We start from the raw sequence: 54,892 nt of genomic DNA on the forward strand, positions 1-54,892 counted from the left end.
AAATTTTGAGAAGGAGCCCCAACTCCGGGTACACGCCCAGGAGTTGGGGCTCCTTCGCGTTCAAGCCAAGGTCATGCTCGCGCCATCCAGGGTCTAGCGAACCGTTGACTGTCAGTGTCACCGTCGTGACCCATGGTCCTCAGACGCAGAATTCGACGTCGAGTTGTCACTGTGCTGGCTGGTACCGCCGTGCTGGCCACCGGAGCCGCCGTAGCGCTCGCGGCCGTCGGCGGGCAGGACACCGCGGGTCCCAAGGGCGACGGGACCGCCGTAACTCCCGTCGGCTACAAGGTCACACCCGTCGGCCACCAGGCCCAACTGGGCAATCTCCCCCTCAACGCCGTTCTCTCGCCGGACAAGAGCATGCTCCTCGTGAGCAACGCCGGTCAGGGCACCCAGTCCCTCCAGGTGGTCGACCCCGCCGACTCGCAGGTCGTCCAGACCATCTTCTACCCGAGTCCCCAGGCCGTGTTCACGGGGCTCGCCTTCAGCCCCGACGGCAAGCGGGCCTACGCCAGCGGCGGTGGACGCGAGATCATCCACACGTACGACGTGAGCGGTGGCCGGCTCACCGAGACCACCCCCATCAAGCTGCCCACGAAGAACCCTGACGGCCGGGCCGTCAACATGTATCCGGCTGGGCTCGCCGTGACGCCCGACGGGCAGCGGCTGGTCGTCGCCGACCGGCTCGCGGACGCCGTCACCGTCGTGGACCTCGCCGACGGGTCGATGAAGACCGTGGCCGTGGGCCACGCGCCGTACGCCGTCGCCCTCGCCGAGGACGGGAACACCGCGTTCGTCACCAACCAGGGCGGGAACACCGTCAGCGTGCTCGACATCAGTGGCCCGGCGCCCGTGGTCGAGACGGCGGTCGAGGTGGGCACGCACCCCAATGCCGTCGTCACCGACGAGGGTCAGGACACGCTGTACGTCGCCAACGGAGACAGCGACCAGGTGAGTGTCGTCGACATCGCCACGCGGACGGTCACCCGGACCATATCGCTCGCGCCCTACCCGAGCGCGCCCGTCGGCAGCAACCCGGATGCCCTCGCACTGTCCGAGGACGGGCGGCGGCTGTATGTCGCCAACTCCGGGAACAACGACATCGCCGTCATCGAGCTGAGCACCGGCCGGACCGCCGGGCTCATCCCCACCGCCTGGTATCCGACGGCCGTCGTCCCGCTCGACGACAAGCTGTACGTCACCAACGCCAAGGGCCTGGGCGCCGGCCCCAACAACGGGCCCGGCCACCCGAATCCGACCTCGACCGCGCCCCAGTCGCCCGACCAGTACTCGGGCTCGATGATCAAGGGCACCCTGTCGACCATCCCGCTCGACGGCGGGTGGAAGCAGCTCGCGGGCTGGACGCGGACCGTCGTCGTCAACAACGGCTTCGACGACGGCAACAACCCGCGTGCCGTGGGGGCCGTTGTGCCCCGGCGGGTCGGGGAGCGGACGCCGATCAGACACGTCATCTACGTCGTCAAGGAGAACCGGACCTACGACCAGGAGTTCGGCTCGCTGGAGAAGGGGAACGGGGACGCCTCCCTGAACCTGTTCGGGGAGGACTCGGCGCCCAACGCCCGCGCCCTGCAGCGCAGGTTCGTCACCCTCGACAACTTCTACGCGGACGCCGAGGTCAGCGCTCAGGGCTGGAACTGGACCGTGGCCGCCAACTCCAACCCGTACAGCGAGCAGGGGTGGCCGGCGAACTACTCGGGCCGTAACCACACGTACCCGTCCGAGAACGGCGACCCGGCGATCGCACCCAACAAGGACCCCGAGCACGCCTACATCTGGCAGCGGCTGGGCGACAAGGGTGTCTCCTTCCGCAACTACGGCTTCTACGCGAGCACCGACGCGAGCGGGAAGGCCGTGGCCGCCGATCCCGTGCTCAACGCCGCCACCGACCACGCCTACGGGCCGTACAACCTGAGCTGCCCGGACTCGGCCGGCACGTTCACCGCGCGGTCGAGTGCCTGTGGCGGACCCCGGATCGAGGAGTGGAAGAAGGAGTTCGCCCAGTACGAGCAGGACGGGAACCTGCCCTCCTTCGAGATGGTGCGGCTGCCCAACGACCACACCTCCGGTACCAAGGCGGGCATGCCGACCCCACAGGCCTATGTCGCCGACAACGACTGGGCTCTGGGCCAGCTGGTGGACACCGTCTCCCACTCGAAGTACTGGAAGTCGACCGCGATCTTCGTGACCGAGGACGATGCGCAGAACGGTCCGGACCACGTGGACGCGCACCGGACGCTCTCGCAGGTCATCAGCCCGTACACACAGACCGGGCGCGTCGACTCCACCTTCTACTCCACCGCGTCCATGGTGCGCACGATCGAACTGCTGCTGGGGCTGCGGCCCATGACGCAGTTCGACGCGTACGCAACTCCGATGGTGAATGCCTTCACCGCCGAGCCGGACTCCTCGCCGTACACAGCTGTGAAGCCGAGCACCGACCTGACAGCTGTGAACACGGTCAATTCGCCGATGGCTGGAGTGTCGGCGAAGCAGGACCTCACCAAGGAGGACCAGATCGACGAGCGGACGTTCAACGAGGCGATCTGGAAGAGTGTGCGCGGCGCCCGGAGCGTGATGCCCGAGCCCAGGCACGACCTCTACGGCGCTGTCCCCAACGACCAGGCGCAGAAGCTGGACGAGGACGACGACTGACGGCCGACGAGGCGCAGGTGACCGTCAGCCGGCGGCTGTGAAGGTCACGTCCGCCGTGTTCACCGTCCCGCCCCGGCGGCCGGGCGCGTGCTGCCCGCTCCAGTAGAAGTTGGTGTGGGCTATCACCTGCTCCGGGGCGGGAGCGCCGTACTCGGTGAGGTCCTCCGTCGTGTGGGCGTCGGCGACCAGCGTGGCGTCGTAACCGCGGGCCAGCGCCCCGTGCAGTGTGGAGCGGACGCAGAAGTCGGTCTGGGCGCCCGTGACGACGAGCCGGCCCACCTTCCGCGCGGCCAGGACGGACTCCAGGTCGGTGTCCTCGAAGGAGTCCCTGTACCGCTTGTGGACGAGGGCCTCGGTGTCCAGCCGCTTCAGCTCCGGGACGTACTCCCAGATGTCGCTGCCGGGCACCAGTTCCTCGTCCTGGTGCTGCACCCAGACCACCGGCACACCCTCCGCGCGGGCCTTGTCGATCAGGGTGTTGATGTTCGCGATAACGGCGTCGCGGTTCCAGGAGCCCGGCACCACCACACCGTTCTGGACGTCGATGACGAGCAGCGCCGTGTTCTGTCGATCGGGAAGCGTGGTCATGCGCTCACAGTAGAGCCCGCCACTGACAACAGGGCCTGGATATCAGGTGATCGGTCTCACGGGTGCGGGCTACGGTGGCCCCATGAGCACCCCGACCAGCGACGACTACGTCGTCCGCGCGATCCGCCCCGACGACTGGCCCGCAGTGAAGCAGCTGCGGCTCGACGCGCTGCGTGATCCGGTCGCGCACATCGCGTTCATGGAGACCTACGAAGACGCCCTGGGCAGGCCGGACTCGTTCTACCAGGAGCGGGCCGTGCGGTCGGCCCAGGAGGGCACCTGGGCACGGCAGTTCATCGCCGAGGCACCCGACGGGACATGGGCCGGCACCGTCACCGTGATCATCGAGGAAGCAGGGACCAAGGACTGGGCCGGGTATCCGGTCGACCGGAAGCAGGGGCATGTCGTCGGCGTGTTCGTGCGTCCGGAACACCGCGGGAACGGGCTGATCAAGCTGTTGTTCGACACCGGTGTGACCTGGGCGTGGGAGCGCGGTGTGGAGCGGGTACGGCTGATCGTGCACGAGGACAACGTGCGGGCGCAGGGCGCGTACCGCAAGGTGGGCTTCGTGCCGAGCGGGGCCGTCCTCTCGTTCTCCAAGGACGAGGCGGAGAACGAGGTGGAGTTCGTCCTAGACCGGTAGCTCGCGGTGCGGCCAGCGGGCGCGCGCCTGTTCGCGTGAGCGGAGCAGGGCCAGGGTGGACAGGCCCTGGTCGGTTCCCGTGGCGAGCAGGTCCGGGAGCTGGGGGATGGGCGCCACCGCCGCGATGTCGTCCAGGACGAGGGTCAGTGGTGGGTCGAGCCGACCGGAGGATGACCGTTCGGCCATGCGCCGGCCGTGCTCGACCACGCTTGCGACGAGGGCCGTCAGGAGGGGCATCGCGCCCGGGTTGGTCCTGGGGTCCTCGATGGATTCGCCGACCACGTAAAGCGTGCCCCCTTCCTGGATGAAGGAATCCAGGGCGAGCGCGTCAGTTCGGTTGGGCGTGCAGGACTCGCGGATGTTGACCGTGGAGAGGGAGGCCAGCGCTCGGGTCGTCAACTCCTGGGCCATGTCCCGTCGTTCCGGATGCGCGGTGAGCGCGGCCTCCAGCTCGCCGGCGGCTCCGGGGGCGGCCTTGGGGTGCGTACGCAGGGTCCGTACGGCGTCCTGGACCTGGGTGCCCTGGGACCAGCGGTGGACGTGGCGGACGGTGCGGTTCTCCAGGGCGGCGGCGTGGAGGTAGCTGCGCAGGAGTGTTGTCGCCGTGTCGGCCACCGCTTGGTCGATCTTGGCGGTGGGCTGGACGGGGCTGAGCAGGGCTGTCGCTCTGTGCAAGGCAGTCTGCTTGTCCTCGCATCCTGATGTGGGGGACCAGTGGATGCGGGCCGGGGTGTCGCAGAGGTGGGTGGGGTCGTACAGGAGGGCGGGGCCCAGTTTGGCCCGGGCGTCCTTCGTCTCCTGCCAGAGGGCGGGGTTCGAGGTGACGACGAGGGCGGGGCCCGACGCGTCCTGGATCGCCTGGACCGCGGACGTGCGGCGGGCTTCCCTGGCGGCGACGAGGACCGTCTCCCGCCCGCCCGCTCCTGCACCGCCGACGGGGAAGTGGTCGTCCGGCCGGCGCGGCCCGGGCTCCTGGCGGGGCGCGGGCAGCTCATGGTGCGGCTGCGGCTGCGGCTGCGGCTGCGGCAGGGATGACGCGTACGGTTCGGGTTGTGGTTGTGGTTGTGGTTGCGGCTGTGCGTACGGTTGCGGGGCCGGCAAGGGCTGCGGGTACGGCTGTGGATGCGCCGAGGGCGGCTGCGTGTACGGCTGCGGTGCCTGAGCGGGGGCGGGTGGTGCCCCCTTCTCGTACACCCGCCTGGCCCGTCCCGCCCGCCATCTCGCCACCGCGCCAAGGGCGAACGCGGTCAGGACGAACAGGACCATCAGCTGGCCGATGAACAGGCCCCAGAACAGGCCCCAGCCGGAGAGCTGGGTCGCAGGGGTGTCCGGCCAGGCACCGGTGAGGTCGTGGGGTTCGCTGATCAGGTGGCGCATGGCCAGGGGAGTGCGGGTGAAGGTGACGCCGTCGGGCCAGTCGCCGTGGGCGAACCAGGCCGCCAGGCCGGTCGCGGTCCACATCAGCAGGGTCATGCCCAGGAGGAAGGCGAGGATGCCGATCAGCAGGCCGTCGGGGATGCCGCCCTGACTGCCCTGGCCCTGCCGCCGGTGAGCACGGCGATCGTGGCGATCGTCCGGTGTCGGTGTCACGCCTCTCCCTCCGCCTACGCGACCGTCGATTCGGAGTCGCCGAGGTGCTGTTCCACGAAGGCCGCCGCCCGCTGCTCCGCCTCCAGCTCGGCGGCGCGCAGCGCGTCGTCGGCAGCGAGGTCGCTGGAGGACTCGGTCATCGCGCGGTCGGTGAAGACCAGGGGCCGTTCGGTCTCCGTGACCAGGTGTTTGACCACCTGGACGTTGCCGTTGACGTCCCAGACGGCGATGCCCGGAGTCAGCGTCGGGATGATTTCCACCGCCCACCTCGGCAAACCCAGTACCCGGCCCGTGGCCCGTGCCTCATCGGCCTTCTGGGCGTAGATCGTCCTGGTCGACGCCATCTTCAGGATCGCCGCCGCCTCCTTGGCCGCCGCCCCGTCCACCACGTCGGAGAGGTGGTGTACGACGGCCACGAAGGACAGGCCCAGGCGCCGGCCGAACTTCAGCAGACGCTGGAAGAGCTGTGCCACGAACGGGCTGTTGATGATGTGCCAGGCCTCCTCGACCAGGAAGATGCGCTTCTTCCGGTCGGGGCGGATCCAGGTGTGCTCCAGCCACACGCCGACGATCGCCATCAGGATGGGCATGGCGATGGAGTTGCGGTCGATGTGGGACAGGTCGAAGACGATCAGCGGGGCGTCCAGGTCGATGCCGACCGTCGTCGGGCCGTCGAACATGCCGCGCAGGTCACCGTCGACCAGGCGGTCGAGCACCAGGGCGACGTCGAGTCCCCAGGCCCGTACGTCGTCTATGGCGACGTTCATCGCCTCCGCCGACTCCGGTTCCGGGTGGCGCAGCTGCTCCACGATGTCCGTCAGGACGGGCTGGCGGTCGACGATCGTCTCGTTGACGTACGAGTGGGCGACCTTCAGCGCGAAGCCGGAGCGCTCGTCGAGGCCGTGGCCCATCGCGACCTCGATGATCGTGCGCAGCAGCGCGAGCTGCCCGGTCGTCGTGATCGAAGGGTCCAGGGGGTTGAGGCGGATGCCGTGGTCCAGGGCGGCCGTCGGGTCGAGCCGGATCGGAGTTATCCCCAGCTCCTCCGCGATCAGGTTCCACTCGCCGACGCCGTCCTCGCCCTGGGCGTCCAGGACGACGACCTGGCGGTCCCTGAAGCGCAGTTGCCGCAGGACGTACGTCTTCTCCAGGGCCGACTTGCCGTTGCCGGACTCGCCGAGGACGAGCCAGTGCGGGGCCGGGAGCTGCTGCCCGTACAGCTGGAAGGGGTCGTAGATGTAGCCCTTCCCGGAGTAGACCTCGCGGCCGATGATGACGCCGGAGTCGCCGAGGCCGGGTGCGGCGGTCGGCAGGTAGACCGCCTGGGCCTGGCCGGTGGAGGTGCGCACCGGCAGCCGGGTGGTCTCGACCTTCCCGAAGAGGAAGGAGGTGAAGGCGTCGGTGAGGACGGACAGCGGATCCCGCATCGGCGAATCAGCCCCTACCTTCGGATGCCGGTGGCGAAGGGAAGTGTGTTCACGAAGGCCCGGTGGTGCTCGCGGTCGCACCACTCCAGCTTCAGATACGACTTGCCTGCGGAGGCCCTTATGGTGCGCTTGTCACGGTTCAGTGCCTCCGGGGAGCGGGCGGAGACGGTGATGTAGCCGACCAGGTTGACGCCGGCGGCGCCGCTGGCGAGATCCTCGCCGCGCTGGTCGAGACGGTTGTGGGCGGCGATGTCCCGGGGGTCGACGGTCCGGTTCATTTTGGCGGCGCGGGAGGCCTCGGCCTCGTCGTTGGTCTTCTCGGTGAGCATGCGTTCGATGGCGATCTCGGTGGGCTCGAGGTCCATCGTGACGGCGACCGTGCGGATGACGTCCGGGGTGTGGACGAGAAGCGGCGCGAGGAAGTTGACGCCGACGGGTGTCATCGGCCACTCCTTCACCCAGGCCGTGGCGTGGCACCAGGGGGCGCGGGTGCTGGACTCGCGGGTCTTGGCCTGGAGATAGGTGGGCTCCATGGCGTCCAGCTCGGCCGGCCAGGCATTGCGCTGGGTCATCGCCTGGATGTGGTCGATGGGGTGGTCCGGGTCGTACATGGAGTGGATGAGGGAGGCGAGCCGCCCCTGTCCGAGGGGCTGGCGGACGCGGATGTCGGCCTCCTGCAGCCGCGAGCAGATGTCGGTCAGCTCGCGGGCCATGACGACGGCGACTCCTGCGTCACGGTCCAGCTTCCGCCCCGCCTGGGGGCGTGCGGCCCGCGCCATGGCCTGGGCCTCGGCGGCCAGCTCACGGGTGTAGTGCATGCAGGCGACGAGGTAGGCGCGGTGCTGCTCGCTGCTGGTGGACACCATGGACTGGAGCTGGTCGTACGACTGCTGCAGCCACTGCGGTGAGCGGTCGTCGCCGCGCAGGGCGACGTCCTTGGCGTGCGCGTCCGGGTCGGCGGGCAGGGTGCGGGCGAGCATCTGGAGCCGGGTGACGAAGCCGTCCCCGTTGGCGACGTGCTTGAGCAGCGTGCCGAAGCGGTCGACCAGGGCCTCCTGGTCCTCGGAGTCGCGCAGGCCGACGCCGGGTCCCTCGATCTCGATGGCAGCCGTGACGGTTCTGCGGTCGGCGTGCAGCAGTACGGCGATCTCGTCGGGCCCGAAGGGCGCGGCGAGCCAGCTGATCCGTCCGATGCCGGGCGGCGGGCCGACTTCGACCTCGCGGCCGTCGAGGCGGGTGCCGGCTTCCATGGCGGCGGAGCGGTAGACGGCGCCGCGCTTGACGGTCCGCTTGTACGTGCGGTTGATCTCGAACCACTTGTAGAAGGTGCGGCGCTTGTACGGCACGTACACGGCGGCGAGTGCGAGCAGCGGGAAGCCCGTCAGCAGCACGATCCGCAGGGGCAGCACCGGGACGAGGAGGCCGCACATCATGCCGAGGAACGCGCCCGTGATGATCAGCGCGATCTCGCCGGTCTCGCGGTTCCGGCCGATGATCGCGTTCGGCCGGGCGCGGCCGATGAGATACGTACGGCGGGGCGTGACCGGATGGGACAGATGGGACTCGGTCGTCAACGCCCTTCACCTCCCGAGCGGTTGTTGCGGGTGTTGCCGGCGTGCGGGGTGTTGACCGGGCTGGCCGCGCGGGGCGCGGGCGGGATGGAGGGGACGGCTCCGCCGCCGTTTCCGCCCGGGGTGCGGCTGCTGTGGGCGGCGACGCCGCCGGAGGCGGGGTTGGAGGGCCGCGGCGCGCTGCTGCTCGCCGCCGCGCCTCCTCCGTTGTTGTCGGCGCGGGAGCTGTGGGTCTTGATGCCCTGGGCGACGAGGGTGGCGGGGGAGCTGATGACGGCGGCGGCCTTGCCCTCGGCGCCCTGCATGATGCGGTTGTTGCGGGAGCCGGAGATCTCGTCGCCGAAGCCGGGGACGAAGCGGTAGATCATCGCGCTGGCGAAGATGGCGAGCAGGATGATGGCGAGGCCGGAGACGACGGCGGAGAACGCGTCCGGCCCGTTGTCGCTGGACAGCGCTCCGGCGAGCCCGAGCACGATGACGATCACGGGCTTCACGAGGATGACGGCGATCATGATGCCGGCCCAGCGGCGGACATGCCCCCACAGGTTCTTGTCGACCAGCCCGGCGTAGACGACCGTGCCGAGGAGAGCGCCGACGTAGAGCAGGGCGGCGCGGATGACCAGCTCCAGCCAGAGGATGCCGGCGGCGAGGATGCTGACCATGGAGACGACGATCAGCATGACCGGCCCGCCGCCGATGTCGTTGCCCTTGCCGAGGGCGCCGGAGAACGTGCCGAAGAACGTGTCGGCCTGGTCGCCGGTGGTCTTGGCGAGGACGTCCGTGACGCTGTCGGTGGCCGAGACGACGGTGTAAAGGATCAGCGGGGTGAAGGCCGAGGCCAGCACCGTCAGCCACAGAAAGCCGACGGCCTCGGAGATGGCGGTGGTCAGCGGCACACCGCGCACCGCACGCTTGGCCACGGCCAGCAGCCACAGCAGCAGCGTCAGGATGGTCGAGGCGGCGAAGACGACGGCGTACTGCTGCAGGAACTTCTCGTTCGTGAAGTCGACGTTCGCGGTCTCCTTCACGGCGTCACTGAGCTTCGTGATCGTCCAGGAAGCGGCGTCGGCACAGCCCTTGGCCAGGGAGGCGAGGGGGTCGGTGGAGGAGGAGAGGGGGTCGGTGGTGGAGCCGGTGAGGCCGTTTTTTCGGCTGTTGCTGTTTTCGCAGTACTTCTTGGCAGGCCCGGCGATCAGCGAGCAGGCGTCGTTGCTCTTGGAAGGAACCGGTTTGGGTGCTGCGACGGCACGCGCGGCCAGCAGCACGGCCGTTGTCTGTACGGCAGCCACGAGGCCGGTGAGCTTGAGCGCGCGGTGCTGGCTACCGGGCATAGGTGAAGCCTCCGAACTCCTTGACCGCTTTGCTGATCTCGTCGGCACCGGACACAGGATTGTCACCGGTGACAGGGGTGGGACCCGTCTTCTGGCTGGATGCCAGGATCTTCCAGTCGCCACCGCTCCAGCTCAGTTTCATGGTCACGGTGAACCAACTACTGGTCACCGGATTGGTCGAACTGTCACCGGCGAGGCCGAAGAGGCCACTGCACCAGACCTCGACGGTCGCCGTGTTGCCGTTGAACGACGTGACTTTGGTGCCGACAGGAACCGTGCGGTTGACGAAGGTGTTGCCTCTGGGGGCGCTGCCGTCGTCGTTGAGGCCGATCTCCTTCAGGAACGCGGACGAGTAGTCGGCGTCGAATCCGGACTGAAGACGGCTCGTAGCGTCGGGGGCTGAGATGGCCTGCAGGATCTGGTGCCGTCTCGCGGAATTGAACATTCCGTCAGACCCGAGCGCGCTGGCGTAGTTCGCCGCCGCACTCTCCGCCCCCTGCGCGCTGTGCGCGAACCCCGACGGGATGCCGTCGCTCTTCGTCTCGACCGGACGTGTCCCGGTGGCTGCGGTGGAGGCGGCCTTCGGGGGGGTGCGCTTGGTGGTCGAGTCGTGGGACGACGAGTCGTCGCTGCGGTTCGCGAAGGCGATCGCGGCGATCAGGAGTACGACGACGCCGACGACCGTGACCAGGCTCCTGGAGGAGGAACGGCTGTTTCTGCGGGGCGCGCCACCGTAGGGGTCGCCCTCGGGCAGGCGGGTCCTGGTGTGGCCCGCTTCGGTGTAGCCCTGTTCGTCTCCGGGACTCATGCCGGATACGCCCCCTCCGTCTCGTAGACATACGACGGTAGCCGTGCTGGTTCCCGCGCGGGCGCGGTGTGGTGACTCGACATCAGGGAAACGCAACCTCAGCCGGTGGGCACGACGGGTGGGTGGGGTGGAGGGGACTGGGGCGGCCGGGCGCGCCCGGAGGGAACGGGAGGAACAGGACAGGAAAGGGCAGGAAAGGGTCAGGAGAAGGGTGGAACAGGTTGGAACGGGTCGGAACAGGGGTAGAAGGGGTCAGACCGCCATCCCGTACACGATCGTGAACAGCGTGCCGAGGGAACCGATGATGAAGACTCCGGTGAGGCCGGCGATGATTAGACCCTTGCCCTGTTCCGCGCTGAAGGTGTCCCGCAAGGCCGTCGCGCCGATGCGCTGTTTGGCCGCACCCCAGACCGCGATGCCGAGACAGAGCAGGATGGCGACGGCCATCACCACCTCGATCATCACCTTGGCCTCGTTGCCCAGGCTGCCGAAGGGGCCCCAGTCCGGAGCGATCCCGCCGATGATGGTGTTGATGTCTCCCTTGTCGGCCGCAAAGAGCATGTAAGTCACCGCCCCTGGTGGGTAGTTCCGCACGACCCTGCGGTGTGCAGGGGTCAGGTCTCATTGTCGCCGACAACGTCGCCGTCGTATGTCGACTTGACGTCATTGGCTGGCGGGTTTCGTACGTATGGCTGGTACGGTCACTCTGTGTATCACGGCAGGTCACGCCGGGCAATGAGGCCGCAGCGAAACCTGTCGTATGGTTCCGTCGTTGTCCCCCTTTACGGCCTCCGCCCCTACCTGGCGCGGTTTCTGACGACTGGTCGGGTGAGGCGTCGAGTCGATGTTCTCACGGGACGCAGGGGGTGCCTCGCCCCGCCAAGGACCCGGTGGCAGTCGTCGGGGGCCCCAGATGTGAGGCCTCGTCAATGCTCGGCCTGAGAAGGCGTCCGTGGGGGGAGCCGGCGCAGGTGCCGTCGGAGGTGTACCGGCCGGCGGTGATGTCGTAGGGGTCGCAGACGGAGGCGCCGGGGCGTGCTGCGGGTACCCCGGGTCAGCGGGGGCTGAGGCCGTGCAGCAGCAGCTGGACGTGCTCGTCCAGGCCGGCCAGGGCCTCGTCCGCGTCGAGGGTGCATCCGGCGATGAGTGCGGCGAGGCCGTGCATGCTGGCGGCGGCGAACATGGTGATGCGCTCGGGGTCGCCCTGGATGATCTCCCCGCGGTCCTGCGCCTCGGCGACGAGCCGGGTGAAGGAACCGAGGGAGCGGTCGACGGCCGCCGCGAGCTGCGCGGAGCTGTCGGGGTCGTGCTTGCGGGCGAACATCAGCTCCAGCAGTTCCGGGTGCTCGACGGCGAACCCGAGGTAGGCCCGCGCGAGCGCCGTCATGTGCTCCTCAAGGGTCTGGCCGGGGCTGCCGGCGGCGTCCAGGGCCTGGTTGAGGCGCTCGTACCCGTCCAGTGCGAGGGCGTCGAGGAGGGCCTGCTTGTCCTTGAAGTGCCGGCCGGGGGCGGCATGGCTCACGCCGATGTCGCGGGCCAGTTCGCGCAGCGACAGCGCACCGGTCCCCTTCTCGCGCAGGGTGCGTTCGGCGCTCTTGAGGAGGGCGGCGCGCAGATCACCGTGGTGGTAGGGGCGGTTTGCGGACGAGCGCGGCATGCGGACCATCGTATCCCGATGTTGACGGCGTCAGCTTTGTTGGCGGCGCCATCATTGTTGTCATTGACAGCATTGTTGGCGTTGCCTACATTGGCTGCATGGCTGAGACGACGACCCCAGGGCGCGGCACCCGCGCCAACGCCAAGTGGAACGCGACCCACCTCCCCGACCTGACCGGCCGCACGGCCGTGATCACCGGCGGCAACAGCGGCATCGGCCTCACCGCGGCCCAGGCGCTGGCCCGGGCCGGGGCGCATGTGGTGCTCGCCGTACGGGATCTCGCGCGAGGAGGGGCCGCGGCGGCGAAGGTGAGCGGCAGCACCGAGGTGCGCCGCCTGGACCTGGCGGACCTGGACTCGGTGCGTGAGTTCGCGGAGGGCTGGGACCGACCACTGGACCTGCTGATCAACAACGCGGGCGTGATGAAGCTGCCGGAACAGCGCACGAAACAGGGCTTCGAGACACAGTTCGGCACGAACCACCTCGGTCACTTCGCCCTGACGAACCTGCTGCTGCCGCACATCACCGACCGGGTGGTGACGGTCGCCTCCGCCGCCCACCGCTGGGGCGACGCCCGCATCGAGTTCGACGACGTCAACCTCACCGGCCGCTACAACCCGCAGCGCGCCTACGCCCAGTCCAAGCTGGCCAACCTGCTCTTCACCCTGGAACTGCAGCGCCGCCTGACCGAGGCGGGCTCCCCGGTGCGCGCCCTGGCGGTCCACCCCGGTTACACGGCCACCAACCTGCAGGGTCACACGGCGAACCCGGTCGCGCGGGCGCTCATGGTCGTCGGCAACAAGCTCATCGCCCAGGACGACAGGGCCGGCGCCCTGCCCACCCTCTACGCGGCGACCCAGGACCTCCCCGGAGCGGCATACGTCGGCCCCGACGGGCTGGGCGAGTTGCGGGGCGCGCCGACGCTCGTGGGCCGCAGCGCGGCGGCGAGCGACCCGGAGACGGCCCGCCGCCTGTGGACCCTGTCGGAGGAACTGACGGGGGTGGCGTGGCGCCCGGTGGTGGCGGAGGCGCCGTGACCCGACTCGCCAGCCGGGTCAGCGGCGCCGCCCTGAAGTCCCCTCGGCGGGAATGGGCGTCACCGGCCCGCTGAACTTCCGGCTCAACGGCCGTACGGGCCTGGTGGCCGGCGCGCTGGCCGGGCTCGGGCCGGAGATGGTGCGGGCCTTGCCGTACCCCCTGACGACGCCGAATCCGGACGCGGTCTGGGCCCCGTGCGGGCCTGTGCCGACTCCTGGGGTGTCTTCGTGCTGCGGGGGCTGGGCGCGTCCGGAGGCGGGAAGTTGCCGTGGGTCGACCGACAGAGGGGGTGACGTAGCGTAGTCATGCCTGTTCGTGGCGGCGCAGAGGGCGGGACTGGAGGGGGCCCCGTAACGTGGGTACGAAGCCGAGCGGGGCCTCGTGCCCCCTGCCGGAACCGATCGCCCAGCCGGGGATGCCGCCCAGGCGGAAGGACGGAGGCAGCGAGTCATGCCCGTGTCGTCCGGCACCTGCCACGGCCCGTGCCCGTGGCCCGGGAGCCTGCCTCAGACCGCCGGGAAGACCGGCGGTGCGCCAGGGATCCGGGCGTAGATCGTGGGCTGAAAACTCTGCGGTGCCGTTCCCCGAGCCGTTGCGCGGTGACGTTGCTACCGGCGACGTGCCCCGGTACGGAGAGGCTCCGCGGTCACAGGGAGGCGTCACAGGAAAATCTCAATGCAGTCGGGTCGGATTTCTCACCTTCGTGGGAGAGAGTGAGGCCTGATGAAGCGCATCTCACGCATCTCGATCACCTCGCGCCCCGCCCTGCTCGGCGCCGTGGTGATGCTTGCCCTGACCTCGGCGTCCGTGGCTGCCGCCGATGACGGGCCGGGGCCCCTCGGAGTCACCGCCGACGCGGTCGCGACCCGGCAGAGCGTGCGGGTCGGTGCGCTGTTCGGCGCGGACCGGGCCGGCAGCCTGGCCGGGGGACATTTCTGCACGGCCTCGGTGGTGCACAGCCCGCAGGGAGATCTCATCGTCACGGCCGCGCACTGCGCGGGCGGCGCCGACGGCGACCTGGTGTTCGTGCCGGGTTACCGGGACGGGCGGGCGCCGTACGGGGTGTGGAAGGTGACGAGGCGGTACATGCCCGACGGGTGGGCCAAGGAGCAGGACGAGGACAGTGACATCGCGTTCGCCGTCGTCGAGGACCTGGACGGCAGGCGGATCGAGGACGTGGTCGGGGCCAACCGGTTCGCCACGGGCGTGGCCACCGGCGCCACCGCGGTGACCGTCACCGGCTACCCCGACTCCCGCGAGGCCCCCATCAGATGCACCAACAAGCCGACCCGGCACAGCAGCACCCAGCAGCGCATCGACTGCCCCCGCTTCACCAGCGGCACCAGCGGCAGCCCGTGGGTCAACGGCGACGGGCAGGTGGTGGGCGTGCTCGGCGGCCATGACGCGGGGGGCACCACCGCGGACATCTCCTACAGCGTGGTGCTGGGCCGCGAGGCCGCCGAGCTGTACAGGGACGCCGTCAGCGACTTCTGATCTGGAGCGGCGAGGCCAGAACAGGTCGGGGGAGCCGCGCTTCCTACGCGAACGGCTTTCCGTCCTTGCAGGTGTCCGTCTTTTCGATGGCCTTGGTGTAGTTGACGATCAGCCGCTTCATTGCCTGCGTGTCTTTATGGCTTGATCCCCGCATCTGGATAGCGGTGAACAGTTCATTACCCATGAGCTGCTTGCTCGCACAATGGTGTGTCTTCGCGAAAGCTTCATTCCCTGAATACAGGTATCTCCCGTTGTCAGCCTCGTGGTCGACCGCGTCCACGGTCTGTCCCCTCATGAAGTCTGCCGTGTCCTTGCCTGCTTCCCACCATGAGTCGGTGGTTTCCATTACTCGCTTGGAATCGACGGATACTCGGCAGGTTCTGGTGAACCCATAATCGACTTCCTGCTCGACGCTGACCTTTCTGCCGGGAGGCATGAACGGGGCCAGCTCCTTGGCGTCGACGGGTGTTCCGCACAAGGAATTGGGGACTGAGTATTGACGTTCTTGTCCGCCTTTGCTGCACGCTGAGAGGGTGGCGAGAAGCGCGATGGCGGCAATCGCGGACATGGCATGATGGCTTGCGCGGGACTGTCGGGTAGTCATGTGACCTCCTGGTTCAATTTCCCTCACGGGATATCGCCGGCGCTGCCCGGACTTCCACCGTGAATATCGACCCAGGCGTTTTTGTATCCTTGATTCGCTGCGTTATTCGCGTAGGCTGTGAGATCCGACGCATTTAGGTGGTAGCGCTTGGCCGCGAGCTCTGCCGCTCGCTGGGTGTACGTGGCGTTACCTTTTAAGCCGTGCTGCCATACGTCTGCCTCCGCATCCTGGGCATCATTGGCAGCATTGCCTTGGACGTCTTGGAACATTTCTGTCATCGCCATGCTCGTCCCGGTGCTGGCGAATCCGCCGAGAAGCGCCCCGGCCCAGGGGGTCGCCATGCCGGACGTGCCCACGCCGACGACGGTGCCGACTGTGCCGGAGATCAGGTTCTGGTACTGGCTGACGGCGTGGTCGAAGGCGTCGTCCTTGCCCTTCGCCCAGCTGGCGATGGCCTCCATACGGCCCAAGCTGAGCACTCCCGAGACCTCGCCACCCTGCGTCGAGACGGTCTGGACGAGAAGTTTGTGATCGTCGGTGAAGCGCCGGTCGGCAGGCAGATCCGGGTTCAGGTGGTACTGCATCAGCTCCGACATGTACGCCTTCTGGCCAACCTCTACCGCGGCGTAGCCGTCAGGGCTCTGGCCCACCGCGAACAGGAACTTGTTCGCTTCCCCGGGATCCAGCCGGGCTGCGGCTCCTTCGATCGGATACAGCTTGTCGACGTGCGGCACGGTGCTGATGCTTCGATCGATGTCGGGCAGATACTCGGAAGCGATCTGGCCCATGCTGTCCGACATGTATCGCCTGTCCGTGAGCAGCTCCGGCTTGTCCGCCACGCTGGAGACGATCTCCTGGAACAGCTTCGTCTGTCCGCTCGTGTGCGCCGGTGTGTCGACCGTGGGCATCTCTCCGGCCGGGTGGCCGGTGGTCGCTGCCTCCAGGGCCTGGGCCAGGTAGTTCTGGCCGGCGATGCTGTGGACGCCATGGGTGTCGTAGGTGTCCATCGGCCAGTGGCGCTTCTCGAAGAGGTACTCGAAGTTGGAGACGGCCTTCTTGTGGTCGCCGTCCTTCGGGATGAAGTCGTCGTTGAAGAAGTCCGTGGCCGCCGTGGGATTGTGGGACAGGCCCTTCAGGTATCCGGTGAGGGGGTCCCATCCGCCGTCGGAGCCCTCGTAGTTGAGCTGGGGGCCGGTGCTCGCCTGCCAGGCGGTGTACCGGCCGTCGTCCGTGTAGAACCGCTCGGTCTTCATCAGCGCGCGGCCGTAGTCGGTCATGAACCTGTCGTCGAAGTCGCCGTTGCGCATCAGGTTGCTCATCACCTGGAAGCCGATCACGCCGCCGTTGTGGCCGACCGGCTTGTTGCCGAGGGTGATGACCTGGTGTTTCCACTCCGACATGCCCGCGCTGTCCGACTGGCTGGCGGTGGCCAGGGTCAGGCTCAGGTTCTTCTGCAGCTCGGCGTATTTGTAGCCGCGGTCGTAGGCGATGGGTCCGTCGTTGAGGCCGAGCCAGAACTTCGTCGTGCCCTTGGCGCCCAGACGTTCGGTGAACTCCTCGGCGAACAGGGGGTCGTCGTGGTACTTCGCCAAGCCGGCGTTGATCTTGTCGAAGTCCGCGGCGGTGAGTTTCGACGGGTCCTTCCGCGCCAGTTTCGCCAGTTCGTCGGCTTCCTTCACCGCCTTCGCTGCCTGGTCGCGGTTCTTGTAGACCGCGCCGGAGAAGCCGTACTCGCTCTCGTCCACGAGCGCCATGAGGACGTCGGAGGCGGTGCTGTCGCTCTGTGCCGCGTTGCCGAGGATCTTCTGCACCTCGTCGCGCAGGGAGGTCTCCTCCGCGACGGTGTGGTCGGGGACCTCGGTGCCGTGCGCGGCCCGGTCCGGGTGGACGGCCATGGTGACGATGAAGCCGCCGTCGCCCGACGGGATGACCGTGAGGTTCTTCTTGCGGCCGTTCTCGACGGCCGTGTGTAACTGGTTCTTGTAGCTCTTCAGCTCGTCCCTGGTGTCCCGGAGGATGTTGTGGATCGACGTCGCCTCCTTGGCGGCGTCGTCGAACTCGCCGGCCGTCTTGCCGATGAACTCCTTGGAGACGGTGGAGTTCACGCCGTGCCAGTCGGCCTTGACCGCCTTGCCGTGCAGCCCGTCGTGCGCCTGTTTCTGCATTTCCGTCAGGTTGCGGACGAGCAGGCCCCAGTCGTCGACGGCGTCGTCGAGCAGCTTGAAGTTGGCGTGGTAGAGGTCTTCGAACTTCACGCGGCGGCCTCCCTCAGTGCTTCTTCTTCGGGTGGCCGTAGTACACCGGGTTCTTCTTGCCCGGCGCTCCCACGCGCTCGTCGAACCCGGCGTCCAGGGTGTCGATGCTGCTCATCGCGCGCCCGATGTAACCGTCGTCGCCGGCGTGGATCCGCTTGGTGACGTGCATGTGGTTGGAGATCTGACCGCACGCGTCCAGTAACGAGGTCAGTTGCTCGTCCCAGCGCCGGGCCACGTGTTTCAGGCCCTTGCCGAGCAGGAACCCCTGTCCGGCGAGGTCGCCCGCGGCCGATTCGCTGCTCGACTGCGCCACCCGGGCCTTGTGCTGCAGCTGGTCGTAGAGCGAGTGCGCCTCTTTGCCGATCTGCGCCAGGTCGGCGTCGCTGACCTTGAGGTCACCGTAGGCGCTGGTGCCACCGGTACCCGGGTCGGGCAGGTGGTTGAGCTGCATTCTCGCCGGGTGTCGATCCGCGGCGTCGGCCTTGAGCTGTTCCCATTCGTCCCATGCCATTGAAGGGCGCCTCCCCCGTACCGGCTGCTGGTGTCGCTCGGGTCTGCGGTTGCGATCGCCAATGGTAAGGGCATGCCGTGGCGGACATGGGCCGGTTTGTGTGAGGTTGGCGTGTACGTGGCGGCGTCGGCTCATACACTGCTGTCGGCGGACTGACCGGCGGCGAGGGGCGGTTGACGGTGCGTAAGACGTGGGTCGTCGTGGGCGCTGTCGCGGGCGCCGGGCTGAGCTTCGTCATGCTGCTGGTCGTCGGGGTGTACGTGGTCTCCGGCAATCTCGCCGGCGGGGTCGGCGCGGGCAGCCGCGGGCTGGCCAAGGGAGCCGTGCCCGCCGCCTACAAGCAACTGGTGCAGCGGTGGGGCAATCTGTGCCCCGCGCTGAGCCCGGCCCTGCTCGCCGCCCAGCTGTACCAGGAGAGCGGCTGGAACCCCACCGTCGTCAGTCCCGCCGACGCCCGCGGCATCGCCCAGTTCATCCCGGGCACCTGGGCCACCCACGGCATCGACGGCAACGGCGACGGCAAGCGCGACATCTGGGATCCGAATGACGCGATTCCGTCGGCCGCCTCGTACGACTGCGAACTCGCGAAGTACGTCAAGGACGTTCCAGGGAACGTCTCCGACAACATGCTCGCCGCCTACAACGCCGGTGCCTACCGCGTCATAAGGGCGGGCGGGGTCCCCGCCATCCGCGAGACGCGGAACTACGTCCAGCGGATCCGCAGCCTGGAGCAGAGCTTCGCGGCGCCGGTCAGCCGGATCGACCCCACCCGGCAGGCGGCCGGTGCCATCGCCTTCGCCCAGAGCAAGCTCGGCACGCCCTACCTGTGGGGCGGTGACGGCAGCGCTGACCAGGGTGGACGCTTCGACTGTTCGGGGCTGACCAAGGCCGCGTACGAGAAGGTGGGCATCAGCCTGCCGCGTGTCGCCAACGACCAGTACAACGCCGGCCCGCACCCCTCCCGGGACCAACTGCTCCCCGGCGACCTCGTCTTCTTCTCGAACGACCTCAGTGACTCGCGGGCCATCCATCACGTGGGTATCTACGTGGGTGGCGGGTACATGATCGACGCGCCCCGCACCGGAGCCGTGATCCGGTTCGACCCGATCGACACCCCGGACTACTTCGGTGCCACCCGGGTCACCGAAGATGGCGCAAAAGCGCTGCCCACGAAGGTCTGAAGGGGCGTGCACCGTCTGTGAATCCCACCCCTGAGCTGGGGCGATGAGTCTCTCTTCGATAACGTCTGAGTGATCATTCCGTGGAATGTGGAACGTATGAGGGGGAGTCGTGCGTTCCTGTTGACGACTGAGCCACCACGCACACGAGGTGCGTCCGGAAAACCGACGAAGGGGCCGCAGCGCGATGGCTGTACTCGCCGAATCCGGATCGAACCCCGACGTCGAACTGCTCTACGACATCAACGGCTTGGCCAAGGACGCACCGCACTGGTTCGACCGGGCCATGGAGTTCGTCGGTGAGTACGGCCTGCTCCTCGCCATGGTGCTGCTGGTGCTGTGGTGCTGGTGGTCGTTGCGGCGCCGGGGCGGGGAGGACGCGGCCTCCTCGGTCGCCTCCCTGGTGTGGGCGCCCCTCGCGGCCGGTATCGCCGTGCTGGTCAACATTCCCATCCGGGGCTTCGTGGAACGGCCCCGGCCCTTCGTCGACCACCAGGGCCTGGACGTCCTGGTCTCCGGCAAGAACGACTTCTCCTTCGTCAGCGACCACGCGACGATCACCATGGCGCTGGGGGTCGGCCTGTTCGTCGCCAACCGCCGCTTCGGAGTGGCCGGGATCGCCCTCGCCCTGCTGGAGGGCTTCTGCCGCGTGTACATGGGCGTCCACTACCCGACCGACGTCATCGGCGGTTTCGCCCTGGGCACGGCGGTGGCCCTGCTGCTGTCGCCGGCCGCGATGGCCCTGCTCACCCCGCTGATGAAGGCGGTCGAGCGCTCGCGGCGGGCGGGCTGGATCGTCCGGCGCCGCCCGGCCCGCGGGCCGGGCGACAATGCGCTGCTGCCCGGTGCGCGCCGCCCTGTGGAGTCCGAGGAGCGGGACCTGGCGGCGTGAGCGTTCCGGCCGAGCCGCCGCGTCCTGCTCCTCCGTGCCCTTCTCACAGGCCTTGCGGGTAAGAGAAGAACCTCTCCGGGTCGTACCGCTTCTTCACCTGGCCGAGCCGGTTCACCGCGTCCCCGTAGTACGCCTTCCGCCAGTTCGTCAGCGTCGGGTCCGTGTAGTTCTGGTACGCCGCGCCGGAGGCGTACGGCCTCATCGCGTCGCGTGCCGACGTCAGCCAGGACTGGGCCGTACCGCCCGAGGCGCCCGCTCCCCAGGACGCGATGTACTGCGCGAGCATCCGCGAGCGGCGGTGGACGAAGGCCGTCGCCGTGGGGCCGACCCGGTTGACCGCTCCGCCCAGGGCCGTGAACGCGACGCTGCCCGCGCCGCCCCGGACGGCGGCGATCTGCTTCAGCACGGTCTGGATGCCCGCCGCGGACAGGGAGCGGTCGAAGAAGTCCGAGCGGGCCGCGTACGTCTCCCGGCCCAGCGCGCCCTGCGGGGAACGGCCGGGGGTGGAGCCCGGCAGATGGCACTGGGCGGCGGTGGAGAAGGAGGAGCAGCCGGCGTAGATCTCCATCGCCTCCTCGTAGCCCCGGCGGTGCAGGGAGACGGAGGAGGCGTTCGCGCCGGCCTGGTGGGCGAGGCGGTCCACGGCGTTCTGGAGTTCGCCGTAGGTGCCGAGGGAGAAGCAGGCCACGGAGACCGTGGGTGTGCGGCCGGGCGTGGCGGCCAGGTGCAGGGAGGACCAGATCTCGTCCGGCTGGGTCGGCCCCCATTCCTGCCAGGCCTTCAGTACCGCCGCCGCCTTCGCCCACGGCCAGGTCAGGTATGCGGTCACCGCCTGGGGCGCCGGGTGCGTGCGGAAGACCAGCTCGGTGACGACGCCGAAGTTGCCGTTGCCCGCGCCGCGCAGCGCCCAGAAGAGGTCGGAGTGGTTCCTCGCGTCAGCGGTCACCTGCCTGCCGTCCGCCGTGATCAGCGTCGCCTGGGTGAGGCTGTCGCAGGTCAGGCCGTACGCGCGGGAGACGACGCCGTGGCCGCCGCCCAGTACGAGGCCGGAGACGCCGACGGTGGGGCACGAGCCCGCGGGTATGGTCACGCCCTTCGCGGCCAGCGCCCGGTAGACGTCGATCAGCTTCGAGCCGGCGCCGACGACCGCCTGCCCGCCGCTCACCCGGATCCGGTTCAGTTCGGACACGTCGAGGATCAGTCGGTTGTCGCCGGAGGAGTAACCGGCGTAGGAGTGTCCGCCGTTGCGTATCGACACCTTCAAGCCGTGGGCGCGGGCGTAGGCCAGGGTCGTACGGATGTCGTCCGTGTGGGCGACATAGGCGACGGCGGAGGGCTTCAGTCCGTCGAAGCGGGTGTTGTACAGCTGGTGGGCCGTCTTCCAGGCGGTGTCGCCGGGGCGGACCAGGGGGCCGTCGAGGTCGCGGGCGAGGGCGGCCCAGTCGGCGGGAGCGCTTGCGCTGGTGGTCTTCAGCGACGTACGCGAGGATGACGTGCGGGAGGGCGACGTCACGTGCGCCGAGCGGTCGGCGGACGGGCCGCCACCCGCGCTGCACGCGGTCAGCGTGGTCGCCGCCAGTGCGGCTGCGCCGCCCGAGATGAACGTACGCCGTTCCATGTCCGCCGCCTTTCCAAGCTGTCGTGGAACGAGACGGCGTCCTGCGCACAAGGGTTCCCCCGGTCGGGCCAACGAGGTCGAATACCTGTCCGCCCCGTTCGCCGCTACCAGCCGATACCCCACCAGACAGCCCGGTCGTCGGAACCTGCACGTGCTCTCCCCGTAAGCATTCCGTGACCTAACCGGGTCGATGGCAGGGGTTCACCCGCCGTTCATTTACGGCCTTCGGCGGCTTCACCTCTTCTGCCTAATTTCGGCCTTACCCGGTGCGGAGTGCGGTCGTAGATGCGCTCAGCACCCCGACGACTTCGCGCGCCGCCGACAGCGGCGGCTCCTGGAAGGAACTCCCGAAAGTGATGCTTCAGCGCAAGAACCGGCTGCGCGCCCTTTCCCTCGGTGCTGTCGCCGTCACCGGCGCCCTGGCTCTGACGGCGTGCGGCTCCGACGACAACGGCGACAGCAACGGCGGCGGCAAGTCGGCTGCCCCGGCCACCGCCAGCTCGGTCAAGTGCGACGACGCCAAGGGTCAGCTGCTCGCAGACGGCTCCTCCGCGCAGAAGAACGCCATCGACGCCTGGGTGAAGCAGTTCTCCACCGCCTGCAAGGTGCAGATCAACTACAAGGGTGGCGGCTCCGGCGCCGGTGTGACCGCGTTCACCCAGGGTCAGGTCGCCTTCGCCGGTTCCGACTCCCCGCTGAAGCCCGAAGAGGTCGCGGCCTCCAAGAAGGTCTGCAACGGCGGCCAGGGCATCGACCTGCCGATGGTCGGCGGCCCGATCGCCCTCGGCTACAACGTCCCGGGTGTCGACAGCCTCGTCCTGGACGCGCCGACGATCGCCAAGATCTTCGACAGCAAGATCACCAAGTGGAACGACAGCGCGATCGCCAAGCTGAACCCGGGCGTCAAGCTGCCCGACCTCAAGATCCAGGCGTTCCACCGCTCGGACGAGTCCGGCACCACGGACAACTTCACCAAGTACCTGATCGCCACCACCCCGGACAACTGGAAGTACTCCGGCGGCAAGGCCTGGCAGGCCAAGGGCGGTCAGTCCGCTCCGCAGTCCGCGGGTGTGGCCCAGCAGGTCAAGCAGACCTCCGGCGCCATCGGCTACTTCGAGCTGTCCTACGTCAAGGACGGCATGAAGGCCGTCTCCCTCAAGACCGGTGCCAGCAAGCCGGTCGCCCCCAGCACCGAGAGCGCCACCGCCGACATCGCCGCCGCGAAGGTCGTCGGCACCGGCAAGGACCTGTCGCTGAAGCTGGACTACAACACCAAGGCCGAGGGTGCCTACCCGATCACCCTGGTCACCTACGAGATCGTCTGCGACAAGGGCAACAAGGCGGACACCCTGCCCGCCACCAAGGCGTTCCTGCGCTACATCGCCTCCGAGGACGGCCAGAAGATGCTCTCCGGCATCGACTACGCCCCCGTCCCGGCCGAGATCAACGCCAAGGTCCGCACCACCATCGAGGGCCTGAGCTGACCTGATCCCGAAAGTGCGGCCCGGTCCCACGGCCTCCCCGTGACCGGGCCGCACCGTCCGGTGCACCGCCGCCACGAGTCGTGGCCCCCACAGGGGCGCATGGCTCAGCAGACCGGAGAACCCGATGGACATATCGAAGACAACTGACGCATCTCCACCCCTTCACCAGCCCGCGGCCGAGCAGTCGAGCCTGGCCCGCGGCGCCACCCGGCCCGGTGACCGCATCTTCCTCGGTCTCTCCCGCGGCGCGGGCATTCTGCTGTTGCTGATCATGGCCGCGATCGCGGTCTTCCTCACCTACCGTGCCTCCCTGGCGATCAGCAAGGACCACGGCAACTTCCTGACCACCTTCGAGTGGAACACCGGCCTGGTCCCGCCGAGCTTCGGTATCGCGGTGCTGGCCTTCGGCACGATCGTCTCCTCGGTCATCGCCATGGTCCTGGCGGTCCCGGTCGCGGTCGCCATCGCGCTGTTCGTCACGCACTACGCACCGCGCCGGCTGGCCGGCCCCGTCGCGTACGTGATCGACCTGCTGGCCGCCGTGCCGTCCATCGTGTACGGCCTGTGGGGCGCGCTCGTGCTCGTGCCGCACATGAACGGCCTCTACGGCTGGCTCAACGACTACCTCGGCTGGACCGGCCTGTTCTCCTGGGACGAGGGCGCCCCGCGTTCGATGCTCACCGTCGGCATCCTGCTCGCGATCATGATCCTGCCGATCATCACCAACGTGAGCCGTGAGGTCTTCCGCCAGGTCCCGCAGATGCATGAGGAGGCGGCCCTGGCCCTCGGCGCCACGCGCTGGGAGGTCATCCGCATGGCCGTGCTGCCCTTCGGCCGCTCCGGCGTGATCTCCGCCTCGATGCTCGGCCTGGGCCGCGCCCTCGGCGAGACCATGGCCGTCGCCACGGTCCTCTCCCCCGACTTCCTCGTGCACGCCAGCCTGCTCAACCCGGGTGGCGGCACCTTCGCCCAGAACATCGCCAGCAAGTTCAGCGAGGCGACGGAGTTCGGCCGGGACGCGCTGATCGCGTCCGGTCTGGTCCTGTTCGTCATCACGCTGGTGGTCAACGGCGCGGCCCGGCTGATCATCGCCCGCCGCGCGGAGTACTCGGGGGCCAACGCATGAGCCACGCAGCCGTCATCACCGACAAGCAGCCCAGCACCCTGCGCGGCGCCAGCCTGCCCAGGTGGTCGCCGTGGGCGATCGCCGGGGGCTCCCTCGCCCTGGGCCTCGGCATCTCCTTCGCCGCCGGCCTGCACAGCAAGATCCAGTGGGGTCTGATCGCCGCGGTCCTGTTCGTCCTCGGCACGTATGTGCTCGCCGCGCGCGTCGAGGGCCGCCGCCAGGCCAAGGACCGCGTCGCGACCAGCCTCGTCTGGGTCGCCTTCCTGGTCGCCGTGGTGCCGCTGGTCTCCCTGATCTGGGTGACCGTCGCGCGCGGTGTGAAGGTCCTGGACCCCTACTTCCTGAGCCACTCCATGGGTGTCGTCGCCGACACCGAGCCGGGCGGTGGCGTGTACGCCGCCATCATCGGCAGCCTGGAGCAGGTGGGCCTCGCCACCGCGATCGGCGCCCCGATCGGCATCCTCACCGCGATCTACCTCGTGGAGTACGGGCGGGGCACGCTCGCCAAGGCGGTCACCTTCTTCGTCGACGTGATGACCGGCATCCCGTCGATCGTCGCCGGTCTGTTCATCCTCAGCCTGGTGCTCATCATGAAGCTGGGGCCCTCCGGCTTCGCCGGCTCCCTCGCCCTGGCCATCCTGATGATGCCGGTCGTGGTCCGCTCCACCGAGGAGATGCTCAAGCTCGTCCCGAACGAGCTGCGCGAGGCGTCCCTGGCGCTGGGCGTGCCGAAGTGGCGCACCATCCTGAAGGTGGTCCTGCCGACCTCCATCGGCGGCATCACCACCGGCGTCATGCTGGCCGTCGCCCGTATCGCGGGCGAGACCGCGCCGGTGCTGCTGCTGGTGTTCGGCAACCCGTTCATCAACAACGACCCCTTCCACGGGGCCCAGGCGTCGCTGCCGCTGTACATCTACAACCAGTTCGCGAACAGCGCGGGCTCCGGTGCGGCGTACGACAGGGCCTGGGCGGCATCGCTCACGCTGATCGCCTTCGTGATGATCCTCAACCTGGGTGCCCGCGCGATCGCGCGCTGGAAGGCCCCGAAGACCGGTCGCTGACCGCGGCCTCGGCGACTGAAGACTTTGGAAGTGAAGCAGTAATGGCCAAGCGAATCGACGTAAGCGGACTGACCGCCTACTACGGCTCCCACAAGGCGATCGAGGACATCTCGATGACCGTCGAGCCGCGTTCGGTGACGGCGTTCATCGGCCCCTCCGGCTGCGGCAAGTCGACGTTCCTGCGCACCCTCAACCGCATGCACGAGGTCACCCCGGGCGGCCGGGTCGAGGGCAAGGTGCTCCTCGACGACGAGGACCTCTACGGCGCGGGCGTCGACCCGGTGTCGGTGCGCCGCGAGGTCGGCATGGTGTTCCAGCGCCCGAACCCGTTCCCCACGATGTCGATCTTCGACAACGTGGCGGCGGGCCTGCGCCTGAACGGCAACTACCGCAAGAGCGAGCTGAACGACATCGTCGAGCGGTCGCTCAAGGGCGCGAACCTCTGGAACGAGGTCAAGGACCGTCTGAACAAGCCCGGCTCGGGCCTCTCCGGTGGTCAGCAGCAGCGTCTGTGCATCGCGCGGGCGATCGCGGTGGAACCGAAGGTCCTGCTCATGGACGAGCCCTGCTCGGCCCTGGACCCGATCTCCACCCTCGCCATCGAGGACCTGATCGGTGAGCTGAAGGAGCGCTTCACGATCGTCATCGTGACGCACAACATGCAGCAGGCGGCCCGTGTCTCGGACCGCACGGCGTTCTTCAACCTCGCCGCCGTCGGCCAGCCCGGCCGGCTGATCGAGATCGACGACACGGAGCGCATCTTCTCCAACCCGTCGGTCCAGGCCACCGAGGACTACATCTCGGGCCGCTTCGGCTGATCCGCAGCCCCTGAACGCCTCGCGGTGCTGCATGGCGGTGCCACCGCGAGGACGCAAAAAAGGCCCGCCCCCGGATCTCCGGGGGCGGGCCCGCTGCTTTTGGCCGGTGCCCGTCACCGCGTGGTCCCGGGTGGCGGTGGTCCGGCACGGGCCGGGGCCGGGGGGCGCGGGAGCCCCCCGGCCCCGGCCCTACAGCGCGGTCAGGTTCACCACCTCGAAGGCCAGCGCGGCGACCAGTGCCGCGGCGGGCATCGTGATGAACCAGCCGAGCACGATGTTCTTGGCCACGCCCCAGCGCACGGCGTTGAGCCGCTTCGTGGCGCCCACGCCCATGATCGCCGAGGTGATGACATGGGTGGTGGAGATCGGCGCCTTGAACAGGTACGCCGTACCGAACATGATCGAGGCGCCCGTGGCCTCCGCGGCGAAGCCCTGCGGCGGGTCCAGCTCGATGATCTTGCGGCCCAGCGTGCGCATGATCCGCCAGCCGCCCGCGTAGGTGCCGAGCGACAGCATCACCGCGGAGACGATCTTCACCCACACCGGGATCGGGGCGCCGAAGGTCGAGTGGCCGGAGATCACCAGGGCCATCACCACGACACCCATGGTCTTCTGGGCGTCCTGCAGACCGTGGCCGAGGGCCATGCCGGCCGCCGAGACGGTCTGGGCGATGCGGAAGCCCCGCTTGGCCTTGTGCGGGTTGGCCCGCCGGAAGATCCACATGATCGCCGTCATGACCAGGTAACCGACGAGGAGACCGACCACGGGGGACAGGATCATCGGAATGATGATCTTGTTCAGCACGCCGTTCCAGTGCACGGCCGTACCGCCTGCCAGGGCCGCGCCCACCAGGCCGCCGAACAGCGCGTGGGAGGACGAGGAGGGCAGGCCGAAGTACCAGGTGACCAGGTTCCAGACGATCGCGCCGACCAGGGCCGCGAAGAGGATGCCCATGCCGTGCGAGCCCGAGGGTGTCTCGATCAGGCCCTCGCTGACGGTCTTGGCGACCCCGGAGCCCAGGAAGGCACCGGCGAGGTTCATCACGGCGGCCATCGCGAGGGCGGCGCGCGGGGTCAGCGCGCGCGTCGACACCGATGTGGCGATCGCGTTCGCGGAGTCGTGGAATCCGTTCGTGTACGTGAAGAAGAGCGCGACCAGAATGGTCGCGACGAGGGCGAAGGTGTCCATCGACGCCTCAGGACTCCTTGACGGCGATGGTCTCCACCGTGTTCGCCACGTGCTCGAACGCGTCCGCCGCCTCTTCCAGGACGTCCACGATCTGCTTGAGCTTCAGCACCTCGATCGCGTCGTACTTGCCGTTGAAGAGGTGGGCCAGCAGCTTGCGGTGGATCTGGTCCGCCTGGTTCTCCAGCCGGTTGACCTCGATCCAGTACTCGGTGAGGTTGTCCATCGTGCGCAGGTGCGGCATGGCCTCCGCGGTCAGCTCGGCCGCCCGCGCCAGAACCTCGATCTGCTGCTCTATGCCCTTGGGCAGTTCCTCGATGTTGTAGAGGACGACAAGGTCGACGGCCTCTTCCATGAAGTCCATGATGTCGTCGAGGGACGACGCGAGGGAGTAGATGTCCTCGCGGTCGAAGGGCGTGATGAACGAGGAGTTCAGTTGGTGGAAGATCGCATGCGTGGCGTCGTCACCTGCGTGTTCCGCGGCCCGCATACGCTCTGCGATCTCGGCCCGGGCGGAGGCGTCCGCCCCGAGCAGTTCCATCAGGAGTTTCGAGCCGGTGACGATGTTGTCCGCGGAGGCGGCGAACATGTCGTAGAAGCTCGTCTCCCTGGGGGTCAGACGAAAGCGCACAAGGGGTCCTCGGGGTGCATCGGTTTCGGTCAGGCTGATGCTAGGCGCATCATCCGGCCACGGCTATCGGGCCGTCCCCCAGTGTCGCCCATCGGGCACCCGGATCGGCACGGGGGCGGACCAAGGGCCTCATACCCAGCAAAGTTCGCTATCATATACCCGCCTGGGGTATATGCAGGCTCGTCCGGACAACAGGGAGGCCCGTGATGACGGCGACCGAGGCCCACGCGACCACGCACGGTTACCACAAGCAGAAGGACGAGCACCTCAAGCGGCTGCGCCGGATCGAGGGGCAGATCCGCGGCCTGCAGCGCATGGTCGACGAGGACACCTACTGCATCGACATACTCACCCAGGTCTCGGCCTCCACCAAGGCCCTGCAGTCGTTCGCCCTGCAGCTGCTCGAGGAGCACCTGCGGCACTGCGTGGCGGACGCGGCCCTCAAGGGCGGTGACGAGATCGACGCGAAGGTGGACGAGGCGACGAAGGCGATCGCCCGCATGCTGCGCACCTGAACCCGGTCCTCAGCGGGACTCGCGCTCCTCGGCGACCCGCAGGACCTCGTCGATGCTTTCCAGGCTGAGCCGGTCCTCGGCGGCCGAGGCCGCGATGATCAGCTCTCCGCACAGCTCTATCTCGGCGAGAGCCACGTGGTCCTGGACCGCCGTACCGCCTGCCGGAGCCACGTGCCTCACCTCTTCCCCGCCGTCACCGACTCCCTAGAGTAGGCAGCGGTCCGGACCCCGCGCATGGCACGGACGGGCTAGTCGGGGGTGGCGGCACTGACTAGTTTCCGCCCTCCCTCCGGCCCTTGTCTGCGCCCTTGTCCCCGCCTTGATCGTCGTCCTCGGCGATCCAGCCCGCGTAGATGTCCCTGGAGCGCGGCAGGAGTACGTCCACGGGGGCGCCGAAGCCGTACAGCAGCGTGGTCGAGGCGACCGCCACGGGCGTCTTCTGGCGGCCGTTGACGAAGCTGAAGCGCTGCCTGAGCTTGCGGACGCGGCCCTGGTCGTCGAGGTAGGCGTCGAACGGCACCTGGGCCGTGGCGAATCCTCTGGCCGCCGCCTCGAGGCACGCCCGCACGTCCGCCGGCGCGCCGCGGGCCGCGACGGAGAGGTCCGCGGTCCCCCGGTAGTGCCGTACCCCGGTGCCGCCTACCTCGGTCGTGCCGAGGTACGTCGCCGTGCGCGTCCCGCGCAGCACTTCGGCCGCCGTGGACGGGTCGGTCGCGCCGCCGGTCACCAGGTTGCCGTCGGACAGGGCGGCCGTCTCCACCCGCACCCATTTGTCGGCGGGCACCCCGGCGCCCCGGTTCTTCATGAACAGGGCGCCCGGTGTGAGGAGTTCGGTGATGGGCCGGTGCTGCGAGGCGCCCGTCGGGTCCTCGGGCAGCACGACCGTGAGGTGCCCGAGCCGGCGCCGGTAGTCGTAGACACCCCTGCCGCGGATGGTGACCCGGGTGCCGCCCGTGGCCATCTCCATCGACGTGCTGACCTTGGAACTGCCCGCGTCGCGCAGGGTGTCGGCGGCCCCGTGCAGCACGGTGACCGGATCGCCGACGGGCCCGTTCACGCCCTCGGCGGCGGCCCCGCTGCCGGAGCAGCCCGTGACAGCCGCGCCGAGCCCTGCTGTGATCCCCATGATCCCCACCGCGACGACGGTCCTGCCCGCGCGCCTGTGCTGCCGCCGATCCATCGCCTGCCTACTCCCAGCCGGTACGTCCGTGGGCCCCCTTCGATCCGGTTAACGACGGGTAGGGAGCGCCGTCACGCGCGGTCGGAACCGGGGGTGACGAAGCCCGTGGGAGGGCCGTACGCCGTTCGACGGCGGAGTCGGTAACGTTGCCCGGGTGGCGCAGCAGGACGGGCCGGACAGGGCCCGGCAGGGGCAGGTACACCTCACGACGACGAGCGAACAGGGCCGCTTCTGCGTGGCCCACTGCACATGCGGCTGGCGCGGCCCGGCCCGCCGGGCCCGCAGCCAGGCCAGGACGGACGCCGCGGATCACACCGCGGCCGTATGAGGTGCCGCGCTCATCCGGGTGCGAGGCTGCGGACCAGCGCGTCCACCAGCTCCCGGTCCCGGGGCTGGGTCAGCCGGCAGCGGGCCGCGGCGGGGGAGAGCCACAGCACGCGGTCGACCTCCGAGTTCGGCGTGAAGTGGCCGGAAACAGCCTCTGCCGCCCAGTAACGCACCTGCTTCGGGCGGCCGTTGGCCAGATAGCGCACAGTCGGCAGCTCGGTGCCGGGGACGGCCGTGCAGCCGGTCTCCTCCACCACCTCTCGCAGGGCGCCCGCGAGCGCGTCCTCGCCCCGCTTCAGCTTGCCCTTCGGGTGGGACCAGTCGTCGTACTTGGGCCGGTGGACCAGGCAGACCTCGAGGTCGCCCGGGACCGGCGAGCGGCGCCACAGCACGCAGCCCGCCGCCCGGACCAAGGTGTCGTTCACGCCGCCTCCTCGGGAGGGTTCAGGGTGCGCCGACCGTCTGCCCCAGCCATGCCTGCTGGAAGGCGAACCGGGCCGCCTCCACCTCGTGCCGCTGGTCGGCGTGGAGCACGCCGAGCGCGTACGCCGTCGCCGGGGCGATGCGCGGCGTACGGGCCGCCTGGGCCGCCGCCGCTGCCGCCTCCGAGGCGTCCCGGTGCTGGTTCAGCGCCTGGCCGGCCGTCAGGAGCCTTACGTCCGCGGGGGCGTCGCCCTCGTGCATCGCCTCGCGGGCGTACCGGTGCAGGCGCAGCAGCAGCCGGACCTGGTGCCAGGGGCCGTCCTGGGGGTGCGGGGTGAGGTCCGGGGACAGGCCGTGGATCAGGGCCTCGGCGTTGTAGGGGTGGCCGGCGGTGACCAGCGGCAGGCTGCCGACGGCGTCCGTGAGGCGTTCCTTCGCCGCGGCGGCCAGCGGGCCCAGGTCCGTGGTGGCGGCGGCCGGGGTCAGGGGCACCTCGCTGGCGAGTACGGCGACCTTGTCGGCGACGGCGTGGAAGCGGGAGGAGCCGATGGCCTGGAGCGCCGTGGAGTGGGCACGGGTCCGGGCGAGGGTGAGCTGCCGTTCGAGCAGCGCCCCCGCCTTGGCCGCGCCCACGGTGAGGTTGCCGCGCTCTGTGCCCGCCGCCGGGCGGGCCGGTCCGCCGGGGCTGGACGGTGCTTCCTCCACGCCCGGGCCGGCTCGCCTGCCCACGGCTTTGTTCGTCAGCGCCGCCTGTGTCGGGAACACCGTCGCGCCCGACAGCCTGTGCAGGGCCTGCAGGAGGCGTTCCAGGCGGGCCTCGTAGGCGTGTTCGAGGCCCAGTGTGCCGGACAGCCAAGCCAGTTCGGGGCGCATCTCCTCGGACCAGTCGGGGTCCAGCAGGGGGCGGAAGGTGTGGAGGCTGCCGCTGATGCGGCGGGCCGAGCGGCGCAGTGCCCTGGCGGCGTCGACGGCCCCCCCGGCGTTGCCGGCCGTACTGCCGCCGGACTCCCGGTGCAGGCGCAGCGCGCGCAGGAACTCCGTGGCCTGCGCGCGTAGATAGCCTGAGAGGGCGTCCCCCCTGACCGTCCCGGCCGCGGGGTCCGTCGGGTCAAGGTGTTGCATTGCCACGCCGGCGCCTCCGGGCGTCTATGAGCATCTCCTGAACGTTGCGCAGGGGCTGTCCGTCCGCGTCGGTCGCGTGCCGGGTCCACTCGCCGTCGGGGCCGAGGTGCCAGGAGGCGGTGGAGTCGGACATGCCGGTGTCGAGCAGCCGGTTCAGGGCCGCCCGGTGGCCGGGGTCGACGACCCGGACCAGGGCCTCTATCCGGCGGTCGAGGTTGCGGTGCATCATGTCGGCGCTGCCGATCCACACCTCGGGTTCGCCGCCGTTGCCGAAGGCGAAGACCCGGGAGTGCTCGAGGAAGCGGCCGAGGATCGAGCGGACCCGGACGTTCTCCGACAGGCCCGCGACGCCCGGACGGACGGCGCAGATGCCCCGCACCCAGATGTCGACCGGCACGCCCGCCTGGGACGCCCGGTAGCAGGCGTCGATGATCGCCTCGTCGACGATCGAGTTGACCTTGATGCGGACGAACGCCGGGCGGCCCGCGCGGTGGTTCCTGATCTCCTTGTGGATCCGCGAGACCAGCCCGTCCCGCAGCGACTTGGGGGCGACCAGGAGCCGGCGGTACGTCTCCCGGCGGGAGTAGCCGGACAGGCGGTTGAAGAGGTCCGAGAGGTCCGCGCCGACCTGCGGGTCGGCGGTGAGCAGGCCCAGGTCCTCGTACAGACGCGCCGTCTTCGGGTGGTAGTTGCCGGTGCCGACGTGGCTGTAGCGCCGCAGCGTCTCACCCTCCTGGCGTACCACCAGGGACAGCTTGCAGTGCGTCTTCAGACCGACCAGGCCGTACACGACGTGGCAGCCGGCCTCCTCCAGGCGCTTCGCCCACTTGATGTTGGCGTGCTCGTCGAAGCGGGCCTTGATCTCGACCAGCACGAGGACCTGCTTGCCGGCCTCGGCGGCGTCGATGAGCGCGTTGACGATCGGGGAGTCGCCGGAGGTCCGGTACAGGGTCTGCTTGATCGCGAGGACGTCCGGGTCCTCGGCCGCCTGCTCGATGAAGGCCTGCACGGACGTCGAGAAGGAGTCGTACGGGTGGTGCAGCAGGACGTCCCGGCTGCGCAGCGCCGCGAAGATGTCGGGCGCGGAGGCCGACTCGACCTCGGCGAGGTCGCGGTGGGTGCCCGCGACGTACTTCGGGTACTTCAGCTCCAGGCGGTCGATGCCGGCGATACGGAAGAGACCGGTGAGGTCCAGGGGACCCGGCAGCGGGTACACCTCGGCCTCGGAGATCTTCAGCTCGCGCACCAGCAGGTCGAGCACCTCGCGGTCGATGGACTCCTCGACCTCCAGGCGCACCGGCGGCCCGAAGCGGCGCCGCATGAGTTCCTTCTCCAGGGCCTGGAGCAGGTTCTCCGCGTCGTCCTCCTCGACCTCCAGGTCCTCGTTCCTGGTCAGGCGGAAGGCGTGGTGCTCCACCACCTCCATGCCCGGGAACAGTTCCTCCAGGTGCGCGGCTATGACGTCCTCCAGCGGGACGTACCGGCCGGGCGCGGCCTCCAGGAACCGGGACAGCAGCGGCGGCACCTTCACGCGGGCGAAGTGCTTGTGGCCGCTCACCGGGTTGCGTACGACCACGGCCAGGTTCAGGGACAGGCCGGAGATGTACGGGAAGGGGTGCGCGGGGTCCACGGCCAGCGGGGTGAGGACCGGGAAGATCTGGTGCCGGAAGAGCGTGAAGAGGCGGGCCTGCTCCTTCTCGGTCAGCTCGTTCCAGCGGACCAGGTGGATGCCCTCCTCCGCGAGTGCGGGAGCGACGTCCTCGTGGTAGCAGGCGGCGTGCCGGGCCATCAGCTCGCGCGAGCGGGCCCAGATCATCTCCAGGACCTCGCGGGGCTGCAGACCGGAGGCCGAACGGGTGGCGACCCCGGTCGCGATGCGGCGCTTCAGACCGGCCACCCGGACCATGAAGAACTCGTCCAGGTTGCTGGCGAAGATCGCCAGGAAGTTGGCGCGCTCCAGCAGGGGCGTGTTCGGGTCCTCGGCCAGCTCCAGGACGCGCTCGTTGAAGGCGAGCCAGCTGCGTTCCCGGTCGAGGAACCGGCCCTGGGGCAGGGGCGCCCCCTCGGCGTCGGAGTCCTCGTAGGCGTCGAGGTCCGCGTCGATGTCGGGTTCCAGGTCGGAGACCGCGGCGGCCACCGTGTGCGGGCGGTGCGCGGCGATGGAGCCCACGGAGGGCTGGACGTGCTGTACCTCGGCCTGGGTGTCTGACTGGCTCATAGACCCATTGTTCCGCGCCCACGGCGTGACGGGCGCGTCGGAACGTGCGGGTGGGAGCGTCATCGCCCCGCTTCCCGCGGGCCCCTCGGGGGGCGGCGAAGGCTCTGGCACGGCGGGCGTCATTGGCCGAGCGTCGCAAGCCCGGCTGAATCAATGGTTACGGCGACATGACGTCCCGGCTAGCGAGGGGCGGCTCCCGGGCGCACCGCGGTGCGTGCGCCGGGGGCCGGGCGGTGACCGTGGGTGTGCGGGCGGACGCCGCGTGTGTGTCGGCCGGGGTGGGTGACCGTCTCTCCCGCGCGGTCCGGTGCCCCGTCCGGCGGTCACGTCTCGGTGCGGTACATCAGGTCCGTCTCGTGGACCGTGAAGCCCAGCCGCTCGTACACCGACACGGCCGCCTTGTTGTCGGCGTCGACGTAGAGCATCGCCGTCGGCAGGCCGAGACCGGCCAGATGGCGCAGGCCGATCGTGGTCAGCGCCTTGCCGAGGCCGCCGCCCTGCTCGCCGGGCCGGACGCCGAGGACGTACACCTCGCCGAGCCCCTCCTCGGGGTGCACCTTCGTCCAGTGGAAGCCGATCAGCTCCCCGTCCCGCTCGGCGAGGAAGAATCCGGCCGGGTCGAACCACGGCTCGGCCTTGCGGTCGTCCAGGTCGCGCTGGGTCAGCGAGCCCTGCTCGGGGTGGTGGGCGAAGGCCGCCGCGTTCACCGCGAGCCAGGCGGCGTCGTCCTTGCCGGGCACGAAGGTGCGTACGGTCACCCCCTCGGACAGTGCCGGCTCGGGCAGCTGCAGACCGGCCAACGGCCGTCGCATCTGGCGCAGTTCACGGAACAGGGTCAGGCCGAGCACCTGGGCCAGGTGGCGGGCGGAGGAGTGCCCGCCGTGCGCCCACACCCGCAGCCGCTTGCCGGAGGCGGCCAGCAGCGCCGAGCCGATCGCCCGGCCGTGTCCGTGCCCGCGGTGCCCGGGATGGACGACCAGTTCGGCGGCCGGCGCCTCCACCGGGTCGGTGTCCTCCAGTTGTGCGTAGCCGACGAGTTCGCCGTCGATGGTCAGCAGCAGGTGCGAGACGCCCTCGCGCGGCCCGCCGCGCAGTTGCAGCCTGCCCTGTTCGGACACCGGCTGCTGCCCGTCGACCTGTGCGGCCTGCGCGAGCAGCCCGAGCACGGCCTCGGCCTGGCTCGGGGTGAGTTCGGTGTAGGTCTCGATGGCACGGGAGGCAAAGGGCCGTACGGCGTCGTCGCTGCTCATGCGTACGAGGGTACGGCCAGCCCCGGACCGGAGGGCCGACATCGGGCGGCAGCGTCCGGACGGTGAAGGGGCATCAGCCGTCCGGTGATCGCCCGGACCGGATCGTGGCCGTGGTCGCAGCAGTGCGGGCCTGGGCCTGCCGGTGGTCAGACCGCGGCGCGGGTGTGCGGGCCTGGGCCTGCCGGTGGTCAGACCGCGGCGCGGGTGGGCTCCCCGCCCGGCGTCAGACGGTCTCCGGCGGAGCGGCGGGTGCCCCCGGCAGCCGTACCGTCACCAGGGTGCCGTCGCCGTTCGCGCCGGTCACGGTGACCGTGCCGCCCCCCTGCTGGACCGTGCGCGCCACGATGGACAGCCCCAGGCCCGAGCCGGGCAGGGCACGGGCGCTCGGGGAGCGCCAGAAGCGGTCGAAGACGTGGGGGAGTTCGTCGGCGGCGATGCCGGGGCCGTGGTCGCGGACGGTCAGGACGCCACCGGTCAGCTGCACCTCGATCGTGCCGCCCTCAGGGCTGAACTTGACCGCGTTGTCGAGGATGTTGACGATCGCCCGCTCCAGGGCCGAGGGCTCCGCCCGTACGAACCAGGGGTCCAGGTCCGCCGTGATCGACAGCTCGGGACCGCGCAGGCGCGCCCGGCGCAGGGCGGCTTCGACGGCGTCCTGGAAGGAGACCACCTGCACGCGCTCGCCGCGCTGCCCCTCCGAGCGGGACAGCTCCTGCAGGTCGCCGATCAGCGCGGCCAGCTCCGTCACCTGTGCCTTCACGGAGGCCAGCAGGGCCTTGCGGTCCTCCGGCGGGATCGGGCGGCCCGTCTCCTCGCTGCGGGTGAGGAGTTCGATGTTCGTCCGCAGCGAGGTCAGAGGGGTGCGCAGCTCGTGCCCGGCGTCCGCGATCAGCTGCTGCTGGAGGTCGCGGGAGCTGGCCAGGGAGGCGGTCATGGAGTTGAAGGAGCGGGAGAGGCGGGCCACCTCGTCCTCGCTGTCGTCGTGCACCGGGATGCGGATGGACAGGTCCTCGGTCCGGGCGACGCGCTCCACGGCCTCGGTGAGCTTGTCGACCGGACGCAGGCCCGCCCGCGCCACCGCCAGGCCCGCGGCGCCCGCTCCCACGACTCCGACGCCGGAGGTGAGGAGGAGGATCAGCGCGAGGTCGTTGAGGGTCTTCTGGGTGTCCTTGAGGGACAGGGAGACCATGACGGCGACGCCCGGGTAGGGCTCGATCGTGGGGCCCACTGCGCCCACCGGAACGGCCGTGATCATCACCCGGACGTCGTTGCCCTTGCTGTCGGTGCTGTTGTGGAAGATACGGGTGCGGAGGCTGGGGTTCTTCGCCGCGGCCCTGTCCGTGGCCGTCACCTTCACCGACACGCCCTCGGAGTTCGGCACGACACAGGTCCGGCCGTTCGCCGTGACGACCTGGAGGAAGACGAGGGAGGGGCGGCCGTCGGAGTCCTCGGCGTTCTGGGGGCATGCTGCCACCACTGCGGTGACCTCGTCGGCGGTCAGCGTCCGGCTCCCGATGCCCGACAGGCGGTCGTCGACCTGGTGGTACAGCTTTCCCTGCACGATGAACCAGCAGGACACCGAGACCGCCGCCACCGCGAACGCCACCGCCGCCGCGACCAGCACCGCCAGTCGCGCCCTCAGCGGCAGCGCCCGGTAGCGGCGTGCCAGCCGCTTCACTCCGCGCCGCCCTGGCGGAGCACGTACCCGACGCCCCGGACGGTGTGCACGAGGCGCGGCTCGCCGCCCGCCTCGGTCTTGCGGCGCAGGTACATGACGTAGACGTCGAGCGAGTTGGACGAGGGCTCGAAGTCGAAGCCCCACACGGCCTTCAGGATCTGCTCGCGGGTGAGTACCTGGCGGGGGTGGGCCATGAACATCTCCAGCAGCGTGAATTCCGTGCGGGTCAGCTCCACCGGCCGCCCGCCCCGGGTGACCTCGCGGGTGGCGAGGTCCATGCGCAGGTCGGCGAAGCTGAGCGCCTCGTCCTCCTGGGCCTCGGCGGACACGGCCACCGCGTAGTTGCTGCGGCGCAGCAGGGCGCGGATACGGGCGAACAGCTCGTCCAGTTCGAACGGCTTGACCAGGTAGTCGTCCGCGCCGGCATCGAGTCCGGTGACCCGGTCGCCGACCGTGTCGCGGGCCGTGAGCATGAGGATCGGGGTGGTGTCGCCGGTGCCCCGGATGCGTCGGGCGGCCGTCAGGCCGTCCATGCGGGGCATCTGGATGTCCAGCACGACCAGGTCCGGCTGGTACGAGGCCGCCTTCTCCAGCGCGTCCGCGCCGTCGACGGCGACCTCGGTGCCGTACCCCTCGAAGGCGAGGCTGCGCTGGAGCGCCTCGCGCACGGCGGGTTCGTCGTCCACGATCAGGATGCGCTGGGAGTCACGGTCGCCTTCGGCAGGGCTCATCGGTGGCGGTTCCTCGGGGGGTGGGGTGGAGGGCGGTCGGAGGCGGTAGGGGTGGTCGACGTGTCTCTCAGCGTCGCATGTTTCGGCGCCGGGAGACGTGCTCACGCCGCGGATCGCGGCGCGGCCCCGCACGCGCGGCCGGATGGCGTTTCCGGACGGTGCGGGGCCAGGGACGGTGGCGGGGCCAAGGGCGGGTGCGGGGCCGGGGACGGGGTCGGCGGCCGGGGCCGGCGGGCGGTGGCCGGGGTCCGTGCCCGCGGCCCGGAGCGTCAGCGGCGCCTCGGTCGAGTGCGTGGCCGAGGGGTACGGGCCTGCCCATCAGCTGGGGAACGGCGGGGTCTCCAGCTGATGGGACGAGGGGAATCCGGGGCCCGGCGGAGCGCCGAGGGGGCTGTCGACGTGGTCTTCACTCGGGACCGGACCGCGGTTCGGGCCTGAAGGCCGCGGGGTGGGCCCGGACCGCGGCTCGGTCCCGAGGACCGTGGCTCACACCTGGGCCGTGGTCAGGCCCGTGACCGCGGTCAGGCGCTTCAGCGGCACCTTGCGGCGGTGGGTGCGCGCGGCCGGGGTGCGCAGGCCCATCAGCTGGGGAACCGGCGGGACCTCCAGCTCCGGGAACGCGGGGAACTCCGGGTCCTCGGCGGGGCGGACGGGGACGGCGGGCGCGTGCAGCTCGTACGCCACGTCCACGGCCAGGGTGAGGGCGGCCGGGCCGAGGCCGGCGGCCTGGTGGGAAACCTGCTTGATCATGACGTACTCCCTGCCGACTGGATGGTGCTGGCTGGTGGAGAGGGGGATCAGCTGCTCGCGCCCGACCGCAGCTTGGCGAGGTCGGACTTGACGGTGTTGACCGGGATGGCGAAACCGAGGCCGATGCTGCCCGCGTCCGAGGACGAGGACCGCTGCGCGTCCGACGAGTACATCGCGGAGTTGATGCCGATGACGGCGCCGCTCGCGTCGATCAGCGCGCCACCGGAGTTGCCGGGGTTGAGCGAGGCGTCCGTCTGGATCGCCTTGTACGTCGTCGTGGAGGAACCGGTGTCGCCGTTGAACTGCCGGCCGCCGAACTGGAACGGCCACTGGCCGTCGCCGTCCTGGTTCTGCCCCTGGTTCTCGTCCGTGGAGACGGTGACGTCCCGGTCGAGCGCGGAGACGATGCCGCTGGTGACGGTGCCGGTCAGGCCCTCGGGGGAGCCGATCGCCACGACCGAGTCGCCGACCTGGACGCTGCCCGAGCTGCCGAGCGCGGCGGGCTTGAGACCGGAGGCGCCGCGCAGCTTGATCAACGCGAGGTCCTTGGAGCTGTCGGTGCCGACGACCTCGGCGGTGTAGCTCCTGCCGTCGCTGGTGCGCACCCTGATCGAGGAGGCGCCGGAGATGACGTGGTTGTTGGTGACGATCTCGCCGTCGCGGGTGATGATCACGCCGGAGCCGGTGGAGGAGCCGTTGTCGAGGGTCGCGTTGATCTCGACCACGCTCGGGGTGACCGCGGCGGCGATCGCGGCGACGTTGCCCCTCTTGCTCGAGGGCACCACGTGGGTGGTGGTCCCGGCGGAGGCGACCGAGTCCTTGCCGGTCAGCTCCTGGAAGGCGTAGGCCGTGCCGCCGCCGACCGCTGCCGCGACGATCGCGACCGCCGTGAGCAGGCCGATCGGACCGCGGCTGCGCTTCTTGCTGTGCGTGGGTTCGGGGGCCGCGAAGGGCTGGGCGGGCTCGTTGGAGGGGGGCGGGGGCCACTCAGGGTTCACGGTCATGCCATTCAGGATGTCCCGTGACCATGAAAGCTTCGTGAGTGCTCCCTGAGAAGCCCGACAGAACCTCGTTTGCCCGATATAAAGACGCCCGGGTCCTGTGCCGAGGACGGCTCAGGACTCGCAGCCGCAGCTCGTGCGGACCACCAGCCGGGACGGGAAGGTCCTCAGCCGCTCGCGCCGGGAGCCGGCCACGCGCAGCCCGTCGTCCAGGACGAGGTCCACGGCGGCCCGTGCCATCGCCGGGCGGTCCGAGGCGACCGTGGTCAGCGGCGGGTCGGCGAGTGCCGCTTCCTTGATGTCGTCGAAGCCGGCCACGGCCAGCTCTCCGGGCACGTCGATGCGCAGCTCACGGGCGGCACGCAGCAGGCCGATGGCCTGGTCGTCGGTGGAGCAGAAGATCGCCGGCGGCCGGTTCGGGCCGGACAGCACCTCCAGGCCCACGCGGTAGGCGTCGTAGCGGTTGTACGGCGCTTCGAAGAGCCGGCCCTCGGTGGACAGGCCCGCCTCCGCCATGGCCCGCTTCCAGCCGTCGACGTGGTCGGAGACCGGGTCGCCGACGGCCGGCGTCTCGGCCGTACCGCCCATACAGGCGACGTACTCGTACCCGTGCTCCAACAGGTGGCGTACGGCGAGCTGGGCGCCGCCCAGGTCGTCCGTGACGACGGCCACGTCGTCGATGGCCTCGGGCCGCTCGTGCAGCAGCACCACCCGGGCGTCCCAGGCGTCGATCTCCGCGGCGGCGAGGTCGTTCAGCGCGTGCGAGACGAGGATCAGGCCGGACACCCGCATACCGAGGAACGCACGCAGGTAGTGGACCTCGCGTTCGCCGATGTAATCGGTGTTGCCGACCAGGACCATCTTCCCGCGCTCGGAGGCGGCCTGCTCGACCGCGTGCGCCATCTCGCCGAAGAAGGGCTGGCGGGCGTCCGGGATGATCAGGCCTATGAGGTCCGTGCGCCGGGACGCCATCGCCTGGGCGACCCGGTCTGGCCGGTACCCCAGTTCCTTGATCGCGGCGAGGACACGCTCGCGCGTGGCCGGGGCGACCGGCCGGGGTCCGTTGTTGATGACATAACTGACGACGGCGGTGGAGGTCCCAGCCAGCCGTGCCACGTCATCCCGAGTCACCTTGGCCACGCGCGGAGTCTACGCGGATGGACCCATTCTGGGCAGGGCGTATCAAGGCTGGGTGTGCGGTAGCAATGCCCCGCTGGGGGGATGTTCATGCCTCGCCGCGTGTTCTTTATACGTCCGCGTGGACGTCGGCGGCCTCCAGGGCGGCCGATTCATCCGCATCGTCCGCCTTTGCCCGGCCCGCCCTGGCCTTGACCTCCTCGGCGTTCCGGTCGCCCTTCTCGGGCGTAACGAATCGATAACCGACGTTGCGGACGGTGCCGATCAGCGCCTCGTGCTCCGGGCCGAGCTTGGCGCGCAGCCGACGTACGTGCACGTCGACCGTGCGGGTGCCGCCGAAGTAGTCATAGCCCCAGACCTCCTGGAGCAGCTGGGCGCGGGTGAAGACCCGGCCCGGGTGCTGGGCGAGGTATTTGAGCAGCTCGAACTCCTTGAAGGTGAGGTCGAGGACCCGCCCCTTGAGTTTCGCGCTGTACGTCGCCTCGTCCACCGACAGATCGCCGTTGCGGATCTCCATCGGGGAGTCGTCGTTGACGATCTGCTGGCGTCCCATGGCGAGCCGCAGCCGGGCCTCGACCTCGGCGGGACCCGCGGTGTCGAGGAGGACGTCGTCGATGCCCCAGTCGGCGGTGACGGCGGCGAGGCCGCCCTCGGTGACGACCAGGACGAGCGGGCAGCCGGGGCCGGTGGAGCGCAGCAGCTGGCACAGGCTGCGCACCTGGGGCAGGTCACGGCGGCCGTCGACCAGGATGACGTCGGCGCCCGGGGTGTCGACCAGCGCGGGGCCCTCCGCCGGGGCGACCCGCACGCTGTGCAGGAGCAGACCGAGGGCGGGGAGCACCTCCGCCGACGGCTGGAGTGCATTGGTCAGGAGCAGCAGAGAACTCATACGTCTGGTCCCTCCTCGGTCCCTGCGAGGACGTGTGCGGTGCGGCACTGCTCTGCGATCCCGGGGCGCTTCGTATACGACGCTTCCGAAAGCACAAAAGGACCCGGGGGCTGCGCTGCCCGAGTCCTCTGCCAGCAGAATAGCCCACATGAGCAACGGTCCGGCAGGTCGTGTGGTGCGTTCCACCGTACGTCCGCATCCCGAGACAAGCAGACTTACCCCTATGCGGACGTTTCTGTGCACGGCCGACGGAATTCCGATCGATTCCGTATACGACCCGGGCGCGGTCGTATACGAAAAGCATCCGAAAGCGCGTGCCGTTCCGGCATTCGTGATCGCCCACGGATTCACCGGGGATGTGGATCGTCCGCACGTTCGACGGGTCGCCGGTGTACTCGCCCGTCACGGCGCCGTCGTCACCTTCTCCTTCCGCGGCCACGGCGCCTCCGGCGGCCGGTCCACGGTCGGTGACAAGGAGGTGCTCGACCTTGCCGCCGCGGTGGAGTGGGCGCGTTCCCTCGGGCACGCGCACGTGGTGACCGTCGGCTTCTCCATGGGTGGCTCGGTCGTGCTGCGGCACGCGGCGCTCAACCCCGGCACGGTCGACGCGGTGGTCTCGGTCAGCGCCCCCGCCCGCTGGTACTACCGGGGCACGGCCCCCATGCGCCGCCTGCACTGGCTGGTCACCCGCCCCGAGGGCCGCCTGGTCGGCCGCTACGGCCTGCGCACCCGCATCCACCACCGCGAGTGGGACCCCGTACCCCTCTCCCCGGTGGAAGCGGTCCCGAAGATCGCCCCTGTCCCCCTCCTGCTCGTCCACGGCGACCGGGACGGCTACTTCCCCCTCGACCACCCCCGCATGCTGGCCGAGGCGGCCGGCGACCACGGTGAACTGTGGGTGGAGCCGGGCATGGGTCACGCCGAGCACGCCGCCGGGGACGCGCTCGTCGCCCGGATCGGGCACTGGGCGGTGTCCAGGGCGGGCTAGCCTGACAGGCAAGCTGTCTTCAGTTTCTGCCCGCCATCGATTGAGGAACGAGATGCCAAAGGTCACGGTGCGCTACTGGGCCGCCGCCAAGGCCGCGGCCGGGGTCGCCGAGGAGCCGTACGACGCGGTCACGCTCGCCGACGCGCTCGCCGCCGTGCGCGAGCGACACCCCGGTGAACTCACCAGCGTGCTCCAGCGCTGCTCCTTCCTCGTCGACGGTGACCCCGTCGGGACCCGCGCGCATGAGACAGTACGGCTGGCCGAGGGCGGCACGGTCGAGGTGCTTCCGCCGTTCGCAGGAGGGTGAGCGATGAGCGACCAGCCGTATCAGGGCGGCCAGCAGCAATGGCCCGGGTATGAGCAGTACGGGCAGCAGCCCGCCCAGGACCCGCAGCTCACCCAGCAGTGGCAGGGCCAGACGTGGGAGACGCAGACGCACGCGTCGGTGCAGATGCCGGTGCAGGGTGCGGAGACGGCGTATCTGCCCCCGGTGCAGGAGCACCAGCAATACGACCAGCACCAGCAGTACGGCCTGCATCAGCAGTACGACCAGCACCAGCAGCAGTACGGCCAGCAGCAGCAGTACGAAGCGCAGCAGTACCAGCAGTACGAAGCGCAGCAGTACCAGCAGTACGCCGAGTCGTACGCGGCGTCCCACGCCGAGCCGTACGCCCCCCAGCCCCCGGTCTCCCAGCCGGAGCCAAAGCCGGAGCCGGAGCCAAAGCCGGATCCGGAGCAGGAGTCCGGTTCCGGACCGGCGTACGGCCCCGCCACCCTCGCCGGCAACTCCCGTGTCACCGATGCCCAGCGGGCCCGGTTGGAGGGCCGCTCGCCGATCATCGAACCAGGGATGCAGCCGGCGCTGCTCACGGCCGTGCTGGGCCTGCTGCTCGCGGTGACGGCGCCCATCGCCTCGTACGTCCTCGTGGCCCCGTTGGTGCTGCTCCAGGCCGTGACGGCTGCGGGCTGGTTCCGGCTGAACGGCATGTGGCCCGCCCGCCAGGGCATCGCCCTGGCGTTCCTCGGGGCGCTCACGGCGGACGTGGCGGTGCTGGCGGCCGGCCGCGACCACGCGCCCGCGGCGATCCTGGGCTCCCTCGGCGTCTGGGTCCTGCTGTCGCTGGTGCTCCAGCTGCGCTCGCACGCCTCGCCGGACGAGCGGATGTACGGCCTGATGGCCACTGTCGCCTCGGCGGCCCTGGCGATCCTCGCCACCGGCTATCTGGGCGCCGGCGCGCACGCGGTCTCCGTGGGCGCGGCGGCGGTCGCGGTGGCCGTCCTGGCCCGCGCGCTGCCCCTGCCGGCCCCCGCGTCGGTCGTGGTCTCGCTGCTGGCGGCGGCGGGCGCGGGAATCGCGGTCGGCGGCATGACGGGCATGGGCGCGAAGGGTGCGCTGCTCGGCGCGGCGGCCGGTATCTGCGCGTTGATCGGACACCGGGTCGCGAGCTACGACTACCCCTCCCGCTTCGTCCACTTCACGGCGGGGGTGGCGCTGCCGCTGTCGGCGGCGGCGCCGGTGGTGTGGGCGCTGGGACGCGCGCTCGGTTAGACGCCACGGCGCCGCCGGTCCGTGACCCCGTTCATTCCGCTGCACCCGAGCGAGCCCCGAGGTGTGCGGTGATGGTGTGGAGCGCGGGCATCACGCGTGGTCCGTCGCAGCGGAGGGCAGTCGCTGGGCGGGCGGCCCTGTCGGCAACACTCGCACCGAGGGGGTGAGTTGACCGTGCCAGGTGGGGCGCAGCATGGCCGCCGCCTGTTCCTCCGGACGAACAGCCTGGGGTGGCGGTGCGTACGTCGCTCCAGCGGAGCACGCCCGCCACGACGTGGATGCCGTAGCCGCTTCCGCGTGCGGGTGAGGAGGTCCGCCACATCGTCGTCGAGGTGGGCGGACTCGTCGCGCAGCGCACCAGAGGTGCCGTACTCCCGCCGGCGAACCCTGCACTCGAAGGATCCGTACACCTGTGGCCCACCCCCGTCACCCGTTCGGAGGTGTGGGAGGCCGGGTGCGGAGTGGGTGGCGGTGGGGTGCGGGCGGGGGTCAACGAGGGGTGGGGCAAAGGGAATCGTCCGGGCGGGCGGGCGCGGCGATGTCTTCTGTCCGGTTTCGGCAGGGCGCGCCCGGTGCACGCGTTGGCGGACAATGGTCATGTCTGGAGCCCCGGCCCGATTCCGGCGGGCCGGGGCTCCATGTCAATCAGATAGCGGCTTCTGGATTACTTGCCGCCACCGCCGTAACCACCGCCGTAACCGCCGCCGTGGAAGTAGTTCTCCACCACGCGGAAGCTGCCGACCACGCCGTTCTTGACGAAGAGGCCCTTGGTGCGGCGGACGTGGACACCGTCGCTGGAGCTGTGGGGTCCGACGGTGGCGACGGGGGCGCCGTTGTCGCACACGGCCCCACGGAAGACCTCCACGGTCCGGTGGCTGTCGTTGCGGATGTTCAGCGACCTGGCGCCCAGGCCGCTGACGACGGTGATGCAGTCACCCGGGTGCGCGAAGTAGGAGCGCTCGTTGATCTGGATCCGGCCACCGTCGTGGTAGTAGTCGTCACCCCGGTCGCGGTCGCGGTCGCGGTCGTGGTCGTTGCCGTAGTTGTCGTTGTTGTTGTTGCCGCCCTTGCCGGTGCCGCCGAGCGGCGCGCCGGCCGCCGGGGCGGCGGGGGCGGCGGGGGCGGCGGCCGTGACGGCGGCCGGGGCCGCCTCGGGCGCCGGTGCGGAGGCCGCCGAGGCGTAGGTGATGCCGGTCGCGGCGAGGGCCGCGGCGGCGGCCACCGCGGCAGTGGCGAAGTTGGAACGGGAGATCTTCATGGTGCTTTCTCCAGTCTCTGAGACACCGGCCCGCATCGGCCGGTCGAGATGAACGTATTCACGACCGCCACCGATGTCATGTCAGAAGTGCCGGGCATCTCCGCTGATGAGCGCCGATCGGGGGATTTATCGCGCTTGTCCCTGATTGCGCGGTCACCGGCGCAACGTCAACTCGCCATGCAATCGGGGTACTTGATGTGCCGCTAGCCCTTTCGGATGATCATATGACAAGCGGTCACTCCGGGAGTAAGCGTGTCATTACCGGAGAGATGCGGTGAGCCGGGTTAATGGCACCCGGTTCCGGAGCCCTGGGAGCCCTTGAGGAGCCCCGGAAGCCTCCTCCGGGACGGCAAGCCGAAGGGCCGCACCCCCACTGGCGTCCAACCCAGGGGATGCGGCCCTTCAGACCTGTGCGGCGCCGTCAGACGGCGCCGTTGTGCGACGCCGTCAGACGGCGATGGCGACCTCCGCCAGCCCGCCCTTCTGGGCGACGACCGTGCGGTCGGCGGTGGCGCCGGGCACCAGCGCGCGGACGGTCCAGGTGCCCTCGGCCGCGTAGAAGCGGAACTGGCCCGTGGCGGAGGTGGGGACCTCCGCGGTGAACTCGCCGGTCGAGTCGAGCAGACGGACGTAGCCCGTCACCGGCTCGCCGTCGCGGGTCACCTGGCCCTGGATCGTGGTCTCACCGGGCTTGATCGTCGAGGCGTCGGGGCCGCCGGCCTTCGCTCCACACATGTCTCTCTCCGTAAGGGGGGTCTGACCAGAAGGTCGGTCGGGTGGGATTACTTGTTGGCGCCGAGCTCGATCGGCACGCCGACGAGGGAGCCGTACTCGGTCCAGGAGCCGTCGTAGTTCTTGACGTTCTCCACGCCGAGCAGCTCGTGCAGCACGAACCAGGTCAGGGCCGAGCGCTCACCGATGCGGCAGTAGGCGATCGTGTCCTTGGACAGGTCCACCTGCTCGCCGGCGTAGAGGGCCTTCAGCTCCTCGTCCGACTTGAACGTGCCGTCGTCGTTGGCGTTCTTGGACCACGGGATGTTGCGGGCGGTCGGCACGTGGCCCGGGCGCTGCGACTGCTCCTGCGGCAGGTGGGCCGGGGCCAGCAGCTTGCCGGAGAACTCGTCGGGCGAGCGGACGTCGACCAGGTTCTGCGAGCCGATGGCGGCCACGACGTCGTCGCGGAAGGCGCGGATGGAGGCGTCCTGCGGCTTGGCCTTGTAGTCCGTCTTCGGGCGCTCCGGGACCTCGTCGCCGGGGACCAGCTCGCGGGCGTCCAGCTCCCACTTCTTACGGCCGCCGTCGAGGAGCTTGACGTTCTCGTGGCCGTACAGCTTGAAGTACCAGTAGGCGTACGACGCGAACCAGTTGTTGTTGCCGCCGTAGAGGATCACCGTGTGGTCGTTGGCGATGCCCTTCTCCGACAGGAGCTTCTCGAAGCCCTCCTGGTCGACGAAGTCACGGCGGACCGGGTCCTGGAGGTCCTTGGTCCAGTCGATGCGGATCGCGTTCTTGATGTGGTTCTTCTCGTAGGCGGACGTGTCCTCGTCCACCTCGACCAGCGCGATGGTCGGGTCGTCCAGGTGGTCCTGGACCCAGTCGGCGTCTACGAGGACGTCGCTGCGGCTCATGCTCTCTCCTCCGGGGCAGGTGCGGCGGGGTGCGAATGCGTACGAGTGCGCCTCCGGCTGGGCCGGAGCGGATGCACAGGCGCCCTTCAAGCAGGGCGGCTGGGAAACGCGGAGGTCGGGGACGTTCCGCTCAGAAGGAGCGACAGAGCATGGCGGCCACGCGGCACAGGTCCACTGCCCGCCGCTTTGTGAGATCCGCCTGTCGCTTCATGGGCTCGATCGTAGGGACGTCCGGGTGGGCGTGTCACCGGTGTGTCATATGCCGAGACACTATCGTCCGAACTGTAGGACAAGGAAAGCGCCCAGGGGTCTCGGTGTGACCCCTGGGCGCTCGTACGGGTGAGTGCATCTACGCTGCGGACGCGGGTGTCTCGCCAGTCGGACAACCGGCGTCTCACCGACTCCATCTCCTGCCGGCGGCTATCCCGCCAGCTTGACGTCCGCACCCTTCACGGTGATCTCCACCCCGTCCGGGGCGGCCTGCACCTTGTCCAGCTTGATGCCGCCCGGCAGCTGGTCGACGGCCTGCTGGAAGTCGGTGATCTGGCGGATGCGGCCCTCGGCGACCGCGGCTGCGCCCAGCTTGGGCAGGCTGTCCGCGTGGACCCGGACCTTGTTGTCCTCGACGGCGACCGAGCTGAGGACGTACACCGTCTGCGTGATCCCGAGGGAGGAGACCGTCCCCTCCACCGCGACCTTGATCTTGCCGTTGCCACCGTCGGAGAGGCCGACGACACGGGCCGTGACACCCGGGGCGACCTCCGTCGGCTCCGACTTCGCGGTCTTCAGCAGCTCTGCGTACGAGATCGTCGCGGTGCCGGTGGCGGTGGCCGCGGTGGCCGAGCTGTAGTCGCTGGAGAACTCGACGTCCTTCATGTCGGCCTTCAGGTGGTCGATCCGGATGCTCTTTCCGGGGGTGCCGGTGGCCGCGTCGTAGTCCTTGATGCCGACCTCGACGTCGTCCAGGGAGCCGGAGGCGGCCTGGGTGAGGAACGGGAAGCCCTTGATGTTCACGTCCGGGGTCGAGGCCAGGTTCTCCGTCGACTTCAGCTTGTCGGCGGCCTCGCCCTCGGCGAAGTGGACGGCGATCCGGTCCGCGATCACGAAGAGCCCGCCCAGGATCACGACGACGATCAGAGTTATTCGCAGGGCGCGCATGTGGTGTTTTCCCCCGGGTAGGCGGTGGCGGTGCACCGTGGTGTTCGGCTACGACACGGTAACCGTGCCGGGCCCGGCCAACGCGGATTTGTGCGCCAGTTGTGACAGGTGCCGCGCGGGCGCCTACCCGGCTCGTGCGACGGTCAGCAACAGCGGCGAACGGGCACCCAGCCCCGCGACGAGGTCCGCCAGCGTCTCCGCCAGCCATCCGACCGCCTCGCACGACCACTCCACCAACTCACCCCGCAGGACCACGCCGTGCAGCCCCGGACCGTTCCAGAAGCTGTCGTCGAACGGCGGGGCGAGCAGGTCCTGCGGCCCGGCGGCCTCGTGGGAACCGCAGACGAACACATCCTGGTCCAGTTGCCGGAGCCGTTCGGCCAGCCGCGGGGCCAGGGCGGGGACGGCCGGCTCCCGTCCGCCGCTGACGGCCACCTCCACCGCGGTTCTCGATTCGGGGTCGCGTTCGGCGAACCAGTGGACCGTCTGCATCGACGGCACGGGCGCGTACGGCGGGCGGGCCGCGGGATCGAGGCCCTGGACCGGCAGCAGGACCTGGACGGCGGACACGCGGAGCCTGCCCACCCGCTCCGCCGTGTCCGCGGCGCACCGCAGGAACGGCTGCACCGGTAGCGGCCGGTCACCCGGGACGGGACCGGCCCCGACCTGGAACCATGCGGCCAGGCCCGCCCCGGGAGCGGCGCCCGGATGTTCCCACCCGGCGTCGTTCATGCCCCACAGGCCGTCCAGCCAGCCCATGGCGAGCGAGCGCTGGTGGAACAGCTGGTAGGCGTCGTGCTCGGGGTCGTGCCACGCGTGCGGGGTCAGCTCGCCGTAGAGGGCGGCGAACATGGGGCCCGCGGACGGACGCACCATTGGCCCTCCCTAGTACACCCGGCAGTCGACCACGGCCCCGTTCATCGGCTTCTCCGGGGTGTCGATCTGACCGATCACATTGACGTCCACATGGTTGCGCCATGACGTCCGCAGGGTGTCGGCACAGTCGTGCCGTGCCACCGTACGGTTGCTGCTGCCGCCGCCCGGCTTGAGTTCCTTTCGCGGCGAACACGCTTTCTGGCGCCAGGAGTTGTCCGTGTAGTACTCGTAGAGGCAGTTGTAGACCTTGGCGCGGTCGTTGCTGCAGGTCCCTTTGTCCCACCAGCCGTGACCGGACACCGCGACGCCGGTCCCGGACCGGTGCGGGTTGTCTCTCCCGCTGACCGGTGTGCAGCGGAAGCGCGCCGTCTGCGGGGCCGCGGCGGGACGCCCGGCCGCGGGGATGATCCGGCCCGCCATGTCCAGGTAGACCGCGGTCTTGTCGGCACCCGCCGGCGCCACACCCGGAACGGGCTTCCCGGGCTTCGCACTGGTGCCGGGCGTGGCCGCCGCCGACGCCGGCGGCCCGCCGATCCCCAGGGCCACGAGCGCGACGAGGGCAGCCCCCAGAGCGTTCTTGCGCGGCACGTCATCACCTTTCGCCGACCTTCGGCCGATGCCGCGAACCTAGGGGGCGACCACCGCGGAGTGCTGCCGCTGAAAGGGTGATGGGGGCGCGCGAGGGGCTCGGCGGCGTGCTCCGACTTACGCTGGATGCATGTACGCGCGGCGGCGTCACATCTACTTCGCCATGATGGGGACGTGCATCGGCCTCTTCGTCCTGGCCTGGGGAGTCGTACGCCTGTGGTCCATCCCCGCCGCCGTGGCCCTGTGCGTGGTGGCCATGATCATCCCGCCGGTCGCCGCGATGATCGCGAACCGGCGGGGGCCGGAGGACCGCTGGTGGGACGACCCGTCCGGCGACCCGCAGTCCGACGAGTGGTGGGACGAGCTGGACGGCAAGAAACACCCTCGCTCCTGAGCGGGCCGCCCGGTGCGCGAGTGCTCAGTACACGAGTGCCTCAGTACACGAGTGCCTGGGCGCCGTCCGCCATCGCCTCCTGCACGAAGACCTGCGCGCCCGCGATCCTCACACCCTCGATGACGTCCTTCTCCGTGATCTCGCGACGTGCGGCGCACTGGGTGCACAGGGTGATCCGCCCGCCCGCGAGGACGGATTCGACGAGGTCCGGCAGCGGCGCCGCATGCGGCAGCTCGAACTCGGCGGCCCGCCCCGGCAGCGCGAACCAGGACGACTCTCCCGTCAGCCACAGCGACACCTCGACCCCGCTGGCCACCGCCACCGCCGCCACCGTGAACGCCTGAGAGCAGCGCTCAGGGGCATCGGCCCCCGCCGTCACCTTGATCACGAGCTTCTTCGCCATGCCGGAAGCGTAGTCCTCGCGGGCGGCGGTCAGCCGCCCGGCCGGACAGCGGCCACGACGACGGTCACGAGCAGCGTGGCGACACCCAGCACGCTGAGCACACCGCTCACCAGGTCGCCGTCGATCTTGCGCTTCCGCCGGTGCCGCGCCGTGGCGCGGGTGCCGGGGTGGAAGGGCGGCAGCGCGTAGGCGGGGTACAAGGGCGCCCGGTCGAGCGGGACCCCCGCCTCCTGCCGCCGCTGCTGCTCGCGCCTGCACTCCTCGTACGGCAGCCCGCCGCCGCCCGTCATGCGTGGTGCTCCCGCCGCAGGTGCTGGCGCATCAGGACGTTCGCGTCGGTCTCCGCGCTGCGGTCGTACTCCTCCTGCGCCGCCTCCCGCAACGCCACCAGCTCCGCGCACGCCTCGCAGCCGGGGACGGGCTGGGGCGGACGGGTCAGGTCGTCGTAGCTGGCCGGTTCCGTTCGCATGGGCTTCGCTCCTTTGATCACCATCTATGCGGAATGTGGCTGTTGCCATACTCTGCGTACTGCTGGGTGTCATGAGGATGGCCCAGGCAAGAGGCCAATTCGCCCAGAACCGCTGGTGGTTCCACACCGGTCGGCCGAAATTCCACAAATTCCACAACCGGGGAGGGGTGCCGGTGCCGCAGCGGAGGGTGATCACGGGTCGCAGCCAGGAGCCGAGGGTGCGTTTTGCCGAGGAGCTGCGGTCACTGCGCGCCGCGCGCGGGGTGAGCCTGCGGGGCCTGGCGGACGTGGTGGGGTGGGACGCGTCCCTTTTCGGCAAGCTGGAGAAGGGGCAGACGCTGGGGAGCCCGGAGGTGGTCCAGGCGCTGGACCAGTACTACGGGACGACACCGCTGCTGCTCACGCTGTGGGAGCTGGCGGTGGCGGATCCGACGCAGTTCAAGGAACGGTATCGGCGGTACATGGTGTTGGAGGCCGAGGCGGTGAGTCTTTGGCAGTACTCGCCGAGCATCATTCACGGGCTGCTGCAGACGCCGGAGTACGCCGCCGAACTGCTTACGCAGGGCGGGCTGACCGGGGCGGAGTTAGACAGCCAGGTGGCGGCGCGCATGGGCCGTCGTGAACTGCTGTTGGCGGACGGTGGGCCGCAGTTCCGCACGATTCTCTCGGAGGCGGTGCTGCGCAGCCCACTTCGCAACACCGCCGAATGGCACGCACAATTGCGCCATCTTCTGGCGATGGGGGAGCGCCCCAACGTCACCATTCAGGTGTTGCCATGGGCGAGAGGGCTGCATGCACTGATGAACACGGACGCTATGTTCCTCCGGGGCGGCGGTCGGGTCGTCGCATGGGTCGAGACCGGCTACTCGGGTGAACTGGTGCAGGAAACCACCGCCGTTGAGCAGCTCCAGCTCCGATACGATCGAGTACGCGATTTGGCCCTGTCTCCGGACGAATCGTGGGAGTTCATCGTGCGGATGTTGGAGGAAGTGCAATGCGAGCCATTGACCTGAGCAACATCATGTGGCGCAAGAGCAGCTACAGCAACCAGGACGGCGGTGCCTGCATCGAGGTCGCCGACAACATGCCCTCCCTCGTCCCCGTCCGAGACAGCAAGGACACGACCCGTACCCCCCTCCTCCTCGGAGCCCCCGCCTGGGCCGCCTTCGTGGACGGAGTCAAGGGCGGGGGCCTGGCCCGTTAGGCCGGCGTGCGGTCGGGCATCAAGCGACCTGCGCGGCGTCGACGGCTGGCTGGCGACGAAGGACTTCCTCGCGCAGTACCACAAGGGCGACCGCCGGGAGCTGGGGCAGAAGCTCACCGACAACGGCCTGCGGCACATCGCGGCACGCGGCTGGACCACCCAGGACGGCACGCGGACCCGGATCCACCTGCTGCAGTTCGCCACGGCCGCCGTGGCCGAGGACCTCTTGAACGATGAGCTCACCAACTACTCGGCCCCCACGTACCTGGTGCGCGGCGCCGACCTGTACGAGCGGGACGAGGGCTTCCCGCAGGCGGCCCAGGTCGACGACGTCCTGCTCACGCCGTACGCCGAGACCGAGCCGTACGGCGGTGAGCAGGTCCGGCAGGCGTACCTGGCGGCCGGGGACACGCTGGCGGTGATCACGCAGTCCCGCGAGGGCGCCGCGAAGGCAGTGCCGTTCCGCCAGACCGTGACGCTGCAGACCGAGCTGCTCGGCTGAGACGCACCTCGTCAAGAGAGCCGGGTCCAGGCCGCGTAAGCTGGGGCCCGGCTGTCGTATGCCCACCCTCGCTCAAGGAGCACCCGTGGAGATCTTCTTCGAAACCCTGCTGGTCCTGGTCTGCGTCGGCGTGCTCGCCTTCGCCCTCCTGACCGTGAAGAAGCTGTACCAGGGCCAGCGCTGACCCCCACCTAGGAACTACTGCCGATCATGATCGAGATCCCGTCCGACCTGCACAAGGACCTCGTCCCGCTCGCCTTCCTGCTCGGCAACTGGGCCGGTGCGGGCGTGCATGACTTCCCGGGTTCGGAGAAGTGCAACTTCGGGCAGGAGGTCACCTTCAGCCACGACGGCCGGGACTTCCTGCAGTACCACTCCCACACCTGGGTGCTGGACAACGACGGCAACAAGGTGCGCCCCCTGGAGTCGGAGTCCGGCTTCTGGCGGATCGACGCCGACCGCAAGGTCGAGGTCACGATGACCCGCGACGACGGCACGGTGGAGATCTGGTACGGCGAGATGGCCGACAAGAAGCCGCAGATCGACCTGGTGACGGACACCGTCGCGCGGACCGTGTCCTCGCGGCCGTACGCGGGTGGCAAGCGGCTGTACGGGTACGTCAAGAGCGACCTGATGTGGGTCGGCGAGAAGCAGACTCCCGAGGTCGAGCTGCGCCCCTACATGTCGGCACACCTGAAGAAGGTCGTCACCCCGGAGGACGTCGAGCGCTGGGCCAAGGCCCTCCCCGACGACATGCCGGACGACGGCATCGCCTTCTTCAAGTAGCCGCAGGCGGGCAAGGCCGGCGAGGAGAGTGCCGGCCCACGGAGGCCGGCGCCCCGCGCCGCGTCGCAGGTGACGGCCGGAACGAGCCGCCACCTGCGTGTCGCGGGATCGCTGCCGGCCGGTGCTCCGTTTGTTTCCGGATGCCGACGCCACCACGGTGCGGTCGGTCGGCCATAGACTTGCTCTGTGGTGAGCACCGACTGGAAGAGCGACCTCAGGCAGCGCGGCTACCGGCTCACGCCGCAGCGGCAGCTCGTCCTCGAAGCCGTCGACACCCTTGAGCACGCGACCCCCGACGACATCCTCGCGGAGGTACGGAAGACGGCGTCGGGGGTCAACATCTCCACCGTCTACCGGACGCTGGAGCTGCTGGAGGAGCTGGGTCTGGTCAGCCACGCACACCTCGGGCACGGCGCTCCCACCTACCACCTCGCCGACCGGCACCGGCATCTGCACCTGGTGTGCCGCGACTGCGAGAACGTCATCGAGGCCGACGTGGCGGTGGCCGCGGAGTTCACGGCCAAGCTGCGCGCACAGTTCGGCTTCGAGACCGACATGAAGCACTTCGCGATCTTCGGCCGCTGCAAGGACTGCTCCCTGAAGGGCACAAGCACCACGTCGTAGGCTTGCCCGTATGAAGAGCCCCCTGCTGTCCCTGCCTGGCGCCGTCCCCGCCGAGGGCGTGGACGAAGGCGTCGCCGCCCACTACGGCGACCTGTTCCGCGAGCAGCGCGCCCTCGCCGAGGGCACCGGTTTCGTCGACCTGTCGCACCGGGGTGTCGTCACCGTCAGTGGTGAGGACCGGCTGACCTGGCTGCACCTGCTGCTCACCCAGCACGTCAGCGAACTGCCCGTCGGTGAGGCCACCGAGGCGCTGATCCTCTCCGCCCACGGCCACATCGAACACGCGCTGTACCTGGTGGACGACGGTACGACCGTCTGGGCGCACGTCGAGCCCGGCACCCAGGACGCGCTGGTCGCGTACCTGGAGTCGATGAAGTTCTTCTACCGGGTCGAGGTGGCCGACCGCACGGCCGACTTCGCCGTGGTGCACCTGCCGGCCGGTTCCATCGCCGAGGCGCCCGAGGGTGTCGTCGTACGCGAGACGGCGTACGGCCGTGACCTGTTCCTGCCGCGCGCGGATCTGGAGGCCTTCGCCGCCGCGCACGGCCCGGCCGCCGGTCTCCTCGCCCACGAGGCGCTGCGTGTCGAACAGCACCGGCCCCGTCTCGGCTTCGAGACCGACCACCGGACCATCCCGCACGAGCTGGGGTGGATCGGCACGGCCGTCCATCTCCAGAAGGGCTGCTACCGGGGGCAGGAGACGGTCGCCCGGGTGCAGAACCTGGGCAAGCCGCCGCGCCGCCTGGTCTTCCTGCACCTCGACGGCAGCGAGGTGCACCTGCCGGTGCACGGCACCGAGATCCGGCTCGCGGACGAGGGCCCCGACGGTCGCAGGATCGGCTTCGTGACGACGTCCGCACGCCACCACGAGCTGGGCCCGGTCGCCCTCGCCCTGGTGAAGCGGAACGTTCCGGTCGACGCCCGGCTGGTCGCCGGGGACACGGCCGCCGCCCAGGAGACGGTCGTGGAGCCCTAGAGGCGGGACCCGTCCGGTCAGGATCTCCGGCCGGGCGGCCCCTCCGGCCGTGCCGGGCCTGGCGGTCAGATCTCCAGCAGCA

59 protein-coding genes (1 of these 59 cut by a window edge) are annotated in these 54,892 nt (G+C 69.9%); 22 read left to right on the forward strand and 37 right to left on the reverse strand.

Annotation, left to right across the window (positions count from 1 at the left end; translation table 11 throughout):
- Positions 1-171: 171 nt before the first annotated feature.
- The gene (locus K7G59_RS13345; protein ID WP_225833822.1) at positions 172-2,676 is read left to right on the forward strand and encodes a bifunctional YncE family protein/alkaline phosphatase family protein; all 2,505 of its coding nucleotides are present in this window, start codon (positions 172-174) and stop codon (positions 2,674-2,676) included.
- A gap of 24 nt (positions 2,677-2,700) precedes the next feature.
- Here K7G59_RS13345 and K7G59_RS13350 read toward each other — a convergent pair whose 3' ends face one another.
- Positions 2,701-3,264: a cysteine hydrolase family protein gene (locus tag K7G59_RS13350; protein ID WP_225833824.1), complete on the reverse strand. Its 564-nt coding sequence runs from the start codon at positions 3,262-3,264 to the stop codon at positions 2,701-2,703.
- Positions 3,265-3,346: 82 nt separating this feature from the next.
- On the opposite strand from K7G59_RS13350, the gene K7G59_RS13355 reads away from it, so the two are divergent.
- The gene (locus K7G59_RS13355; RefSeq protein WP_225833826.1) at positions 3,347-3,907 is read left to right on the forward strand and encodes a GNAT family N-acetyltransferase; all 561 of its coding nucleotides are present in this window, start codon (positions 3,347-3,349) and stop codon (positions 3,905-3,907) included.
- Here K7G59_RS13355 and K7G59_RS13360 read toward each other — a convergent pair.
- The 7 genes from K7G59_RS13360 to K7G59_RS13390 all read right to left on the reverse strand — a co-directional run bounded on the left by K7G59_RS13360 (position 3,896) and on the right by K7G59_RS13390 (position 12,291).
- Positions 3,896-5,497 (reverse strand): type IV secretory system conjugative DNA transfer family protein, encoded by a 1,602-nt coding sequence (locus tag K7G59_RS13360; RefSeq protein ID WP_225833828.1) that lies wholly within the window; start codon positions 5,495-5,497, stop codon positions 3,896-3,898. The two genes, K7G59_RS13355 and K7G59_RS13360, sit on opposite strands and share 12 nt — an antisense overlap.
- A 14-nt stretch (positions 5,498-5,511) precedes the next feature.
- Positions 5,512-6,924 carry an ATP-binding protein gene (locus K7G59_RS13365; protein WP_225833829.1) on the reverse strand — a complete coding sequence of 471 codons (1,413 nt, stop codon included), beginning with the start codon at positions 6,922-6,924 and terminating at the stop codon, positions 5,512-5,514.
- 14 nt (positions 6,925-6,938) lie between these two features.
- Positions 6,939-8,498, reverse strand: a complete 1,560-nt coding sequence (locus tag K7G59_RS13370; RefSeq protein WP_225833831.1) for an SCO6880 family protein — start codon at positions 8,496-8,498, stop codon at positions 6,939-6,941.
- Positions 8,495-9,826, reverse strand: a complete 1,332-nt coding sequence (locus tag K7G59_RS13375) for a hypothetical protein (RefSeq protein ID WP_225833834.1) — start codon at positions 9,824-9,826, stop codon at positions 8,495-8,497. The genes K7G59_RS13370 and K7G59_RS13375 overlap by 4 nt, the downstream gene beginning before the upstream one ends.
- Positions 9,816-10,634, reverse strand: coding sequence for a hypothetical protein (locus K7G59_RS13380; protein ID WP_225833836.1), 819 nt, complete (start codon positions 10,632-10,634; stop codon positions 9,816-9,818). Before K7G59_RS13380 ends, K7G59_RS13375 begins: the two co-directional genes overlap by 11 nt.
- 252 nt (positions 10,635-10,886) lie before the next feature.
- Positions 10,887-11,195, reverse strand: a complete 309-nt coding sequence (locus K7G59_RS13385) for a hypothetical protein (protein ID WP_014673544.1) — start codon at positions 11,193-11,195, stop codon at positions 10,887-10,889.
- A gap of 493 nt (positions 11,196-11,688) precedes the next feature.
- On the reverse strand, positions 11,689-12,291 hold the full coding sequence (locus K7G59_RS13390) for a TetR/AcrR family transcriptional regulator (protein ID WP_225833838.1): 603 nt from the start codon (positions 12,289-12,291) through the stop codon (positions 11,689-11,691).
- A 98-nt stretch (positions 12,292-12,389) separates the two neighbouring features.
- Between K7G59_RS13390 and K7G59_RS13395 the strand changes: the two genes are divergently transcribed.
- Entirely contained in the window at positions 12,390-13,328 is a 939-nt protein-coding gene (locus tag K7G59_RS13395; RefSeq protein WP_225833840.1) for an oxidoreductase, read from the forward strand.
- Between the two features lie 724 nt (positions 13,329-14,052).
- A complete protein-coding gene (locus tag K7G59_RS13400; RefSeq protein ID WP_225833842.1) occupies positions 14,053-14,823 on the forward strand; it encodes a serine protease in 771 nt (256 codons plus the stop codon).
- Positions 14,824-14,866: 43 nt separating this feature from the next.
- Here the strand turns inward: K7G59_RS13400 and K7G59_RS13405 are convergent, their stop codons facing one another.
- The 3 genes from K7G59_RS13405 to K7G59_RS13415 are packed head-to-tail and all read right to left on the reverse strand — an operon-like array spanning position 14,867 to position 18,193.
- Positions 14,867-15,427 (reverse strand): hypothetical protein, encoded by a 561-nt coding sequence (locus K7G59_RS13405; protein ID WP_225833844.1) that lies wholly within the window; start codon positions 15,425-15,427, stop codon positions 14,867-14,869.
- A 23-nt stretch (positions 15,428-15,450) separates the two neighbouring features.
- On the reverse strand, positions 15,451-17,682 hold the full coding sequence (locus K7G59_RS13410; RefSeq protein WP_225833846.1) for a hypothetical protein: 2,232 nt from the start codon (positions 17,680-17,682) through the stop codon (positions 15,451-15,453).
- Between the two features lie 13 nt (positions 17,683-17,695).
- Positions 17,696-18,193: a hypothetical protein gene (locus K7G59_RS13415; RefSeq protein ID WP_225833848.1), complete on the reverse strand. Its 498-nt coding sequence runs from the start codon at positions 18,191-18,193 to the stop codon at positions 17,696-17,698.
- Between the two features lie 173 nt (positions 18,194-18,366).
- Between K7G59_RS13415 and K7G59_RS13420 the strand changes: the two genes are divergently transcribed.
- Together K7G59_RS13420 and K7G59_RS13425 are read left to right on the forward strand one after the other, a co-directional pair.
- Positions 18,367-19,374, forward strand: coding sequence for a bifunctional lytic transglycosylase/C40 family peptidase (locus K7G59_RS13420; RefSeq protein WP_225833850.1), 1,008 nt, complete (start codon positions 18,367-18,369; stop codon positions 19,372-19,374).
- A gap of 184 nt (positions 19,375-19,558) precedes the next feature.
- Positions 19,559-20,263, forward strand: a complete 705-nt coding sequence (locus K7G59_RS13425; protein ID WP_225833852.1) for a phosphatase PAP2 family protein — start codon at positions 19,559-19,561, stop codon at positions 20,261-20,263.
- 43 nt (positions 20,264-20,306) lie between these two features.
- On the opposite strand, the gene K7G59_RS13430 is transcribed toward K7G59_RS13425, so the two are convergent.
- Positions 20,307-21,881, reverse strand: coding sequence for an FAD-binding oxidoreductase (locus K7G59_RS13430; protein WP_225833854.1), 1,575 nt, complete (start codon positions 21,879-21,881; stop codon positions 20,307-20,309).
- Between the two features lie 353 nt (positions 21,882-22,234).
- Here K7G59_RS13430 and pstS point away from each other — a divergent pair, with 353 nt between their 5' ends.
- From pstS to pstB, 4 genes are all read left to right on the forward strand, one after another.
- Positions 22,235-23,365: a phosphate ABC transporter substrate-binding protein PstS gene (gene pstS / locus K7G59_RS13435; protein WP_225833856.1), complete on the forward strand. Its 1,131-nt coding sequence runs from the start codon at positions 22,235-22,237 to the stop codon at positions 23,363-23,365.
- Positions 23,366-23,489: 124 nt separating this feature from the next.
- Positions 23,490-24,491 carry a phosphate ABC transporter permease subunit PstC gene (pstC, locus tag K7G59_RS13440; protein ID WP_225833858.1) on the forward strand — a complete coding sequence of 334 codons (1,002 nt, stop codon included), beginning with the start codon at positions 23,490-23,492 and terminating at the stop codon, positions 24,489-24,491.
- A complete protein-coding gene (gene pstA, locus K7G59_RS13445; RefSeq protein ID WP_225833860.1) occupies positions 24,488-25,552 on the forward strand; it encodes a phosphate ABC transporter permease PstA in 1,065 nt (354 codons plus the stop codon). The genes pstC and pstA overlap by 4 nt, the downstream gene beginning before the upstream one ends.
- A gap of 41 nt (positions 25,553-25,593) precedes the next feature.
- A complete protein-coding gene (gene pstB, locus K7G59_RS13450) occupies positions 25,594-26,370 on the forward strand; it encodes a phosphate ABC transporter ATP-binding protein PstB (protein WP_225833862.1) in 777 nt (258 codons plus the stop codon).
- Positions 26,371-26,559: 189 nt separating this feature from the next.
- Here the strand turns inward: pstB and K7G59_RS13455 are convergent, their stop codons facing one another.
- Positions 26,560-27,558 carry an inorganic phosphate transporter gene (locus tag K7G59_RS13455; RefSeq protein WP_225833864.1) on the reverse strand — a complete coding sequence of 333 codons (999 nt, stop codon included), beginning with the start codon at positions 27,556-27,558 and terminating at the stop codon, positions 26,560-26,562.
- 7 nt (positions 27,559-27,565) lie between these two features.
- Positions 27,566-28,186 carry a DUF47 domain-containing protein gene (locus K7G59_RS13460; RefSeq protein ID WP_225833866.1) on the reverse strand — a complete coding sequence of 207 codons (621 nt, stop codon included), beginning with the start codon at positions 28,184-28,186 and terminating at the stop codon, positions 27,566-27,568.
- Positions 28,187-28,392: 206 nt separating this feature from the next.
- On the opposite strand from K7G59_RS13460, the gene K7G59_RS13465 reads away from it, so the two are divergent.
- Positions 28,393-28,701: a metal-sensitive transcriptional regulator gene (locus K7G59_RS13465; protein ID WP_225833868.1), complete on the forward strand. Its 309-nt coding sequence runs from the start codon at positions 28,393-28,395 to the stop codon at positions 28,699-28,701.
- Positions 28,702-28,710: 9 nt separating this feature from the next.
- On the opposite strand, the gene K7G59_RS13470 is transcribed toward K7G59_RS13465, so the two are convergent.
- Positions 28,711-28,872: a hypothetical protein gene (locus K7G59_RS13470; protein WP_225834255.1), complete on the reverse strand. Its 162-nt coding sequence runs from the start codon at positions 28,870-28,872 to the stop codon at positions 28,711-28,713.
- A gap of 100 nt (positions 28,873-28,972) precedes the next feature.
- On the reverse strand, positions 28,973-29,881 hold the full coding sequence (locus tag K7G59_RS13475; protein WP_225833870.1) for a hypothetical protein: 909 nt from the start codon (positions 29,879-29,881) through the stop codon (positions 28,973-28,975).
- A 154-nt stretch (positions 29,882-30,035) separates the two neighbouring features.
- On the opposite strand from K7G59_RS13475, the gene K7G59_RS13480 reads away from it, so the two are divergent.
- On the forward strand, positions 30,036-30,209 hold the full coding sequence (locus tag K7G59_RS13480) for a hypothetical protein (RefSeq protein WP_225833872.1): 174 nt from the start codon (positions 30,036-30,038) through the stop codon (positions 30,207-30,209).
- Between the two features lie 10 nt (positions 30,210-30,219).
- Here K7G59_RS13480 and K7G59_RS13485 read toward each other — a convergent pair whose 3' ends face one another.
- The 10 genes from K7G59_RS13485 to K7G59_RS13530 all read right to left on the reverse strand — a co-directional run bounded on the left by K7G59_RS13485 (position 30,220) and on the right by K7G59_RS13530 (position 41,407).
- The gene (locus K7G59_RS13485) at positions 30,220-30,633 is read right to left on the reverse strand and encodes an NUDIX hydrolase (protein ID WP_225833874.1); all 414 of its coding nucleotides are present in this window, start codon (positions 30,631-30,633) and stop codon (positions 30,220-30,222) included.
- Positions 30,634-30,652: 19 nt separating this feature from the next.
- Entirely contained in the window at positions 30,653-31,759 is a 1,107-nt protein-coding gene (locus K7G59_RS13490; RefSeq protein WP_225833876.1) for a CHAD domain-containing protein, read from the reverse strand.
- Positions 31,740-34,094 carry an RNA degradosome polyphosphate kinase gene (locus K7G59_RS13495; RefSeq protein ID WP_374114224.1) on the reverse strand — a complete coding sequence of 785 codons (2,355 nt, stop codon included), beginning with the start codon at positions 34,092-34,094 and terminating at the stop codon, positions 31,740-31,742. Before K7G59_RS13495 ends, K7G59_RS13490 begins: the two co-directional genes overlap by 20 nt.
- Positions 34,095-34,294: 200 nt before the next feature.
- Positions 34,295-35,221 carry a mycothiol synthase gene (gene mshD, locus K7G59_RS13500; RefSeq protein WP_225833880.1) on the reverse strand — a complete coding sequence of 309 codons (927 nt, stop codon included), beginning with the start codon at positions 35,219-35,221 and terminating at the stop codon, positions 34,295-34,297.
- 223 nt (positions 35,222-35,444) lie between these two features.
- Positions 35,445-36,899 carry a cell wall metabolism sensor histidine kinase WalK gene (locus K7G59_RS13505; protein WP_225833882.1) on the reverse strand — a complete coding sequence of 485 codons (1,455 nt, stop codon included), beginning with the start codon at positions 36,897-36,899 and terminating at the stop codon, positions 35,445-35,447.
- Positions 36,896-37,630 (reverse strand): response regulator transcription factor, encoded by a 735-nt coding sequence (locus K7G59_RS13510; RefSeq protein ID WP_225833883.1) that lies wholly within the window; start codon positions 37,628-37,630, stop codon positions 36,896-36,898. Before K7G59_RS13510 ends, K7G59_RS13505 begins: the two co-directional genes overlap by 4 nt.
- Before the next feature lie 486 nt (positions 37,631-38,116).
- On the reverse strand, positions 38,117-38,380 hold the full coding sequence (locus K7G59_RS13515; protein WP_225833885.1) for a hypothetical protein: 264 nt from the start codon (positions 38,378-38,380) through the stop codon (positions 38,117-38,119).
- A gap of 47 nt (positions 38,381-38,427) precedes the next feature.
- On the reverse strand, positions 38,428-39,384 hold the full coding sequence (locus tag K7G59_RS13520; protein WP_225833887.1) for a S1C family serine protease: 957 nt from the start codon (positions 39,382-39,384) through the stop codon (positions 38,428-38,430).
- 111 nt (positions 39,385-39,495) lie between these two features.
- Positions 39,496-40,521 (reverse strand): LacI family DNA-binding transcriptional regulator, encoded by a 1,026-nt coding sequence (locus K7G59_RS13525; protein WP_225833889.1) that lies wholly within the window; start codon positions 40,519-40,521, stop codon positions 39,496-39,498.
- Between the two features lie 106 nt (positions 40,522-40,627).
- A complete protein-coding gene (locus K7G59_RS13530; protein ID WP_225833891.1) occupies positions 40,628-41,407 on the reverse strand; it encodes a response regulator transcription factor in 780 nt (259 codons plus the stop codon).
- 148 nt (positions 41,408-41,555) lie between these two features.
- On the opposite strand from K7G59_RS13530, the gene K7G59_RS13535 reads away from it, so the two are divergent.
- Genes K7G59_RS13535 through K7G59_RS13545 form a run of 3 tightly spaced genes read left to right on the forward strand, consistent with a single transcriptional unit; the run spans position 41,556 to position 43,944 of the window.
- Positions 41,556-42,395, forward strand: a complete 840-nt coding sequence (locus K7G59_RS13535) for an alpha/beta hydrolase (RefSeq protein ID WP_225833893.1) — start codon at positions 41,556-41,558, stop codon at positions 42,393-42,395.
- Positions 42,396-42,447: 52 nt separating this feature from the next.
- On the forward strand, positions 42,448-42,702 hold the full coding sequence (locus K7G59_RS13540; protein ID WP_225833895.1) for a MoaD/ThiS family protein: 255 nt from the start codon (positions 42,448-42,450) through the stop codon (positions 42,700-42,702).
- Between the two features lie 3 nt (positions 42,703-42,705).
- Positions 42,706-43,944, forward strand: a complete 1,239-nt coding sequence (locus K7G59_RS13545) for a hypothetical protein (RefSeq protein WP_225833898.1) — start codon at positions 42,706-42,708, stop codon at positions 43,942-43,944.
- 664 nt (positions 43,945-44,608) lie between these two features.
- Here the strand turns inward: K7G59_RS13545 and K7G59_RS13555 are convergent.
- The 7 genes from K7G59_RS13555 to K7G59_RS13580 all read right to left on the reverse strand — a co-directional run bounded on the left by K7G59_RS13555 (position 44,609) and on the right by K7G59_RS13580 (position 49,452).
- Positions 44,609-45,202 carry a hypothetical protein gene (locus K7G59_RS13555; RefSeq protein ID WP_225833900.1) on the reverse strand — a complete coding sequence of 198 codons (594 nt, stop codon included), beginning with the start codon at positions 45,200-45,202 and terminating at the stop codon, positions 44,609-44,611.
- Positions 45,203-45,649: 447 nt separating this feature from the next.
- On the reverse strand, positions 45,650-45,937 hold the full coding sequence (locus K7G59_RS13560) for a DUF1416 domain-containing protein (protein ID WP_028421436.1): 288 nt from the start codon (positions 45,935-45,937) through the stop codon (positions 45,650-45,652).
- A 47-nt stretch (positions 45,938-45,984) separates the two neighbouring features.
- Positions 45,985-46,830, reverse strand: a complete 846-nt coding sequence (locus tag K7G59_RS13565) for a sulfurtransferase (protein WP_225833902.1) — start codon at positions 46,828-46,830, stop codon at positions 45,985-45,987.
- Positions 46,831-46,960: 130 nt separating this feature from the next.
- Positions 46,961-47,041, reverse strand: a complete 81-nt coding sequence (locus K7G59_RS35320; RefSeq protein ID WP_351515640.1) for a putative leader peptide — start codon at positions 47,039-47,041, stop codon at positions 46,961-46,963.
- A gap of 209 nt (positions 47,042-47,250) precedes the next feature.
- Complete coding sequence (locus K7G59_RS13570) at positions 47,251-47,988, reverse strand: DUF2993 domain-containing protein (protein ID WP_225833905.1); 738 nt, start codon at positions 47,986-47,988, stop codon at positions 47,251-47,253.
- A gap of 123 nt (positions 47,989-48,111) precedes the next feature.
- On the reverse strand, positions 48,112-48,864 hold the full coding sequence (locus K7G59_RS13575) for a hypothetical protein (protein WP_225833907.1): 753 nt from the start codon (positions 48,862-48,864) through the stop codon (positions 48,112-48,114).
- Between the two features lie 9 nt (positions 48,865-48,873).
- Positions 48,874-49,452 (reverse strand): hypothetical protein, encoded by a 579-nt coding sequence (locus K7G59_RS13580; protein WP_225833908.1) that lies wholly within the window; start codon positions 49,450-49,452, stop codon positions 48,874-48,876.
- Between the two features lie 130 nt (positions 49,453-49,582).
- Here K7G59_RS13580 and K7G59_RS13585 point away from each other — a divergent pair, with 130 nt between their 5' ends.
- A complete protein-coding gene (locus tag K7G59_RS13585) occupies positions 49,583-49,846 on the forward strand; it encodes a DUF3099 domain-containing protein (RefSeq protein WP_225833909.1) in 264 nt (87 codons plus the stop codon).
- Positions 49,847-49,886: 40 nt separating this feature from the next.
- Here the strand turns inward: K7G59_RS13585 and K7G59_RS13590 are convergent, their stop codons facing one another.
- From K7G59_RS13590 to K7G59_RS13600, 3 genes are read right to left on the reverse strand one after another with little or no spacing between them, the layout of a single operon-like run.
- Positions 49,887-50,249: a DsrE family protein gene (locus K7G59_RS13590; protein WP_225833910.1), complete on the reverse strand. Its 363-nt coding sequence runs from the start codon at positions 50,247-50,249 to the stop codon at positions 49,887-49,889.
- 29 nt (positions 50,250-50,278) lie between these two features.
- On the reverse strand, positions 50,279-50,539 hold the full coding sequence (locus tag K7G59_RS13595) for a hypothetical protein (protein WP_225833911.1): 261 nt from the start codon (positions 50,537-50,539) through the stop codon (positions 50,279-50,281).
- On the reverse strand, positions 50,536-50,718 hold the full coding sequence (locus K7G59_RS13600; protein WP_225833912.1) for a hypothetical protein: 183 nt from the start codon (positions 50,716-50,718) through the stop codon (positions 50,536-50,538). Before K7G59_RS13600 ends, K7G59_RS13595 begins: the two co-directional genes overlap by 4 nt.
- 173 nt (positions 50,719-50,891) lie before the next feature.
- On the opposite strand from K7G59_RS13600, the gene K7G59_RS13605 reads away from it, so the two are divergent.
- From K7G59_RS13605 to K7G59_RS13630, 6 genes are all read left to right on the forward strand, one after another.
- Positions 50,892-51,731, forward strand: coding sequence for a helix-turn-helix transcriptional regulator (locus K7G59_RS13605; RefSeq protein ID WP_225834230.1), 840 nt, complete (start codon positions 50,892-50,894; stop codon positions 51,729-51,731).
- A complete protein-coding gene (locus K7G59_RS13610; protein WP_225833913.1) occupies positions 51,713-51,922 on the forward strand; it encodes a DUF397 domain-containing protein in 210 nt (69 codons plus the stop codon). Before K7G59_RS13605 ends, K7G59_RS13610 begins: the two co-directional genes overlap by 19 nt.
- A gap of 226 nt (positions 51,923-52,148) precedes the next feature.
- Positions 52,149-52,424, forward strand: a complete 276-nt coding sequence (locus K7G59_RS35020) for a hypothetical protein (RefSeq protein WP_308295029.1) — start codon at positions 52,149-52,151, stop codon at positions 52,422-52,424.
- 210 nt (positions 52,425-52,634) lie between these two features.
- Entirely contained in the window at positions 52,635-53,210 is a 576-nt protein-coding gene (locus K7G59_RS13620) for an FABP family protein (protein WP_225833914.1), read from the forward strand.
- A 186-nt stretch (positions 53,211-53,396) separates the two neighbouring features.
- Positions 53,397-53,834, forward strand: coding sequence for a Fur family transcriptional regulator (locus K7G59_RS13625; protein ID WP_225833915.1), 438 nt, complete (start codon positions 53,397-53,399; stop codon positions 53,832-53,834).
- A 10-nt stretch (positions 53,835-53,844) separates the two neighbouring features.
- A complete protein-coding gene (locus tag K7G59_RS13630; RefSeq protein WP_225833916.1) occupies positions 53,845-54,810 on the forward strand; it encodes a folate-binding protein YgfZ in 966 nt (321 codons plus the stop codon).
- A gap of 65 nt (positions 54,811-54,875) precedes the next feature.
- On the opposite strand, the gene dtd is transcribed toward K7G59_RS13630, so the two are convergent.
- On the reverse strand, positions 54,876-54,892 hold the 3' end of the coding sequence (dtd, locus tag K7G59_RS13635; protein ID WP_225833917.1) for a D-aminoacyl-tRNA deacylase. The gene runs 409 nt beyond the window's last position; 17 of the gene's 426 nt are visible here — the last part of the coding sequence; its start codon lies off the right edge, out of view; it ends in the stop codon at positions 54,876-54,878.

The sequence above is a fragment of the Streptomyces sp. NK08204 genome, from assembly GCF_020400585.1.
In the GTDB taxonomy this organism is placed as follows: domain Bacteria; phylum Actinomycetota; class Actinomycetes; order Streptomycetales; family Streptomycetaceae; genus Streptomyces.

Coding starts and splice junctions, on each gene's coding strand:
- K7G59_RS13475 (WP_225833870.1), bottom strand. CDS start 29,881: ATGGATCGGCGGCAGCACAGGCGCGCGGGCAGGACCGTCGTCGCGGTG.
- K7G59_RS13405 (WP_225833844.1), bottom strand. CDS start 15,427: ATGACTACCCGACAGTCCCGCGCAAGCCATCATGCCATGTCCGCGATT.
- K7G59_RS13425 (WP_225833852.1), top strand. CDS start 19,559: ATGGCTGTACTCGCCGAATCCGGATCGAACCCCGACGTCGAACTGCTC.
- K7G59_RS13455 (WP_225833864.1), bottom strand. CDS start 27,558: ATGGACACCTTCGCCCTCGTCGCGACCATTCTGGTCGCGCTCTTCTTC.
- K7G59_RS13600 (WP_225833912.1), bottom strand. CDS start 50,718: ATGCGAACGGAACCGGCCAGCTACGACGACCTGACCCGTCCGCCCCAG.
- K7G59_RS13555 (WP_225833900.1), bottom strand. CDS start 45,202: ATGAAGATCTCCCGTTCCAACTTCGCCACTGCCGCGGTGGCCGCCGCC.
- K7G59_RS13495 (WP_374114224.1), bottom strand. CDS start 34,094: ATGACGCCCGCCGTGCCAGAGCCTTCGCCGCCCCCCGAGGGGCCCGCG.
- mshD (WP_225833880.1), bottom strand. CDS start 35,221: ATGAGCAGCGACGACGCCGTACGGCCCTTTGCCTCCCGTGCCATCGAG.
- K7G59_RS13535 (WP_225833893.1), top strand. CDS start 41,556: ATGAGCAACGGTCCGGCAGGTCGTGTGGTGCGTTCCACCGTACGTCCG.
- K7G59_RS13530 (WP_225833891.1), bottom strand. CDS start 41,407: ATGAGTTCTCTGCTGCTCCTGACCAATGCACTCCAGCCGTCGGCGGAG.
- pstB (WP_225833862.1), top strand. CDS start 25,594: ATGGCCAAGCGAATCGACGTAAGCGGACTGACCGCCTACTACGGCTCC.
- K7G59_RS13430 (WP_225833854.1), bottom strand. CDS start 21,881: ATGGAACGGCGTACGTTCATCTCGGGCGGCGCAGCCGCACTGGCGGCG.
- K7G59_RS13560 (WP_028421436.1), bottom strand. CDS start 45,937: ATGTGTGGAGCGAAGGCCGGCGGCCCCGACGCCTCGACGATCAAGCCC.
- K7G59_RS13595 (WP_225833911.1), bottom strand. CDS start 50,539: ATGACGGGCGGCGGCGGGCTGCCGTACGAGGAGTGCAGGCGCGAGCAG.
- K7G59_RS13565 (WP_225833902.1), bottom strand. CDS start 46,830: ATGAGCCGCAGCGACGTCCTCGTAGACGCCGACTGGGTCCAGGACCAC.
- K7G59_RS13365 (WP_225833829.1), bottom strand. CDS start 6,924: ATGCGGGATCCGCTGTCCGTCCTCACCGACGCCTTCACCTCCTTCCTC.
- K7G59_RS13380 (WP_225833836.1), bottom strand. CDS start 10,634: ATGAGTCCCGGAGACGAACAGGGCTACACCGAAGCGGGCCACACCAGG.
- pstC (WP_225833858.1), top strand. CDS start 23,490: ATGGACATATCGAAGACAACTGACGCATCTCCACCCCTTCACCAGCCC.
- K7G59_RS13465 (WP_225833868.1), top strand. CDS start 28,393: ATGACGGCGACCGAGGCCCACGCGACCACGCACGGTTACCACAAGCAG.
- K7G59_RS13350 (WP_225833824.1), bottom strand. CDS start 3,264: ATGACCACGCTTCCCGATCGACAGAACACGGCGCTGCTCGTCATCGAC.
- K7G59_RS13575 (WP_225833907.1), bottom strand. CDS start 48,864: ATGGTGCGTCCGTCCGCGGGCCCCATGTTCGCCGCCCTCTACGGCGAG.
- K7G59_RS13395 (WP_225833840.1), top strand. CDS start 12,390: ATGGCTGAGACGACGACCCCAGGGCGCGGCACCCGCGCCAACGCCAAG.
- K7G59_RS13620 (WP_225833914.1), top strand. CDS start 52,635: ATGATCGAGATCCCGTCCGACCTGCACAAGGACCTCGTCCCGCTCGCC.
- K7G59_RS13415 (WP_225833848.1), bottom strand. CDS start 18,193: ATGGCATGGGACGAATGGGAACAGCTCAAGGCCGACGCCGCGGATCGA.
- K7G59_RS13385 (WP_014673544.1), bottom strand. CDS start 11,195: ATGCTCTTTGCGGCCGACAAGGGAGACATCAACACCATCATCGGCGGG.
- K7G59_RS13570 (WP_225833905.1), bottom strand. CDS start 47,988: ATGCGCGCCCTGCGAATAACTCTGATCGTCGTCGTGATCCTGGGCGGG.
- K7G59_RS13375 (WP_225833834.1), bottom strand. CDS start 9,826: ATGCCCGGTAGCCAGCACCGCGCGCTCAAGCTCACCGGCCTCGTGGCT.
- K7G59_RS13630 (WP_225833916.1), top strand. CDS start 53,845: ATGAAGAGCCCCCTGCTGTCCCTGCCTGGCGCCGTCCCCGCCGAGGGC.
- K7G59_RS35320 (WP_351515640.1), bottom strand. CDS start 47,041: ATGAAGCGACAGGCGGATCTCACAAAGCGGCGGGCAGTGGACCTGTGC.
- K7G59_RS13520 (WP_225833887.1), bottom strand. CDS start 39,384: ATGACCGTGAACCCTGAGTGGCCCCCGCCCCCCTCCAACGAGCCCGCC.
- K7G59_RS13355 (WP_225833826.1), top strand. CDS start 3,347: ATGAGCACCCCGACCAGCGACGACTACGTCGTCCGCGCGATCCGCCCC.
- pstA (WP_225833860.1), top strand. CDS start 24,488: ATGAGCCACGCAGCCGTCATCACCGACAAGCAGCCCAGCACCCTGCGC.
- K7G59_RS13585 (WP_225833909.1), top strand. CDS start 49,583: ATGTACGCGCGGCGGCGTCACATCTACTTCGCCATGATGGGGACGTGC.
- K7G59_RS13590 (WP_225833910.1), bottom strand. CDS start 50,249: ATGGCGAAGAAGCTCGTGATCAAGGTGACGGCGGGGGCCGATGCCCCT.
- K7G59_RS13400 (WP_225833842.1), top strand. CDS start 14,053: ATGAAGCGCATCTCACGCATCTCGATCACCTCGCGCCCCGCCCTGCTC.
- K7G59_RS13390 (WP_225833838.1), bottom strand. CDS start 12,291: ATGCCGCGCTCGTCCGCAAACCGCCCCTACCACCACGGTGATCTGCGC.
- K7G59_RS13540 (WP_225833895.1), top strand. CDS start 42,448: ATGCCAAAGGTCACGGTGCGCTACTGGGCCGCCGCCAAGGCCGCGGCC.
- K7G59_RS13515 (WP_225833885.1), bottom strand. CDS start 38,380: ATGATCAAGCAGGTTTCCCACCAGGCCGCCGGCCTCGGCCCGGCCGCC.
- K7G59_RS13610 (WP_225833913.1), top strand. CDS start 51,713: ATGCGAGCCATTGACCTGAGCAACATCATGTGGCGCAAGAGCAGCTAC.
- K7G59_RS13545 (WP_225833898.1), top strand. CDS start 42,706: ATGAGCGACCAGCCGTATCAGGGCGGCCAGCAGCAATGGCCCGGGTAT.
- K7G59_RS13510 (WP_225833883.1), bottom strand. CDS start 37,630: ATGAGCCCTGCCGAAGGCGACCGTGACTCCCAGCGCATCCTGATCGTG.